The organism is Pseudoxanthomonas mexicana (assembly GCF_001556105.1).
GTDB classification, from domain to species: Bacteria; Pseudomonadota; Gammaproteobacteria; order Xanthomonadales; family Xanthomonadaceae; genus Pseudoxanthomonas_A; species Pseudoxanthomonas_A mexicana_A.
The window spans coordinates 1-56,506 of sequence record NZ_LSIF01000027.1; the positions used below are offsets into that span (position 1 = coordinate 1).

55 protein-coding genes and 1 pseudogene (1 of these 56 cut by a window edge) are annotated in these 56,506 nt (G+C 65.7%); 9 read left to right on the forward strand and 47 right to left on the reverse strand.

Annotated elements, in window-relative coordinates; genetic code table 11:
- From AX730_RS03990 to AX730_RS04000, 3 genes are all read right to left on the reverse strand, one after another.
- Positions 1-1,163: ATP-binding protein (locus AX730_RS03990; protein WP_157074092.1), on the reverse strand; the 1,163-nt coding region annotated here is incomplete at its 3' end.
- Positions 1,156-1,863 (reverse strand): hypothetical protein, encoded by a 708-nt coding sequence (locus AX730_RS03995; protein WP_062352318.1) that lies wholly within the window; start codon positions 1,861-1,863, stop codon positions 1,156-1,158. The genes AX730_RS03995 and AX730_RS03990, both read right to left, overlap by 8 nt.
- On the reverse strand, positions 1,860-3,179 hold the full coding sequence (locus tag AX730_RS04000; RefSeq protein ID WP_062352320.1) for a hypothetical protein: 1,320 nt from the start codon (positions 3,177-3,179) through the stop codon (positions 1,860-1,862). Before AX730_RS04000 ends, AX730_RS03995 begins: the two co-directional genes overlap by 4 nt.
- A gap of 172 nt (positions 3,180-3,351) precedes the next feature.
- On the opposite strand from AX730_RS04000, the gene AX730_RS04005 reads away from it, so the two are divergent.
- The 3 genes from AX730_RS04005 to AX730_RS04015 all read left to right on the forward strand — a co-directional run bounded on the left by AX730_RS04005 (position 3,352) and on the right by AX730_RS04015 (position 6,886).
- A complete protein-coding gene (locus AX730_RS04005) occupies positions 3,352-5,391 on the forward strand; it encodes an NADPH-dependent 2,4-dienoyl-CoA reductase (RefSeq protein WP_062352726.1) in 2,040 nt (679 codons plus the stop codon).
- Between the two features lie 323 nt (positions 5,392-5,714).
- Positions 5,715-6,170, forward strand: a complete 456-nt coding sequence (locus tag AX730_RS04010; protein ID WP_062352321.1) for a cell wall hydrolase — start codon at positions 5,715-5,717, stop codon at positions 6,168-6,170.
- Between the two features lie 104 nt (positions 6,171-6,274).
- A complete protein-coding gene (locus AX730_RS04015; protein ID WP_062352323.1) occupies positions 6,275-6,886 on the forward strand; it encodes a glutathione S-transferase family protein in 612 nt (203 codons plus the stop codon).
- A gap of 18 nt (positions 6,887-6,904) precedes the next feature.
- Here the strand turns inward: AX730_RS04015 and AX730_RS04020 are convergent, their stop codons facing one another.
- The 3 genes from AX730_RS04020 to prpB all read right to left on the reverse strand — a co-directional run bounded on the left by AX730_RS04020 (position 6,905) and on the right by prpB (position 9,626).
- A complete protein-coding gene (locus AX730_RS04020) occupies positions 6,905-7,402 on the reverse strand; it encodes a hypothetical protein (RefSeq protein WP_062352324.1) in 498 nt (165 codons plus the stop codon).
- 170 nt (positions 7,403-7,572) lie between these two features.
- Positions 7,573-8,727 carry a bifunctional 2-methylcitrate synthase/citrate synthase gene (gene prpC, locus AX730_RS04025; RefSeq protein WP_062352326.1) on the reverse strand — a complete coding sequence of 385 codons (1,155 nt, stop codon included), beginning with the start codon at positions 8,725-8,727 and terminating at the stop codon, positions 7,573-7,575.
- A 14-nt stretch (positions 8,728-8,741) separates the two neighbouring features.
- Complete coding sequence (gene prpB, locus AX730_RS04030) at positions 8,742-9,626, reverse strand: methylisocitrate lyase (protein ID WP_062352342.1); 885 nt, start codon at positions 9,624-9,626, stop codon at positions 8,742-8,744.
- 135 nt (positions 9,627-9,761) lie between these two features.
- Here prpB and AX730_RS04035 point away from each other — a divergent pair, with 135 nt between their 5' ends.
- Together AX730_RS04035 and AX730_RS04040 are read left to right on the forward strand one after the other, a co-directional pair.
- Positions 9,762-10,988, forward strand: a complete 1,227-nt coding sequence (locus tag AX730_RS04035; protein ID WP_062352345.1) for a citrate synthase family protein — start codon at positions 9,762-9,764, stop codon at positions 10,986-10,988.
- Positions 10,989-11,074: 86 nt separating this feature from the next.
- A complete protein-coding gene (locus AX730_RS04040; RefSeq protein WP_062352348.1) occupies positions 11,075-12,478 on the forward strand; it encodes a M14 family zinc carboxypeptidase in 1,404 nt (467 codons plus the stop codon).
- Between the two features lies 1 nt (position 12,479).
- Here AX730_RS04040 and prpE read toward each other — a convergent pair whose 3' ends face one another.
- The 5 genes from prpE to AX730_RS04065 form a co-directional block, all read right to left on the reverse strand.
- On the reverse strand, positions 12,480-14,429 hold the full coding sequence (prpE, locus tag AX730_RS04045; RefSeq protein WP_083537709.1) for a propionate--CoA ligase: 1,950 nt from the start codon (positions 14,427-14,429) through the stop codon (positions 12,480-12,482).
- Between the two features lie 182 nt (positions 14,430-14,611).
- A complete protein-coding gene (locus AX730_RS04050; RefSeq protein ID WP_062352354.1) occupies positions 14,612-15,598 on the reverse strand; it encodes a malate dehydrogenase in 987 nt (328 codons plus the stop codon).
- A gap of 79 nt (positions 15,599-15,677) precedes the next feature.
- The gene (locus AX730_RS04055; protein WP_062352357.1) at positions 15,678-16,880 is read right to left on the reverse strand and encodes a pyridoxal phosphate-dependent aminotransferase; all 1,203 of its coding nucleotides are present in this window, start codon (positions 16,878-16,880) and stop codon (positions 15,678-15,680) included.
- Between the two features lie 129 nt (positions 16,881-17,009).
- Positions 17,010-17,789, reverse strand: coding sequence for a hypothetical protein (locus tag AX730_RS04060; RefSeq protein WP_062352360.1), 780 nt, complete (start codon positions 17,787-17,789; stop codon positions 17,010-17,012).
- Positions 17,790-17,840: 51 nt separating this feature from the next.
- Complete coding sequence (locus AX730_RS04065; RefSeq protein ID WP_062352370.1) at positions 17,841-18,338, reverse strand: peptidylprolyl isomerase; 498 nt, start codon at positions 18,336-18,338, stop codon at positions 17,841-17,843.
- A 315-nt stretch (positions 18,339-18,653) separates the two neighbouring features.
- Between AX730_RS04065 and typA the strand changes: the two genes are divergently transcribed.
- The 4 genes from typA to AX730_RS04085 all read left to right on the forward strand — a co-directional run bounded on the left by typA (position 18,654) and on the right by AX730_RS04085 (position 26,236).
- Complete coding sequence (typA, locus tag AX730_RS04070) at positions 18,654-20,483, forward strand: translational GTPase TypA (RefSeq protein ID WP_062352373.1); 1,830 nt, start codon at positions 18,654-18,656, stop codon at positions 20,481-20,483.
- Positions 20,484-20,498: 15 nt separating this feature from the next.
- Positions 20,499-20,969, forward strand: a complete 471-nt coding sequence (locus AX730_RS04075) for a DUF2127 domain-containing protein (protein ID WP_062352376.1) — start codon at positions 20,499-20,501, stop codon at positions 20,967-20,969.
- Positions 20,970-21,020: 51 nt separating this feature from the next.
- Positions 21,021-22,619, forward strand: coding sequence for an amidase (locus AX730_RS04080; RefSeq protein WP_062352379.1), 1,599 nt, complete (start codon positions 21,021-21,023; stop codon positions 22,617-22,619).
- 101 nt (positions 22,620-22,720) lie between these two features.
- On the forward strand, positions 22,721-26,236 hold the full coding sequence (locus AX730_RS04085; RefSeq protein ID WP_062352382.1) for a bifunctional diguanylate cyclase/phosphodiesterase: 3,516 nt from the start codon (positions 22,721-22,723) through the stop codon (positions 26,234-26,236).
- 19 nt (positions 26,237-26,255) lie between these two features.
- Here AX730_RS04085 and AX730_RS04090 read toward each other — a convergent pair whose 3' ends face one another.
- The 36 genes and pseudogenes from AX730_RS04090 to rplL all read right to left on the reverse strand — a co-directional run.
- Positions 26,256-27,650 carry a class II 3-deoxy-7-phosphoheptulonate synthase gene (locus AX730_RS04090; RefSeq protein ID WP_062352729.1) on the reverse strand — a complete coding sequence of 465 codons (1,395 nt, stop codon included), beginning with the start codon at positions 27,648-27,650 and terminating at the stop codon, positions 26,256-26,258.
- Between the two features lie 51 nt (positions 27,651-27,701).
- The gene (locus tag AX730_RS04095; protein WP_062352385.1) at positions 27,702-28,217 is read right to left on the reverse strand and encodes a disulfide bond formation protein B; all 516 of its coding nucleotides are present in this window, start codon (positions 28,215-28,217) and stop codon (positions 27,702-27,704) included.
- Between the two features lie 161 nt (positions 28,218-28,378).
- Positions 28,379-28,753, reverse strand: a complete 375-nt coding sequence (gene rplQ / locus AX730_RS04100; RefSeq protein WP_062352388.1) for a 50S ribosomal protein L17 — start codon at positions 28,751-28,753, stop codon at positions 28,379-28,381.
- A gap of 193 nt (positions 28,754-28,946) precedes the next feature.
- The gene (locus AX730_RS04105) at positions 28,947-29,945 is read right to left on the reverse strand and encodes a DNA-directed RNA polymerase subunit alpha (RefSeq protein WP_062352391.1); all 999 of its coding nucleotides are present in this window, start codon (positions 29,943-29,945) and stop codon (positions 28,947-28,949) included.
- A gap of 50 nt (positions 29,946-29,995) precedes the next feature.
- Entirely contained in the window at positions 29,996-30,625 is a 630-nt protein-coding gene (gene rpsD / locus AX730_RS04110) for a 30S ribosomal protein S4 (RefSeq protein ID WP_056878831.1), read from the reverse strand.
- 14 nt (positions 30,626-30,639) lie between these two features.
- A complete protein-coding gene (gene rpsK, locus AX730_RS18775) occupies positions 30,640-31,032 on the reverse strand; it encodes a 30S ribosomal protein S11 (protein WP_055941307.1) in 393 nt (130 codons plus the stop codon).
- A 12-nt stretch (positions 31,033-31,044) separates the two neighbouring features.
- Positions 31,045-31,401, reverse strand: a complete 357-nt coding sequence (rpsM, locus tag AX730_RS18780) for a 30S ribosomal protein S13 (RefSeq protein ID WP_062352394.1) — start codon at positions 31,399-31,401, stop codon at positions 31,045-31,047.
- A gap of 343 nt (positions 31,402-31,744) precedes the next feature.
- Positions 31,745-33,106, reverse strand: coding sequence for a preprotein translocase subunit SecY (gene secY, locus AX730_RS04125; protein WP_062352397.1), 1,362 nt, complete (start codon positions 33,104-33,106; stop codon positions 31,745-31,747).
- 7 nt (positions 33,107-33,113) lie between these two features.
- The gene (gene rplO / locus AX730_RS04130; RefSeq protein WP_083537711.1) at positions 33,114-33,557 is read right to left on the reverse strand and encodes a 50S ribosomal protein L15; all 444 of its coding nucleotides are present in this window, start codon (positions 33,555-33,557) and stop codon (positions 33,114-33,116) included.
- On the reverse strand, positions 33,557-33,748 hold the full coding sequence (gene rpmD / locus AX730_RS04135; protein ID WP_055941302.1) for a 50S ribosomal protein L30: 192 nt from the start codon (positions 33,746-33,748) through the stop codon (positions 33,557-33,559). Before rpmD ends, rplO begins: the two co-directional genes overlap by 1 nt.
- The gene (gene rpsE / locus AX730_RS04140; RefSeq protein ID WP_062352402.1) at positions 33,741-34,283 is read right to left on the reverse strand and encodes a 30S ribosomal protein S5; all 543 of its coding nucleotides are present in this window, start codon (positions 34,281-34,283) and stop codon (positions 33,741-33,743) included. The genes rpmD and rpsE overlap by 8 nt, the downstream gene beginning before the upstream one ends.
- A 156-nt stretch (positions 34,284-34,439) precedes the next feature.
- On the reverse strand, positions 34,440-34,796 hold the full coding sequence (gene rplR / locus AX730_RS04145; RefSeq protein WP_062352405.1) for a 50S ribosomal protein L18: 357 nt from the start codon (positions 34,794-34,796) through the stop codon (positions 34,440-34,442).
- A 29-nt stretch (positions 34,797-34,825) separates the two neighbouring features.
- Positions 34,826-35,353: a 50S ribosomal protein L6 gene (gene rplF / locus AX730_RS04150; RefSeq protein WP_062352408.1), complete on the reverse strand. Its 528-nt coding sequence runs from the start codon at positions 35,351-35,353 to the stop codon at positions 34,826-34,828.
- 16 nt (positions 35,354-35,369) lie between these two features.
- Positions 35,370-35,768: a 30S ribosomal protein S8 gene (gene rpsH, locus AX730_RS04155; RefSeq protein ID WP_062352413.1), complete on the reverse strand. Its 399-nt coding sequence runs from the start codon at positions 35,766-35,768 to the stop codon at positions 35,370-35,372.
- A gap of 208 nt (positions 35,769-35,976) precedes the next feature.
- Positions 35,977-36,282, reverse strand: coding sequence for a 30S ribosomal protein S14 (gene rpsN / locus AX730_RS04160; RefSeq protein WP_062352415.1), 306 nt, complete (start codon positions 36,280-36,282; stop codon positions 35,977-35,979).
- Between the two features lie 20 nt (positions 36,283-36,302).
- Positions 36,303-36,845, reverse strand: coding sequence for a 50S ribosomal protein L5 (rplE, locus tag AX730_RS04165; protein WP_055941290.1), 543 nt, complete (start codon positions 36,843-36,845; stop codon positions 36,303-36,305).
- A gap of 8 nt (positions 36,846-36,853) precedes the next feature.
- Positions 36,854-37,171 carry a 50S ribosomal protein L24 gene (rplX, locus tag AX730_RS04170; protein ID WP_062352418.1) on the reverse strand — a complete coding sequence of 106 codons (318 nt, stop codon included), beginning with the start codon at positions 37,169-37,171 and terminating at the stop codon, positions 36,854-36,856.
- A gap of 15 nt (positions 37,172-37,186) precedes the next feature.
- Positions 37,187-37,555, reverse strand: coding sequence for a 50S ribosomal protein L14 (gene rplN / locus AX730_RS04175; RefSeq protein WP_013535986.1), 369 nt, complete (start codon positions 37,553-37,555; stop codon positions 37,187-37,189).
- A 15-nt stretch (positions 37,556-37,570) separates the two neighbouring features.
- Positions 37,571-37,837: a 30S ribosomal protein S17 gene (gene rpsQ / locus AX730_RS04180; RefSeq protein WP_055941286.1), complete on the reverse strand. Its 267-nt coding sequence runs from the start codon at positions 37,835-37,837 to the stop codon at positions 37,571-37,573.
- Positions 37,838-37,849: 12 nt separating this feature from the next.
- Positions 37,850-38,035, reverse strand: a complete 186-nt coding sequence (gene rpmC / locus AX730_RS04185) for a 50S ribosomal protein L29 (RefSeq protein WP_055941284.1) — start codon at positions 38,033-38,035, stop codon at positions 37,850-37,852.
- Complete coding sequence (gene rplP / locus AX730_RS04190) at positions 38,035-38,448, reverse strand: 50S ribosomal protein L16 (RefSeq protein WP_055941282.1); 414 nt, start codon at positions 38,446-38,448, stop codon at positions 38,035-38,037. The genes rpmC and rplP overlap by 1 nt, the downstream gene beginning before the upstream one ends.
- A 6-nt stretch (positions 38,449-38,454) precedes the next feature.
- Complete coding sequence (gene rpsC / locus AX730_RS04195) at positions 38,455-39,174, reverse strand: 30S ribosomal protein S3 (protein WP_062352422.1); 720 nt, start codon at positions 39,172-39,174, stop codon at positions 38,455-38,457.
- A 2-nt stretch (positions 39,175-39,176) separates the two neighbouring features.
- On the reverse strand, positions 39,177-39,512 hold the full coding sequence (gene rplV / locus AX730_RS04200; protein ID WP_055943295.1) for a 50S ribosomal protein L22: 336 nt from the start codon (positions 39,510-39,512) through the stop codon (positions 39,177-39,179).
- Between the two features lie 11 nt (positions 39,513-39,523).
- Complete coding sequence (gene rpsS, locus AX730_RS04205) at positions 39,524-39,799, reverse strand: 30S ribosomal protein S19 (RefSeq protein ID WP_055941277.1); 276 nt, start codon at positions 39,797-39,799, stop codon at positions 39,524-39,526.
- 6 nt (positions 39,800-39,805) lie between these two features.
- Complete coding sequence (rplB, locus tag AX730_RS04210; RefSeq protein ID WP_056878819.1) at positions 39,806-40,633, reverse strand: 50S ribosomal protein L2; 828 nt, start codon at positions 40,631-40,633, stop codon at positions 39,806-39,808.
- A gap of 11 nt (positions 40,634-40,644) precedes the next feature.
- A complete protein-coding gene (gene rplW / locus AX730_RS04215; RefSeq protein WP_062352425.1) occupies positions 40,645-40,944 on the reverse strand; it encodes a 50S ribosomal protein L23 in 300 nt (99 codons plus the stop codon).
- Complete coding sequence (rplD, locus tag AX730_RS04220; RefSeq protein WP_062352428.1) at positions 40,941-41,546, reverse strand: 50S ribosomal protein L4; 606 nt, start codon at positions 41,544-41,546, stop codon at positions 40,941-40,943. Before rplD ends, rplW begins: the two co-directional genes overlap by 4 nt.
- Before the next feature lie 11 nt (positions 41,547-41,557).
- Positions 41,558-42,211 carry a 50S ribosomal protein L3 gene (gene rplC / locus AX730_RS04225; RefSeq protein WP_062352432.1) on the reverse strand — a complete coding sequence of 218 codons (654 nt, stop codon included), beginning with the start codon at positions 42,209-42,211 and terminating at the stop codon, positions 41,558-41,560.
- 11 nt (positions 42,212-42,222) lie between these two features.
- Entirely contained in the window at positions 42,223-42,534 is a 312-nt protein-coding gene (gene rpsJ, locus AX730_RS04230; RefSeq protein ID WP_027070119.1) for a 30S ribosomal protein S10, read from the reverse strand.
- 519 nt (positions 42,535-43,053) lie between these two features.
- Positions 43,054-44,243: pseudogene (gene tuf, locus AX730_RS04235) on the reverse strand (elongation factor Tu).
- A gap of 74 nt (positions 44,244-44,317) precedes the next feature.
- The gene (fusA, locus tag AX730_RS04240; RefSeq protein WP_062352435.1) at positions 44,318-46,408 is read right to left on the reverse strand and encodes an elongation factor G; all 2,091 of its coding nucleotides are present in this window, start codon (positions 46,406-46,408) and stop codon (positions 44,318-44,320) included.
- 175 nt (positions 46,409-46,583) lie between these two features.
- On the reverse strand, positions 46,584-47,051 hold the full coding sequence (rpsG, locus tag AX730_RS04245; RefSeq protein WP_062352438.1) for a 30S ribosomal protein S7: 468 nt from the start codon (positions 47,049-47,051) through the stop codon (positions 46,584-46,586).
- 12 nt (positions 47,052-47,063) lie between these two features.
- A complete protein-coding gene (gene rpsL, locus AX730_RS04250; protein WP_055945224.1) occupies positions 47,064-47,438 on the reverse strand; it encodes a 30S ribosomal protein S12 in 375 nt (124 codons plus the stop codon).
- A gap of 234 nt (positions 47,439-47,672) precedes the next feature.
- Entirely contained in the window at positions 47,673-51,905 is a 4,233-nt protein-coding gene (rpoC, locus tag AX730_RS04255; RefSeq protein WP_062352441.1) for a DNA-directed RNA polymerase subunit beta', read from the reverse strand.
- Positions 51,906-51,997: 92 nt separating this feature from the next.
- The gene (gene rpoB / locus AX730_RS04260; protein ID WP_062352444.1) at positions 51,998-56,149 is read right to left on the reverse strand and encodes a DNA-directed RNA polymerase subunit beta; all 4,152 of its coding nucleotides are present in this window, start codon (positions 56,147-56,149) and stop codon (positions 51,998-52,000) included.
- A 236-nt stretch (positions 56,150-56,385) separates the two neighbouring features.
- Positions 56,386-56,506, reverse strand: partial view of a 50S ribosomal protein L7/L12 gene (gene rplL / locus AX730_RS04265; RefSeq protein WP_062352447.1) — the final stretch only. It continues 248 nt past the right edge of the window; 121 of the gene's 369 nt are visible here — the last part of the coding sequence; its start codon lies beyond the right edge, outside the window; its stop codon occupies positions 56,386-56,388.

Here is a 56,506-nt window from a genome sequence, read left to right on the forward strand (position 1 = left end):
CCGCCGCGACTGAGCGCGGCGACCTGCGTGGTGATCTCGCCGGTACGCTGGCGATCGCGCTCGGCTTCGAGCTTCAGCTCGGCCTGGCGGCGACGGCCATCCTCCAGCTCCCTGCTCAAGGCATCCACGTCGGCGACGCCACGCTCGGCCTGCAGCTTCGCCAGCTCGTCATGGCGGCGCACCAGCGACTCCGCATCGCGTGCGTGGTCGCGCGCCTGGGTGAAGACGGCTTCCGCCTGTTTGAGCTGCGCACGCGTATCGACCAGGTCCGTACCGGCGCGGTCGCGCTGCAACTGGGCAGCCACTTCCTGCGCCAGCAGGTTCGCATGCGCACGCTGGCGCTCGCGCAGCGCGCGGCGCAGGCCGGTCAGGCGCGGGCGCGCGCCTTCGATGGTGGCGCGCTGATCGGCCAGCTCCACCTTCGGTGCGATCTCGGTCTGCAGGCGATTGCGTTGCGAGCGCAGCGACAGGCCGTCCTCGAACGAACGCACATCGGCCCGCGAGGATTCCAGCTTCACGTGCAGCTCGGCCAGGCCCTGCTGCAGCTGGCCGATCTCCTTCTCCACGTCGAACTGCTCGTTGCGTGCGCGCTGGTAGTCGTCCAGCACCGCCTTGTCCTCGAACACGTCGAACACCAGCTGCAGCAGTTCGCGCGGCGAGAGCTGGCACAGCTTGTCGGTCGCGCCCTGCTCCAGCGTCAGCACGCGGCAGATCGCGCGGCTCAGGCCGGCGCCCGCCAGGCGCACGCGGTAATCGCGCACGCCCAGCCAGTCGCCGCCCTGGTCCAGCGTTTCCACCGGCACGTCGCCGGCGACGATCTGGTAGTCGCGCGACCAGTCGCCGCCACGCTTGCGGATGCGGCAGGCGATGGTGACCTGCTCGTCCATGTGCGGGAAGAACGCACGCTTGCCGCGCCGGTCGACCGGATTGCTGACCACCGCGCGCAACCACGCATACGGCTTGCCGTTGTGGCGCAGGTAAGTCTTGTAGTCGCGCGCCATGTCGCGGTCGTCGATGGCGAGCAACGTGCGCAGCGCATCGAGCAGCGTGGTCTTGCCGGAGCCGTTCGGCCCGACCACGGTGATGACCGACGCGTCCAGCGGCAGCGTGTAGCGCTGCCAGTAGTCCCAGTGGACGACTTCCAGGCTGCGGAACTCAAACATCGGCCTGCTCCTCGTTCGCTTCGTCCACGTTCTCGTCCGGCGGCAGGTCGGGCGCGTTCGCCTGCGAGGCGCGCGCCTCTTCGATCACGTGCGCCAGCGCGCCGTCCATCACGCGGCTGGCGATGCGTTCGTAATCGAAGGCCAGGTCGAGCAACGGACCTTCCTGGATGCGCTCGCGCCGGCGCACGATGAAGCCGTGCCGCTGCAGCGTGCCGAGGTTCATCTGCAGGCGGCCCTTGCCGCCCAGCTTGTCGGCGAAGTCGGCCAACAGCGTGCGCTCGTTGATCGGCTCGATCAGTTCCGCGCCCACCGGCACCGGCTTCAGTTCGGCAAACATCTGTTCCTGCTCGTGCTGGCGGTCGCCTTCCTGCCGCGCGATCTGGCGCTGGCGCTTCGGCAGCACCAGCAGTGCCCACAGCACGACGAGCAGCGCGACGGTGTCGCGGCCCAGCGACAGGTTGCTGGCTGCCCAGGCGTCGCCATGGCCGAACACCTCGCTCTCCTGCTGGCGCGCGATGCCGACGGCGACGTGCGCCGCATAAGGATGTTCGAGCAGGCGCAGGCCGGTGGCGGCAAGGCGACGGTCGAGATCGTCGCGCAGTTCGGCGTCAACCAGCACTTGGCGCACGGCGCGGTCGTCGCGCGGCAGCCAGCGTTCGGCGAGCAGCCGCGCGATCAGGGAAGCAATGGGGTCGTTCATGCGGTACGGGCTTTCTTCTTGCGGGAAGGCGCGGGCGTGGCCTGCGCTTCGGGGGTCTGCGGCAGCAGGCGGCCGCGGCTCATGTAAGCCACGCCGGCGCGCTGCACGGCTTCGAATTCGGCATCGACATGCCACTGCATCGGCAGCTGCGCCAGCGAGGCCGCGACACCGTGGCGGTTCTCGGCGCCGGCATCGCCGATCAGGCCCAGCAGCGACAGCCGGTACGCGCTGACCGCGAAGCCATCCTGCGGCACCCAGTCGGAGAGCGGCGCTTCGCTGTCGAGCGCAGCGAGCTGGTCGAACCACTGCTCGGCATGGCCGTAGTCGTTCTGCACGACCGGCGCCGGCGTTTCCATCGGCGCCACCTGCGATGGCGGCAGCGAAGCGTCGTCCTGCGCGGCCCGCTCGCGTTCGACCAGTTCGTACTCGGCCACGTCCAGGGCGATCGGACCGAGCGCGAACGCCGGCTGCGGCATGCGCGCGAGCACGTCGTCGGCGAGCGCCGCGAGCGCCGTGGTGTCGAGCACGCGCAGGTAGCGGTTGACGTCGGACGACGACAGGCCGCTGGCACCGAGATGCACGCGATGGCGATCCAACTGGTTCAGCGCGCGCTGGAATACCGACGCCTGCCGCAGCAGCGCGCTCTGCGCACGCCCGATCTGCTGGGCGACGCGGTGGGTGGCGGTGTCGAGCTCACCGTCGGCGGCGATGTCGCGGATCAGTTCCGTGCCCTTCTCCACCCACTGCCAGACCGACTGCAGGGTGTCGGCGGCGCGATGGATGCGGTGCTCGGAACCACTGAGCACGGCCTGGTCGAAGTCCTCGCGCAGCTCGTTGAGGCGCGACAGCAGGTGTTGAAGATCGTCGGCGCCGACGCGGCCCATGGCCTGCCCGGCCGCCAGCTGTGCGGTGACGTAGGCGAGTTCGTCGCCTTCGCGCTGGAACTGCAGCAGCAGGCCGATCGAGGCCAGCGCCTGCCGGCCGACCGGGCTGATGCGGTAGCGCTGGCTGGGGGCGTCCCACAGCAGCAGGCCGTTCTCGCGCAGGCGGCCGAGCACGGTGTCGAACTTGACCGGGTCGAGGTAGGCGAACTGGTCGCGCAGCTCCTGCGGCGACCAGTCTGGCGCCTGCCCGCGCTCGCCGATGGTGCGCAGGACCAGCAGGCGCACCATCACGCTCTCCTCGCCGCCGTGGAACAGCGTCGAGAAGGCCCGCAGCAGGTCGCGGGCATTGAGCAGGGGATGGAGGTCCGGCAGGTCGGCGGCGGCGAAGCCGGCGCGCAGGTAGTCGTGCAGGGGCGGTGAGGCGGTATCCATGAAGGGCCGGGAACCTGGGTAGCCCCATGGTCCCCGAGCCGCCCGCGCCGGACAACTCTTGCAAGGCGGCCGGGTCTGTGCCCTGCTGCGCGCCACGGATGCCGCTTGCGCCGGACGCCCGGTCGCGGCATCGTTCGCCTTTCCATACGCACGCGTATCCACCACTCGCATGATGTCGACCGCCGCCGCCACCGACGCTTCGCCCTACCCGCACCTGTTCACCCCGCTGGACCTGGGCTTCACCACGGTGCGCAACCGCGTGCTGATGGGCTCGATGCATACGGGTCTGGAAGACCGGGCGAAGGACTTCCCGCGATTGGCGGCCTACTTCGCCGAGCGCGCGGCCGGCGGCGTCGGCCTGATCGTCACCGGCGGCTTCTCGCCGAACCTGGTGGGCTGGCTGAAGCCCTTCGGCGGCAAGCTGTCGTGGCCGTGGGAAGCGCGGCCGCACCGGTTCGTCACCGAGGCGGTGCACGAGCACGGCGCGAAGATCTGCGCGCAGCTCCTGCACGCCGGCCGCTACGGCTATCACCCGCTGACGGTGGCGCCGTCGAAGATCAAGGCGCCGATCAACCCCTTCACCCCGCGCGCACTGTCGGCCCGCGGCATCGAGCGCCAGATCAACGCCTACGCCAACGCGGCGAAGCTGGCGCGCGACGCCGGCTACGACGGCGTCGAGATCATGGGTTCGGAGGGCTATTTCATCAACGAATTCACCGCCCCGCGCACCAACAAGCGCAACGACGCCTGGGGCGGCACGCCGGAGAAGCGCATGCGCTTCGCGGTGGAGATCGTCCGCCGCGTCCGCGAGGCGGTCGGCCCGGATTTCATCCTCATCTACCGGCTGTCGCTGATCGACCTGGTCGACGACGGCAACCAGTGGGACGAAATCGTCGCGCAGGCCAAGGCGGTGGAAGCGGCCGGCGCGACGATCATCAATTCCGGCATCGGCTGGCACGAGGCGCGCGTGCCGACCATCGTCACGTCGGTGCCGCGCGCGGCCTTCGTCGACGTCACCGCCAAGCTCAAGCCGCATGTGCGCGTGCCGCTGGTGGCGACCAACCGCATCAACATGCCGGAGGTGGCCGAAGGCATCCTCGCCGCCGGCAAGGCCGACATGGTGTCGCTGGCCCGTCCGCTGCTGGCCGATCCGCAGTGGACGGCCAAGGCGCGCGCCGGCCGGCCGCAGGCGATCAACACCTGCATCGCCTGCAACCAGGCCTGCCTGGACCATGTGTTCGAGAACAAGCTCGCCAGCTGCCTGGTCAATCCGCGCGCCTGCCACGAGACCGACCTCACCTATAAGAAGACGTTCGCGCCGAAGACCATCGCCGTGGTCGGCGCCGGTCCGGCCGGCCTGGCCTGCGCGACCGTCGCCGCCGAGCGCGGCCACCGGGTGACGCTGTTCGATGCCGCCGACGAGATCGGCGGCCAGTTCAACTACGCCAAGCGGATCCCGGGCAAGGAAGAGTTCCACGAGACGCTGCGCTACTTCCGCCATCGGCTGGAGGAGACCCGGGTCGAGGTGAGGCTGTCCTCGCCGGTGACCGCCGCCGACCTGGCCGGCTTCGACGAGGTCGTGCTCGCCACCGGCATCAGCCCGCGCAAGGTCGCCTTCGCGGGCGCCGACCACGCCAAGGTGGTCAGCTACGTCGACGTGCTGTCCGGCCGTGTCACCGTCGGCGCACGCGCGGCGCTGATCGGGGCGGGCGGCATCGGCTTCGACGTGGCCGAGTACCTGACCCACGAAGGCCACTCGCCCTCGCTGGACCCGGCCCGCTGGATGGCCGAATGGGGCGTGGACCCGACCTTCGAGGCCCGCGGCAGCCTGGTGAAGCCGCAGCCGGAACCGCCGGCGCGCGAGGTCTGGCTGCTGCAGCGCAGTGCCGGCAAGCCGGGTGCCCGGCTGGGCAAGACCAGCGGCTGGGTGCACCGGGCCACGTTGAAGGCCAAGCAGGTGACGATGCTGGGCGGCGTGGAGTACCTGGGCGTCGACGACGCCGGCCTGCGCATCAAGGTGAGTGGCGCCGAACAGGTGCTGCCGGTCGACCACGTGGTGGTCTGCGCCGGCCAGGAGCCACGCCGCGAGCTACAGGCGGACCTGATCGCCGCCGGCCGGACGCCGCACCTGATCGGCGGCGCCGACGTGGCCGCGGAGCTGGACGCCAAGCGCGCGATCGACCAGGGAAGCCGCCTCGCCGCCGGCCTGTAGATACAGGGTCCGGAGGCGATTTCCGGGCCTCGCCCTGCGACGCTCTTCACAGTTTCCAGCCAGATCGATACCCCCGGCGTCAAGCCGGTCCGTTCAGGCCGAGTTGGGACTACCCCCCCTACCTTGCGCCGACTTTCCGGCCCGCCGCCCAGTTCAGGCGGGCTGAGCCCGGCGCTCGGATCCCTCTGATCCGGCCTTGCCGGTCCCCGGGCAGCCCGTGTGACGGCTGCCTCCCCATGACGCCCTGCCGCATGTCCCAGGTTTGCCGCTCCCATCGTGACGGGAGAGGCAGGGGTGCGGGAAAGACGGAGCAAGGAGTTCCCATGAAACTGGCCTGGATCCTATGGCTGTCGCAGATGTTGCCGCAGCCGGCCGCCGATTCGCTTTGCCTCAGCACCACCGTATACCTGGAAGCGCGCGACCAGACCCTCCGCGGCCAGCAGGCCGTCGCCGAGGTCGCCCTGCGCCGTCGTGACAGCGGCCTGTGGGGCGATTCCGTCTGCTCCGTGGTCACCGCCCGCAAGCAGTTCGCCCCGACCATCGTCGGCCCGAACACCCGCCTGAAGAACCCGGACGCCTGGGCCAAGTCGGTCACTGTCGCCCTGAACGCCGAACGCAACTGGGCCCTGCCGCCGGGCCAGCGCAAGGAGATCGTGCCGGGCGCCAGCCACTTCATGGCGCACCAGATCGCCAGCCCGAGCTGGCGCAACGCGTACCACGTGGCGACGATCGGCGATCACACGTTCCTGCGCGTGCAGAAACTCAAGCCGCGTTCCTGAGACGGCACGTCGTGTGGTGCGACGGTCCGTTGCACCGCACATCACGCTGGAAACATTCGAGGCCCGCGATAATCGCGGGCCTTTCTTTTTCCCGGGGACACCAGATGAAGCTCTACACCAAGCCTAACGCCTGCTCCACCGCCGACCACATCGCACTGCAGTGGACCGGACAACCGTTCGATGTGCAGGTGATGACGGCGGCGGAAATGAAGGAACCGGCCTACCTGGCGATCAATCCGACCGGCGCGGTGCCGGCGATCGTCGATGGCGATTTCGTGCTGACGCAGAACGCCGCGATCATGGGCTACATCGCCGACACGTATCCGGACGCGAAGCTCGCTGGCGATGGCTCCCCGCAGCAGCGCGCGCAGGCCTCGCGCTGGCTGTCGTTCGTCAACTCCGATGTGCACCCGGCGTTCCACCCGCTGTTCGGGCCGGCGCGCTTCATCAACGACGAGGCGCAGTTCGATACCGTCAAGGACGTCGCACGCAAGCGTCTGCGCGGTCTGTACGAAAGCGCGGAAAAACAGCTGGAAGGCCGCGACTGGCTGGCCGGCTTCCGCAGCTACGCCGACCCTTACTTCTACATCACGCTGCGCTGGGCCGACCGCATGGGCGTCGACCTGTCCGGCCTGCCGAACATCGCCGCCTTCAAGCAGCGCATGGAAGCCGATGCCGGCGTGCAGGCGGCGCTGAAGGCCGAAGGCCTGGCCTGACCGTTGCGACGGCGCGCGTCAGACCACGGTCGCGCGCACGTCTTCCAGCCAGCGCGTGGCGAAGGTGTGGTCGCGCGCCTTCGTCAGCGCGGTGGCCACGTCCGGCAGCAGCGCCACCAGTTCGTCCGCATCGGCGCAGCGCTCGACCTTGAGCTGCAGGAAGTAGCCCTTCAGGCCGATGTGCGAACGGATGTCGTCGGTGATGCGCGCATACAGCAGGTTGTAGCGGTCGGCCGCCGTCTTGGTGGAGGCCTGCAAGGCATCGTTCGCCTTCGGCGTGGCGACGGCCGCCAGCACCCACGCGGCACCCGAACGCCGCTCGATCAATCCGTCCGCGGCCAGTTGCTGCAAGGCATCGTCTGGCGCATGCAGCCCGCTCATCATCGCGCGCAGTTCGTCGTCGTTGCGCTGGCCATCGACCAGCAACAGGATCGACCGCAACCCCGCCGGCAACTTGCGCGTGCGTTGCTGGATCTCGTTCCGTCCTGCGTCGGTCTTGCACCACATCGTCTGCATGGCGTTCCCCTGTGTGCGCCACGGGCCCCTCCCGACGGTCGCGACACACCCCTTGATCCCGCCAGTAGTACCGCGGACGCGCGGTCCCGGGCTGCCACGCGGGTCACACAAACGACACGGGGCCGCCCGACCTTGGTCGAAGCGGCCCCGCAGGTTCCCGCTGGAATGGCTCAGCGCTGGTCGATCGGCACGAAGGCCAGATCCTCAGGCCCCGTGTAATTGGCGCTGGGACGGATGATCTTGCCGTCGATGCGCTGCTCGATGACGTGCGCGCTCCAGCCGCTGGTACGCGCGATGACGAACAGCGGGGTGAACATCGCCGTCGGCACGCCCATCATGTGGTAGCTGACCGCACTGAACCAGTCGAGGTTCGGGAACATCTTCTTGATGTCCCACATCACCGACTCCAGGCGCTCGGCGATGTCGTACATCTTCATGCTCGACTGCTCGGCGGAAAGCTCCTTCGCGACGTGCTTGATGACGTCGTTGCGCGGGTCGCCGGTGGTGTAGACCGGATGGCCGAACCCGATCACCACTTCCTTGCGTTCGACGCGCGCCTTGATGTCGGCCTCCGCTTCATCGGGCGACTCGTAGCGCTTCTGCACTTCGAAGGCGACTTCATTCGCGCCGCCGTGCTTCGGGCCGCGCAGCGCGCCGATGCCGCCGGCGATGGCCGAATGCATGTCGCTGCCGGTGCCGGCGATGACGCGGCAGGTGAAGGTGGACGCGTTGAACTCATGCTCGGCATACAGGATCAGTGAGGTGTGCATCGCGCGCACCCAGCTCTCCTTCGGCGGCTCGCCATGCAGCAGGTGCAGGAAATGCCCGCCGATGGAGTCGTCGTCGGTCTCGACGTCGATGGCGCGACCGTTGTGGCTCCAGTGGTACCAGTACAGCAGCATCGAGCCGAGCGAGGCCATCAGCTTATCGGCGATGTCGCGCGCGCCCGGATGGTTGTGGTCGTCCTTCTCGGGCGACACGCACCCCAGGATCGACACGCCGGTACGCATCACGTCCATCGGATGCGCCGACGGCGGCAACTCTTCCAGCGCGGCCTTCACCGCCGCCGGGATGCCACGCAGCGACTTCAACTTGGCCTTGTACCCGGCCAGCTCGGCACGGTTGGGCAGCTTGCCGTGCACCAGCAGGTAGGCGACTTCCTCGAACTCGCTGGTGGTGGCCAGGTCGAGGATGTCGTAACCACGGTAATGCAGGTCGTTGCCGGTGCGGCCGACGGTGCACAGTGCGGTGTTGCCGGCGGCAGTGCCGGACAGCGCGACGGATTTCTTCGGCTTGAAGCCGGGCGCAGGCGTGGTGTCGCTCATGGTGGACTCCCTACTCACTTCTTTGCGGAAAACAGGGTATCGAGCTTCTGCTCGAAGGCGTGGTAACCGATGCGGTCGTACAGCTCCTCGCGGGTCTGCATGGTGTCGACCACGTTCTGCTGGTGGCCATCGCGGCGGATGGCCTCGTAGACGTTCTCTGCGGCCTTGTTCATGGCGCGGAACGCCGACAGCGGATACAGCTGGATCGCCACGCCGACCGAGGCCAGTTCGTCGCGGGTGAACAGCGGCGTCTTGCCGAACTCGGTGATGTTGGCCAGCACGGGCACCTTCACCGCGTCGACGAAGCGCTGATACGTCGGCAGGTCGTAGGCGGCCTCGGCGAAGATGCCGTCGGCGCCGGCTTCGACGCAGGCCATGGCGCGCTCGATGGCGGCATCGACGCCTTCGACCTGGATGGCGTCGGTACGCGCGATCAGGAAGAAGTCCGGATCGGTCTTCGCGTCGGCGGCGGCCTTGACGCGGTCGACCATTTCGCCGGCCGACACGATTTCCTTGCCGGGACGATGACCGCAGCGCTTGGCGCCGACCTGGTCCTCGATGTGGCAGGCGGCAGCGCCGGCCTTGATCAGCGACTTCACCGTGCGCTCGATGTTGAACGCGCTGGGACCGAAGCCAGTGTCGATGTCGACCATCAGCGGCAGGTCGCAGACGTCGGTGATGCGGCGCACGTCGATCAACACGTCTTCCAGCGTATTGATGCCGAGGTCGGGCAGGCCGAGCGAGCCCGCGGCGACGCCGCCGCCAGACAGGTAGATGGCCCGGTAGCCGGCGCGCTTGGCCAGCAGGGCGTGGTTGGCATTGATGGCGCCGATCACCTGCAGCGGGGATTCGGCGGCAAGGGCGGCACGGAACTTCGCGCCTGCGGAAACGGAACTCATGGGAACTCCTGTCGATCTGGCGCCCGGATGTGCCGGCCGCCGGAGGTGCGTGAAGGGTACGCCCCTCTTCGGGTCGCAAATCTGGCACCATCCGCAGGGTTGATCAATCTTGATCGAACGAATCAATATTTCAGCATGGCCGCCTCCACCGATCTGTTGACCGCCCGCGAGACCTGCCACCTGCTCGGCATCAGCCAGGCCACGCTGTATGCGTACGTCAGTCGGGGCCTGCTGGAGTCGCGCCCCGGCAAGGACCACCGCAGCCGCCTGTACCTGCTGCAGGACGTGGAAAGACTGGCGCAGCGCAAGCAGGTGGGTCGCGGCGCGGCGCGCGGTGCGGCGCAGAGCCTGGACCGCGGCCTGCCGGTGCTGGAAACACGGATCTCCTTGATCCGGCCCGACGGCCCCTATTACCGCGGCCGCTCGGCGATCGTGATGGTGCATGAAGGCGCCACGCTGGAAGACGTGGCCCGGCAGCTCTGGGACAGCGGCACAGACGATCCTTTCGCCGCGCCCTCACTGACGCAGTGGCCGACGGTCGTCGCACCCCTCGCCGGCGACGCCTCGCTGCCGCCACTGGAACGGGCGATGGCCGCCATCCCGCTGCTCGCGCTGGATGTGCGCCATTCCTTCAGCTTCGCCCCACGCATGCGCCATGAGATCGCGGCTGGCCTGTTGCGCCACAACGCCGCGCTGCTGGTGGCCCGCCCTCCGTCCGACGCGCCGGTGCATCGCGTACTGGCGCAGGCCTGGCACCCGGATGACGATGGCTTCGCCGAACTGGTGCGTGCCGCCCTGGTCGTGTGTGCGGACCACGAACTCAATGTGTCCGCCTTCGCCGCACGCGTGGTCGCCTCCACCGGCGCGCACCTGCATGCGACCGTGTGCAGTGGCTTGGCGGCGTTGTCCGGCCCGCGCCACGGTGGCGCCACCGCACGCGCCTACGCACTGATCGGCGATGCATCCGAAGCACGGTCGCCACGCGCCTTCATCGCCCAGCGCTGGCAGCGTGGCGACGACCTGCCCGGTTTCGGCCATGCGCTGTATCCCGAGGGCGATCCCCGCGGCGCGGAACTGTTGCTGCGTGCGCGCGAGCGCCATGCGGGTACGCGAGAAATGGCGGCGCTGGAGACCTTGATCGTCGCGACCGAGGAGATCAGCGGGCTGCGTCCGAACATCGACTTCATGCTCGCCGCAATCTGCCACCTCAATCGCCTGCCGGCGACACCGGCGCTGGTGATGTTCGCCGCCGGACGCCTTGCGGGCTGGCTGGCGCACGCATTGGAACAACAGGCGCAGGGACGATTGATCCGTCCACGCGCGAGCTATACCGGCGTCACCCCACCTGCAACATCGCCCTGATGTACTGAGCGCATGCAGCGGCGTGCGTTTGACATCGTCGGCACATGCGGTGACCCTGCCTTGGCCCGCTTCCCGCCGCTGCTGCAATGCGCCCTGCCCTGACCCTGTGCCTGCTGCTGACGATGATGATCCCCACCACCATCGCCCGGAACACCGACACACCCGACGCGACCACGGCCGGAGGTGCGCCGATCTCGATCCCGTCGCCGCCGGCATGGCTGCGCGACCTCGACGCGCTGTACGACGCAAAGCTGCGCGTCGCCGGGTTGGAAGATCGCACGTTCAACGCCGAGCACTGGTGGTCGGTCGCCACACCGCTGCTGGAAAAAAAACGCGGGTTCCGCACCGAAGACATCGGACGCAGCGTGGAGGATCGTCCGCTGCGGCACGTGCGCTGGGGCACGGGCAAGACCTCGGTACTGCTGTGGTCGCAGATGCACGGCGACGAGAGCACGGCGTCGATGGCGCTGGCCGACCTGTTCCGTTTCCTCGGCGAGCATCCGGAGCATCCGCTGGTGAAGCAGCTGCACGCGCACGCCACGCTGCACGTCTTCCCGATCGTCAATCCCGACGGCGCCGCGCGCTTCCAGCGCCGCAACGCGCAGGGCATCGACCTCAATCGCGATGCGCGCGTGCTGGCCACGCCCGAGGCACGCACGCTGAAGGCGCTGTTCGACCGGGTGAAACCGGTGTACGGCTTCAACCTGCACGACCAGCGCGTGGGCTACCGGGCCGGCGATTCCGACCGCGGCACGGCCATCGCATTGCTGTCGCCGCCTTACAACCATGCCGCCGACGTCAACGACGTGCGCACGCGCGCCATCGAAGTGGCCGGCGTCATCCGCACGGCGCTGGAACCGTATCTCGCCGGCCATATCGCGCGCTGGGACGAGACCTTCGATCCACGCGCGTTCGGCGACCTCACCACGCAATGGGGCGCCAGCACCGTGCTGATCGAAGCCGGAGGCATCGAAGGTGACGTGCAGAAGCAGCACCTGCGCAAGCTGTACTTCCTCGGCATGGTGGCCGCGCTGGACAGCATCGCCACCGGCAGCCACGTGGGCGTGTCGCCCGCGCTGTACCGCGACCTGCCGGAGAACGGTGATGTGTGGCCCGACCTGCTGGTGCGCGGCGGCACGGTATCCGTGCCGGGCCGGCCACCGCTGCACGCCGACCTGCTGGTCAATTTCCGCAATCCGCTCACGGAAGCCGACGGCGCGATCGCCGATGTCGGTGACCTCGGCACGAAAAAGGCGCGCCGCAGCATCGATGCACGCGGGCTGTTCGTCGTGCCGATTGCCGGCCATGCCGGCGAACGCACGGTCATCGAGGCGAACGATGACGCCGACGAGGATGCCCGCGCACCGCTGCCGCTCGCGCCCGGCAGCAGCGCACGCTTTGTGCTGAGCCGCGATCCGCAGGGCCGCGACGTGGTGTGGACGCTGGACGGCAGTGTGGACCCGGCGACGCCTTCGCCGCCGAAGCCCTGAATCAGCTGCCGACGTCGGGACCGCGCTGCAGCGCGCGCCTTACCTCCTCGAGCGCGTTGGGATCGTCCAGCGTCGAGAGATCACCGGGATCGGCGCCCTGTGCCAGCGCCTGCAGCGAACGCCGCAACAGCTTGCCCGAGCGGGTCTTCGGTAGTGCGTTGACGATGTAGACGCGCGCCGGGCGCGCGACCGCGCCGAGGCGCTGTTCGACCGTGCGGCGCATGCCATCGGCGGCCTGTACGCGTTCGTGCGGCTCCTCGGTCGCCTGGCGCAGCGTGGCGAACACCACCGGCACCTGCCCCTTCAATTCATCCGCCACGCCGATGACGGCCGCTTCGGCCACCGCGGGGAAACCGGACACGGACTCCTCGATCTCGCGCGTGCCCAGGCGATGGCCGGCGACGTTGATGACGTCGTCGGTGCGCCCGAGGATGAAGGTATAGCCGTCCTCGTCACGGATCGCCCAGTCCAGTGAGCTGTACAGCAGTTCCTTGAAGTGGCTGAAGTAGCTGGACAGGAAGCGCGCGTCATCGTTCCAGATCGTGGTCATGCAGCCCGGCGGCAGCGGCGGCTGCATCACCAGTACGCCCTTCTCTCCCGGCCCGACCTCCTCGCCCGTGCCCTCGTCGACCACCTTCATCCGGTAGCCGAGGTTCGGGAAGCCCGGCGAACCGAAGCGCACCGGCTTCATGTCCAGGCCCGGCAACAGCGTCAGCGCTGGCCAACCGGTTTCGGTCTGCCAGTAGTTGTCGATCACCGGCTTGCCGATCGCATCGGTGATCCAGTGTGCGGTCGGTTCATCCAGCGGCTCGCCCGCGAGGAACAGGTACTTCAGCTCGGACAGGTCGTGCCGCTTGATGAAATCGATGTCGTGCTTCTTCAGCACGCGCACCGCGGTCGGCGACGAGAACATCGTGCGCACGCCGTACTGCTCGCACAGCGCCCACCAGATGCCGGCATCCGGATTGATCGGCAGGCCTTCGTACAGCACCGACGTCGCACCGACGATCAACGGGCCATAGACGTTGTACGAGTGGCCGACGGCCCAGCCGACATCGGAGGTGGAGAACATCACCTGCCCCGGCCCGACATCGAACACGGTACGCATCGACAGCGCCATCGCGACCGCATAGCCGCCGACATCGCGCTGCACGCCCTTCGGCTTGCCGGTGGTGCCGGAGGTGTAGAGCAGGTAGCTGGGCTCGTTCGATTCCAGCCATTCCACCGGAACATCGGTATCGCCGACCTCGGCACGCAGCGTGGCGTAGTCCTCGTCGCGACCCTCCACTTTCGGCTCGGCCGGATCGAGGCCGCGCGACACGACCAGCACTTTCGGTGGCGGCGTGGCAGCCTGTGCGCAGGCTTCGTCGACCAGCGGCTTGTATGGAATCACCTTGCCGCCGCGGCTGCCGGCATCGGCGGCGATCAGCAGCTTGGGCTGTGCGTCGTCGATACGCAGCGCCAGGTTATGCGCGGCGAAGCCGCCGAACACCACCGAGTGCACCGCCCCGATGCGCGCGCAGGCCAGCATCGCGAACACCGCTTCGGCCATGTTCGGCATGTAGATGACGACGCGGTCGCCGCGGCCGACATCGAGCTTCTTCAACACGGCGGCGAACGCATTCACTTCGCGATACAACTCGCGGTAGGTCAGTTCGCGGGTGACGTCTGTCTCGGTGGATACCGCCACCAGCGCGAGCTGGTCGCCGCGCTCGGCAAGATGGCGATCCACGGCGTTGTAGCAGAGGTTGGTCTGCCCACCGACGAACCAGCGGCGGAACGGCGGCGTCGAATAATCCAGCACCTGCTGCGGCGGCGCATGCCAGTGGATCGCCTTCGCTTCCTCGCCCCAGAAGGCCTCGGGCTGCTCGATCGAGCGCCGGTAGACGTCTTCGTATGCCATGCGATCCTCCCAGATGCAGCGACTGTGAGCAGCATAGTCCCGCGTCATGGCAGCGGCCTTCCTACCTTGGTCGCATGGCGCCTCATGGAGGCGTCAGCCCGCGTAACTCGACACGCGTCGCAACGCTCCCGCTTAATGATCGACGGGATTTTGTGCGTACGAAAACGCGTCCCCACAACGCGAAACGCCGGGCGATGCCCGGCGTTTCATGCAGATCCTGCGACCTCGGATCAGCCCAACAGGTGCGCCACGCCGCTGCGCTCTTCTTCCAGTTCGCCCAGCGTCTTGTCGATCGCGGCCTGGCTGAAGGCGTCGACCGGCAGGTCCTTCACCATCGTGTACTCACCGTTCTCGGTGGTGACGGCGAAGCCGAACATCACGCCTTCCGGAATGCCGTAGCTGCCGTCGGACGGAATGCCCATCGTCACCCACTTGCCGTTGCTGCCCAGTACCCAGTCGCGCACGTGATCGATGGCGGCATTGGCGGCCGAGGCGGCCGACGACAGGCCGCGCGCTTCGATGATCGCGGCGCCGCGCTTGCCGACCTTCGGGATGAACTCGTTCGCGTTCCAGTCGGCATCGTTGATGCTGTCCTTCAGCGACGTCCCGTTCACGGTGGCGAAGCGGTAATCCGGGTACATGGTCGGGCTATGGTTGCCCCACACGACCAGCTTCTCGATGTCGCCCACGGCGACGCCGGCCTTGTTGGCCAGCTGCGACAGCGCGCGGTTGTGGTCCAGGCGCAGCATGGCGGTGAAGTTCTTCGACGGCAGGTCCGGCGCCGACTTCATCGCGATGTAGGCATTGGTGTTGGCCGGGTTGCCGACCACCAGCACCTTGACGTTGCGGCTGGCGACCTTGTTCAGCGCCGCGCCCTGGGCGGTGAAGATCTTGGCGTTTTCCAGCAGCAGGTCCTTGCGCTCCATGCCCGGGCCGCGCGGACGCGCGCCGACCAGCAGGGCCACGTCGACGTCCTTGAACGCGACTTCCGGATCATCGGTGCCGATGGTGCCAGCCAGCAGCGGGAACGCGCAGTCTTCCAGCTCCATGATCACGCCCTTCAGCGCGGCCTGGGCTTTCTCCAGCGGCAGCTCGAGCAGTTGCAGGATGACCGGCTGGTCCTTGCCCAGCATTTCGCCGGAAGCGATGCGGAACAGCAGCGCGTAGCCGATCTGGCCAGCAGCGCCGGTGACGGCAACACGGACGGGGGTTTTCATGATGCGGATCCTCGGGGTTACGTAGGGCGGGCCCAGGCCCACCGCGTGGGGAAAAGGTGGGCCAAGGCCCACGCGACGGTTACTTCAACTCGGCAAAGAATTCCTGGAAGCGTTGCAGGCCCGGCGCCAGCTGCGGCGTCGGACAGGTGTAGCTGATGCGCAGCGCGCGCGGCTCGCCGAACGCCGAGCCCGGCACGCAGGCCACGCCCTTGGCATCGAGCAGCGCGTTGCAGAAGTCGACGTCGTTCCCGATCTTCACGCCATCGTGCGACTTGCCGAACGCGCAGCTGATGTCGGGGAATACGTAGAACGCGCCCTGCGGACGCGGGCAGACCACGCCGGGAATCGCCTCCATCGCCGCCAGCACCTGGTCGCGCTTGGCCTGGAACTCGGCGTTTTTCGCGACCGGCACGTCCTGCGGACCGGTCAGCGCGGCGATCGCCGCGGCGGTGACGACTTCCGGCACGTTGGTGATGTGGTTGGAGTTCATCGTGGTCAGCGCTTTCGCGACAGACTCGGGACCGGCCATGAAGCCCACGCGCCAGCCCGGCATGCCGTAGGTCTTCGACAGCGAGTCGACGAACACCGTGCGCTCGCGCAATTCCGGCCGTGCCTGCACGAAGTTGGTGTACGCCAGCCCGTCGAACAGCATGCGGTTGTAGATGTCGTCGGTGATGATCCAGGTCTCCGGATGCTTCACCAGTACGTCGGCCAGCGCAGCGACTTCATCGCGCGTATAGACCATGCCCGTCGGGTTGGACGGGTTGTTGAACAGGAAGACCTTCGGCTTATGCGTCGCCAGCGCATCGTCGAGCTGCGCCGGGGTCAGCTTGTAGTCCTGGCTGGCCGGGCACGGCAGCGGCACCGCTTTCACGTTGACGATGTCGGCGATGTCGGCGTACGTGGTCCAGTACGGCGACGGATACGCGATGGTGTCGCCCTCGTCCAGCAGCGACTCGGCCAGGTTGTACAGGATGTGCTTGGCGCCGATGCCGGTGGACAGGTTGGCGCGCGTGTAGCCGGTCAGGCCCAGCGCTTCGATGTGCTGCAGGAAGGCATCCAGCAGTGCGTCGGTGCCGCGGTTGCTGCCGTACTGGCCGGAGTCCTTCGCCAGCGCGTCGCGCGCGGCCTGGTAGACGTGGTCGCCGGGCAGGAAGTTCGGAACGCCGATGGAAAAGCTGATGATGTCGCGGCCATCGGCCTTCAGCTTCTTGGCCTTCTCGGCCACCGCCATGATCGCACTTGGCTTGGCGCGACCGATGCGCCGGGCAAGCAGGGGCATTGCACAACCTCGCGTGGAAAGGTCAGGGAGCGTCGCCGCCGTCTTTTTTTGCGGCGCAAAATGGTATCACGGCACCCCACCGCGACCGACTAGCCCATGGTCTAGGCCGGCGGCGTCACGCCTCCGCGCTCACTGGTAGTCGACGACGTCGCCCAGGTCGTAGTTCTCGTCGAAATAGGCCTGCCACTGGGCATAGGCTGCGCGCAGGCAACTGGGCGTGCCGCAGGCGTCCAATTGCCGGGTCGCGGCGGCCACCGTGCGGTCGCCATCGGGGTACCGGTCCGCCAGTTCCTTGAACTGCGTGCGCATGCCGGCGTCCAGCGCACCGAACTCCTCGTGCCCGCAGACGAGCGCGGCGCGCACGCTGCCCACCGGCGCATCGGTATCGCAGCTGGCCGGAGCGGCGCCCCTACCGGCGATACGGACCGCTTCGGCGACGTCTGCGCGGTCGCGCGCGGTCAGGCGGCGCACGAAGCCCAGGCCTTCGGTCTGCCCGCCGCCCCAGGTGATGCGCAGCGTGAACGCGCTCTCCGTGGTTGCATCGGGGACCTTGCGCACGGTGACGGTCTCGCTGGGGCCGGTATCGGAGGTCACGTGCAGGGCCAGCGTGCCGTTGTCCAGGTCGACATCCTCGACCTTGCCGTCCAGCCAGGCGCCATCGCGCACCACGCGCAGGCCGCCGCTGGCTTGCCATTCGAAGAGGTAGAGCGCTTCGGCGTCGTCGCCCTCGCTTTCCTCGGTGCTCCACAGACCCTCCAGGCTCCGCTGGAAGGTTTCCGCGGTGGACTGCTCCACCTCCGGCGTCGCGGCGACGGGGTCGGCACCGTCATCCTGGCGGCAGGACGCCGCCATCAGAACCGTCGCGAGCAGCAGGGCCATGCGCATCGGGCGCAGGCAATCATCCTTCATGATGGTGCTCCCAAAGAGAAGGGCCGGTCAGTGACCGGCCCTTTCATTCCATCACGCGGACAGGAAGCGGTTCCACTCCGCCACGCGCTCGGCCTTGGCGGCCAGCACGGCATCCGTATCGCCCGCGATGGTGACCTTGGTGATCAGGTCGCCCTGCTTCACCGCATCCACCACGTCCAGGCCTTCGGTGACCTTGCCGAACACGGTGTGGCGACCATCGAGGTGCGGGGTGGGCACGTGGGTGATGAAGAACTGGCTGCCGTTGGTGTTCGGGCCGGCATTGGCCATCGACAGGACGCCGCGCTCGTGGCGCACGCCGTTGTTGGTCTCGTCTTCGAAGCGGTAGCCCGGTCCGCCGCGACCCGAGCCTTCCGGGCAGCCGCCCTGGATCATGAAGTCGGCGATCACGCGGTGGAAGTTCAGGCCGTCGTAGAAGCCGCGCTTGGCCAGGTTGACGAAATTGGCCACCGTCAGCGGGGCCTTGTCGGGGTACAGCTCGATCGTGATCGGGCCGTGCGAGGTGTCGAAGGTGGCGGTCAGCTGACTCATGGAACGGTTCTCCAGGGGTGATTGAGGGAACTGCGGGGCACTGCCGGCAGCCTCTTGCGTGCACGGGGCACTCGCGGGGCGGGATGCGGCGGGCCGGGCCTGCCAGGCAGGTCCGGCCCTGTTGCCAGATCACGGCGCCGGCCGGGGATTTCAAGGGCTGGCCCCCGCGACGGCGTTCATTCTGGCGTTTTTCGATAAATCAGGTGCTTAGCGCACCATAGCCCGCTATAATACGCCGCTTCTTTCCGCCCACGTCCTCGCGCCCTGCCCCTTAGCAAGGGGGTATCCGGGTGCGCTTTTCCGATCCCAGAATCCATGTCCATCGAAAACCTCCGCAATATCGCGATCGTCGCGCACGTCGACCATGGCAAGACCACCCTCGTCGACCAGCTGCTGAAGCAGTCCGGCACCCTCTCCGAGCGCACCGTGCTGGCCGAGCGCGTGATGGACAGCAACGACCAGGAAAAGGAACGTGGCATCACGATCCTGGCCAAGAACACCGCCATCACCTGGCAGGGCAACCGCATCAACATCGTCGACACCCCGGGCCACGCCGACTTCGGTGGCGAGGTCGAGCGCGTGCTGTCGATGGTCGACACCGTGCTGATCCTGGTCGACGCGATGGACGGCCCGATGCCGCAGACGCGCTTCGTCACCCAGAAGGCGTTCGCGATGGGCTTCAAGCCGATCGTGGTGATCAACAAGGTCGACCGCCCCGGCTCGCGTCCCGAGTGGGTCGTGGAGCAGGTGTGGGACCTGTTCGACCGCCTGGGCGCCACGCCCGAGCAGATGGATTTCCCGATCGTCTACGCGTCGGCTCTGAACGGCTACGCCGGCCTGGAAGACAGCGTGCGCGGCGGCGACATGACCCCGCTGTACGAAGCGATCATGCAGCACGCGCCGATCCCGGAAGTGGACCCGGAAGGCGCCTTCCAGATGCGCATCAGCCAGCTGGACTACAACAACTTCGTCGGCGTCATCGGCATCGGCCGCATCCAGCGCGGCACGCTGAAGAAGAACATGCCCGTCGCCGTCATCGACCGCGAAGGCAAGAAGCGCCAGGGCAAGGTGCTGCAGGTGCTGGGCTTCCTGGGCCTGGAGCGCATCGAGCAGGACAGCGCCGAGGCCGGCGACATCATCGCCATCTCCGGCATCCAGGACCTCACCATCTCCGACACCATCTGCGCGCTCGACACGCCGGAAGCGCTGCCCGCGCTGACGGTGGACGAACCGACGATCTCGATGACCTTCCAGGTCAACAACTCGCCGTTCGCCGGCCAGAAGGACCTGTCGGGCGGCAAGTTCCTGACCAGCCGCCAGCTGAAGGAGCGCCTGGAGCGCGAGACCGTGCACAACGTCGCACTGAAGGTCGAACAGCTGGAGGACGCCGACAAGTTCCTGGTTTCCGGCCGTGGCGAGCTGCACCTGTCGGTGCTGATCGAGAACATGCGTCGCGAAGGCTACGAGCTGGCGGTGTCGCGTCCGGAAGTGATCATCAAGGAAATCGACGGCCAGCTGATGGAGCCGATCGAGCAACTCGTCGTCGACGTGGAAGAAACCCACCAGGGCGGAGTGATGGAAAAGCTGGGCGTCCGCAAGGGCCAGCTGAAGAACATGGAGCCGGACGGCAAGGGCCGCGTGCGCCTGGACTACCAGATCCCGGCGCGGGGCCTGATCGGTTTCCAGAACGAGTTCAAGACGCTGACCCAGGGCTCGGGCCTGCTGTTCCACGTGTTCGACCACTACGGGCCGAAGGAACAGGGCGCCATCGCCAAGCGCCTCAACGGCGTGATGATCGCCAATGCGCCGGGCGCCACGCCGGCCTACTCGCTCGGCCCGCTGCAGGAACGCGGCAAGCTGTTCGCCGCCGAGGGCGACAACGTGTACGAAGGCCAGCTGATCGGCATCCACTCCAAGGACAACGACCTGACCGTCAACGCGATCAAGACCAAGCCGCTGACCAACATGCGCGCCTCGGGCAAGGACGATGCCATCCAGCTGACCCCGGCGATCAAATTCTCGCTGGAACAGGCGCTGGACTTCATCGACGATGACGAGCTGGTGGAAATCACGCCGAAGGAAATCCGCCTGCGCAAGAAGTTCCTGACCGAAAGCGACCGCAAGCGCGCCTCACGCGCGGCCTGATCGCCGCACCGCGCCTTGGAGACCTCCGCGTACAACCCGGACCCCAAGGCGCACCCCGGCCTGCACGCCATCGCCCTGTTCGAGGGCGCCAAGGGCATGCTGGCCCTGGCCTTCGCAGGCGGCTTGCTGGCGCTGGGACCGGACCGCCTGCGCGAGAGCGTGCAGGCGATCGTCAGCCGGTTCGTCACCGACGCCGGCCCCGGCGTGATGGGTCACTGGCTGGACAAGATCAATCCGGGGTCCGTCCACATCGCCGTGCTGGTCATCGCGGTGTACGCCGGCATGCGACTGCTGGAGGCCTGGGGCCTGTGGCGTGCCCGCGCCTGGGCGTCATGGCTGGGCTGCATCGGCTCGGCCGCCTACCTGCCACTGGAAGTCCACGCGCTATACCGTCACCCCGGCTGGCCGACGGCCGCGCTGCTGCTCGTCAACCTGGTGGTCGTATGGGTGTTGTGGCGCGACATCCGACGCCGCAGGAACATTTGACGCGCGGCCCGGCGGCTGCGTAGCCTGCGGCAACTCCGCGAAGGTGACAGCATGCGTCGATCCCTGCTGCCGTTAGGCCTCACGCTCGCCCTGGCCGCCTGCCAGCCGACGACGCCACCGGCCGCGATGGACACCGCGCCCACGGACTTCATCTACGCCGAACTCGACATCGCCGACCTGCAGGCGCGCATGCAGTCCGGCGAGCTCGACAGCCGGAAACTGACCAAGGCTTACCTGGACCGCATCGCCGCCGTCGACAAGGCCGGGCCCCAGCTCAACGCGGTCATCGAGCTGAACCCGGATGCGCTGAAGGAAGCAGCCCTGCGCGACGTCGAGCGGCGGGCCAACACCGTGCGCGGCCCGTTGCATGGCATCCCGGTGCTACTGAAGGACAACATCGACGCGGTGCCGATGGCCACCTCGGCCGGTTCGCTGGCGCTGAAGGATTTCCGCCCCGGCCAGGACGCCTTCCTCGTGCGCCGCCTGCGTGATGCGGGCGCGGTCATCCTCGGCAAGGCGAACCTGAGCGAATGGGCCAACTTCCGCTCGTCGCATTCCACGTCCGGCTGGAGCGGCCGTGGCGGCCAAACCCGCAATCCCTACGCCCTCGATCGCAATCCCTGCGGATCGAGTTCGGGCAGTGCGGTGGCAGTCTCGGCGAACCTCGCCGCGATCAGCGTGGGCACCGAAACCGACGGCAGCATCCTCTGCCCGGCCGCAATCAACGGTGTCGTCGGCTTGAAGCCCACGGTGGGCCTGGTAAGCCGGCAAGGCATCCTGCCGATCTCGCACAGTCAGGACACCGCCGGCCCCATCGCCCGCAGCGTGTCGGATGCCGCCTTGCTGTTGGCCGCGCTGGCAGGACGGGATGCCGCGGATGCCGCGACCACGCAGGCAACCTGGAACACCACGCTGGACTACAGCGCGCGCCTGAAGCCAGGCGCGCTGAAAGGCGCGCGCATCGGCGTGCTGCGGAGCAAGGCGGCGATCCATCCCGATGCCGCCGCCGCACTGGAAGGCGCCATCCAGGTGATGCGTGAAGCCGGGGCGATCATCGTGGACGCGGAAATCCCCACCGATGGCCAATGGAATGCCGATGAGCTCGAATTGATGCTCTACGAGTTCAAGTACGGCGTGGAGCGCTATCTGACCGAACGCAAGGCGCCGCTGACCACGCTGACGCAGTTGATCGGCTACAACGATCGCTATCGCGTCTCCGAGATGCCGTTCTTCGGCCAGGATCTGTTCGAGCAGGCCAATGCAAAGGGCGGCCTGGGCGAAGCGGCATACATCAGCGCCCGCAGCCGTGCGCGCCGCCTGGCGGGTCCGGAGGGTATTGATGCCGCGCTCAAGGCCCAGCAGCTGGTGGCGCTGATCGCCCCCACCACAGGACCTGCGTGGCTGACCGACCACAAGGCCGGTGATCACTTCCCGGGTGCCGGTTACGGCGCTGCCGCCGTCGCGGGCTATCCCAGCCTCACCGTGCCGATGGGGCACAGCGATGGCCTGCCGCTCGGTATCGTGTTCATGGGGCCCGCATGGAGCGAGGCGCAACTGATTGCGTTGGGCTACGACTATGAACAACGCACGCGGGCGCGCAAACCGCCCGAGTATTGGCCCACGCTGCCTTCGCGCACGCTGCGCCCCTGACAAGCAGCGTGCAAGTGTGAGGTGTTTTCTGCACGGGAATGCTTGCAGGCGCTGCGCGTTCGTGGCGTCATAGCCATCAATCAGCAGCGGGGACCACACGCGTGGAGTCAGGCGCGGACCGGGCATCGGAACTGCGGGCATTCAGTGGATCCGGATCCACTGCCCGCCGGCGACAGCGCAACCTGAACTCGCTGGCGTGGGGCGTGCTGGTGATTGCCTGCCTGTTGTCGCTGTGGTCCGGCATCACCGCGTGGCAGCAGGCCCGCGAGCACGCCCGTGCGCAGTTCGACGCCCGCGCCGACGCCGTGGCCACGGCCGTGGCCACGCACATGAACGCCTACGAGGACACCGTGCGCGCCGCCGCCGCCGTGCTGGAGGGGCGCGCGGATATCGAACATGACAGCTTCTACGCATTCGTGGAGAAGCTGCAGGTCCCTACTCGCCAGTCAGGCGTGCACGGGCTCGGCTTCGCCCGCCTCGTACGGCACGACGAACGCGAGGCCTACATCGCCGCGCAACGCGCACGCTATGGCGACGCATTCGCCATCCATCCCGCTGGCGAACGCAGCGAGTACGTGGTCATCGACATCCTGTATCCGGATGCGCCAGGCATGCGGCCGCTGCTCGGCAAGGACGTGATGGCCGAAAGCCAGCGCCGCGACGCCATCGAGTCCGCGCGCGACAGTGGCGAACTCGCCGCCGCGCCGCTGGTGGCACTGGGCGATGCCGCGAAAGGCAGCACCGGCGTCGCAGGGTTCCTGCTGTACGCACCGGTGTACGCCAATGCAGTCGCCGCGCGTGATGGCGTAGAGGCGCGCCGTCGCCTGCTACGCGGCTTCGCCACCGCCGGCTTCGGTTGGCAACAGGTGATGGAAGACGCGATCGGCCGCGCCGGCGGCAGCGAGTTCGACCTGCAGCTGTTGTCGCGTGGGCACGGGGATGCGCCGATCTTCCAGACCCGGGCACTGGCGCGTCGCCATGGCGACGATTGGCGACCGGCGTTCACGGCGCAGCGTGAACTCCGCCTGCTGGGCAGCGAGTGGCGTCTGGTCCTGAACTCGCCGCCCATGCACGAAGCGCTGCCCAGCCTCGTACCCATCGTGCTGCTGACGGCGTGCGGGATCGGCCTGGGGTTGCTGCTGTTCCTGCTGCTGCACAACCTGGCGCGCACGGAACGGCGCAGCCGTGCACTGCTGGATGCCGTCGCCGACCATTTGCCCGCGCTCATCGCGTACATCGACGGCAGTGGCCGCTACGGTTTCGCCAACCGTGCCTGCCGCGCCTGGTCGGGCACGCAGGAGGAATGGAGTGAGCGGCACATCGACGACGTGCATGCCACCGCGCCGGTGTTCCTTACCTCGCTCAAGCAGGCCATGCAGGACGGGACGCCGGACCACTGGATCGCGTGGGAGGCCGAACTGGGCCAACCCGCGCGTCCCGTGCACCTGTACCTGGTGCCGGACGTGGAGCCCGGCCGCAAGGTCGTTGGCTGGTACCTGATGGGCAACGACGTCAGTGAACAACGCCAGGCGCACCGTGAACTGGCGATGGCCCGCGACCACCTGAAGCGCGTCACCGACCGCCTGCCCGCCCTGATCGCGCAGTTCGACGCCGACCATCGACTGGTCTTCCACAACCGCGCCTTCGCCGAGCAGGTGCGGTGGCGAAGCCCACCCCGGGCCGGTGTCCACATGCGCGACCTGTTCGGTGAGGAAGCCTACCTGCGCCGCGCGCCGCACATCGAGATGGCGCTGTCGGGGCGCGATGGCGAATTCGAGAGCAGCTTCAGCACGACCGACGGCACGCGGAGGATGCACAGCTACTACACGCCGGACCTCGACGAAACCGGCAAGGCGTGCGGTTTCTTCGTCATGTCCGTCGACACCACCGAAAAGGCCCGCCTCGAACATGCCTTGCACGATGCCAACGAACTCGCCGAGGTCACCCTGACATCGATCAGCGAGGCCGTGATCACCGTGGATATCGAGCGTCGCGTGACCTACATGAACCCGGCAGCGGAAGCGCTGTGCGGCTGGCGCCTGGACCAGGCGCTGGGCCAGCCGCTGGACCAGGTCGCGCCGCTGGTGCGCATCCATGCACCCGCCGTAGACGAGGAAGAACCCCACGCGATGGGACAGCCGGGCGACCTGCAACTGGTGCGCCGGGACGACAGCCATCTGCTGGTCGAGCGTTCCCTGTCCTCCATCCACGACCGCGACGAGCGCATGGTCGGCACGGTAATGGTGTTGCGCGACATCACCGAATCCCGCGCACTCAGTTCGCGCATGACCTACCTGGCGCACCACGATGCGCTCACCGGCCTGCCCAACCGGCTGCAACTCAACGAGCGCCTGGGCCAGGCCATCACGCATGCCACCAATCACGGCAACGGTATCGCCGTGCTGTTCCTGGACCTGGACCTGTTCAAGCACGTCAACGACGCGCTCGGCCACCATATCGGCGACGAACTGCTGCAACAGGTAGCGCGCCGCATCCAGCGCAACATCGGCAATCTCGGCACGGTGTACCGCACCGGCGGCGACGAATTCGTGGTGCTGCTGCCCGACATCCTGACGCGTGATGGCGTACTGCAGATCGCAGACCGGCTCTTGGCGCTCGGTGGCACGCCCTACACCGTGGCATCGCACGAACTGCACCAGGCCTTCAGCATCGGCATCAGCCTGTTTCCGGAGGATGGCTACGACGCCGCCACGCTGATGATGCGTGCGGATGCTGCCATGTACCTGGCCAAGCGCAACGGCCGCAATGCCACGCGTTTCTACACACGCGAACTGGCGTCGAGCGTGGATGCCCGCATCGAACTGGAGAACAGCCTGCGCCGCAGCCTGCGCACGGGCGATCTTTCACTGCACTACCAGCCACAGATCGATCGCGTCAGCGGCCGCATCGTCGGCGTCGAAGGGCTTGCCCGCTGGCAGCGGGGCGACCGCCTGATGCTGCCGGGGGAGTTCCTGCCCATCGCCGAAGAGACCAACCTCATCGTCGACATCGATCAGTGGGCGATCCGCGCCGCGTGCCGGCAGAACCGGATCTGGCAGCAGGCGGGCCTTCCGCCGATCCGCGTCTCCGTGAACATCGCCGCCGCCAACTTCGACACGGACGATCTCGTGGACACGGTGGTGGAGGCGTTGCAGGACAGCGGACTGCGGGCGGAATTCCTCGAGCTGGAGGTCACCGAGACCACGCTCATGCGCGACGTGCAGCGCACTGATCGAACGTTGCGCGCGCTGAAGGCACTGGGCGTCCGCATTGCCATCGACGACTTCGGCACCGGCTTTTCCAGCCTCAGCTACCTGGGCAACTACGGCTTCAACGTGCTGAAGATCGACCAGTCGTTCGTCCGCGACGTATCCGAACCGAACCAGGCCGCCATCACGCGCGCCATCATCAGCCTGGCCGCACAGCTGCAATGCCGCACGATCGCCGAAGGCGTGGAAACACTCGAACAAGCCGCCTGGCTGGCCGCCAACGGCTGCGACGAGCTACAGGGCAACTACTTCAGCAAACCGGTACCGGCAGCGGAGTTTGCGAAGCTCTACGCGCGTGGAACGACCTGGAACATCCCGCAAACCGCGATGGCCGCGCCCGGGTCGTGACAACGGCTTCCGCGATGGATCAACGCGTGGACGGTGCGGCCAACTGATTCTGTTTGCGCACGATGCACATGGCGATCTCCAGCGACTGCTCGTAGTTGAGTCGCGGATCGACGGTGGAGCGGTACGCCCGCTCCAGATCCGCATCCGTCAGCTCGCGCGCGCCGCCCGTGCATTCCGTGACGTCTTCGCCGGTCAGCTCCAGGTGCGCGCCGCCGAGGCGCGTACCAGCCGCCGCGTGCAGGTCGAAGGATTGTTCGACCTCACTGCGCACGTTATCGAAACGACGCGTCTTGAACCCGTTGCTGGTGCTTTCGGTATTGCCATGCATCGGGTCGCAGACCCACAGCACGCGACGACCATCGCGGCGCACCGCGTCCAACAGCGGCGGCAGCTTGTCGGCGATCTGCGTCGCCCCCATGCGATGGATGAAGGTGAGGCGGCCCGCCTCGTCTTCCGGATTCAGCACGTCGATCAGGCGTAGCAGCTGGTCCGGCGTGACCGACGGACCGACCTTGATCGCGATGGGATTGCGCACGCCACGCAGGTACTCGACATGCGCACCGTCCACCGCCGCCGTGCGCATGCCGATCCACGGATAGTGCGTACTGAGGTTGAACCAGCCCCACTGGCGGGGCACTTCGCGCGTGAGCGCTTCCTCGTACGGCAGCAGCAGCGCTTCGTGCGAGGTGTAGAAGTCGATCCGGTTGAGGTTATGCACCTCGGACCCGGACAGGGTCTCCATGAACCTCACCGCGTCCCCGATCGACGCGACCATGTGCTGGTACTCGCCGGCCAGCGGCGAATAACCGACCCAGTTGAGATTCCAGTACTCGGGGTGGTGCAGATCTGCGAAGCCGCCATCGATCAGGGCGCGCACGAAGTTCATCGTCATCGCCGAGCGCGCGTGCGCCTTGATCATGCGGCGCGGATCGGGCACCCGCGCCTCGGCCGTGAAAGCCGGCGCATTGACCACGTCGCCGCGGTAGCTGGGCAGCGTGATGCCGTCGCGTGTTTCGGTATCCGCCGAACGTGGCTTGGCGTACTGCCCGGCGAAGCGCCCCACGCGCACGACCGGCAAGCGCAGGCCGTGCACCAGCACCAGGCTCATCTGCAGCAGCACCTTCAGCCGGTTCGAGATCAGGCCGGATTCGCAATCGCTGAAGTTCTCGGCGCAGTCACCGCCCTGCAGCAGGAACCGCTTGCCTTCCTGGGCTTCGGCCAGCTGCTTCTTGAGGGAAAAAATCTCCCATGACGTCACCAGCGGTGGCAGCTCGCGCAGCTCATCCAGCGCAGACGCAAGCGCATCGGCATCGGGATAGGTGGGCATCTGCATCGCCGGCCGCGCGCGCCAGCTGTCCGGCGCCCAGTTCGGCGGCAGACTGACGGCACGCAGGTTGCGATCGGACGGATTCATGGTGGACTCCTGGAGGCCCACCATCGTGCCAGATTGGTGCGCCGCGTCAAATCAGCGGAAGGTCGAGGTTCTGCGTGCGCGAAAACCGATCCAGAGCGCCCAGATCGCCAGCAGCACGAACCACACCAGGCTCCACATGGGCATGGTCAGTCCGAGGAAACTCCAGTCGATCGTGCTGCAGTCGCCCTTGGCCGCCAGCACCTTCCGCACGACACCCAGCCAGGTGTTGTTTTCGATCATGTAGTCCCAGCCAGGACCGCAGCTTGGCATCAGCGGCGGATACAGCTGGACCCACACGTGCTTGCCGGCAATGCCGATACCGGTCGCGGCACCAAGGAATGCCAGCACGCCGTACGCCTTGCGGCCGCCCGGCCGACGCGGGCCATGCAGCGCACCGAGCAGGAACAGAACACCCGTCGCCACGAAAGCCAGGCGCTGGAAGATGCAGAACGGACACGGCTCAAGCTGATGCACGAACTGCACATAAAGCGCATAGCCAAGCAGGCTCGCGCAGATGGCGAAACCCAGGAAGCACTGCGCGCGGAAACTCCAGCGAAGAGGATTCATTGGCACCGGTGAGGTGAGGTCTTGCTCGCATTATCCATGCGTAGCGTACCGGCCGTCACCCCTGCGGCGTCCCGTCGCAACCCGATTCGCGGAACACGACGTCCCTGAAACCAGAAACCCCGGCATTGGCCGGGGTTTCTGATTCCTTACGGAGGCGAGGCTTATTCCGCCGCCGCTTCCGGACGATCGACCAGCTCGACGTACGCCATCGGCGCGTTGTCGCCAGCGCGGAAACCGCACTTCAGGATGCGCAGATAGCCACCCGGGCGCGACTGGTAGCGCGGGCCGAGGGTGGTGAACAGCGTGCCGACGGCTTCCTTGTCGCGCAGGCGCGCGAACGCAAGGCGGCGATTGGCGACGCCATCGATCTTGCCGAGGGTGATCAGCGGCTCTGCGACGCGGCGCAGTTCCTTGGCCTTCGGGAGGGTGGTCTTGATCAGACCGTGCTTGATGAGCGAGGCGGCCATGTTGCGGAACATCGCTTCGCGATGGGCGCTGGTGCGGTTGAACTTGCGACCGGCTTTCTGGTGGCGCATGGGTTGGATTCCTGATGAATGGTGGGTCGTTGGACTTCGTTGTCGCCATCCAGGCGCTGGTGCAATGGACTGCGGGTGGTCCGAACCGGGCATCCTTGACCGGTGCGTCGCGGGCCTTCAGGTCCGTCGACGGAGGTAGTGCAGGTGAAACAGAGGAACTCCCGCGCGGACGCGGGAGTTCCGTGTCTCATCATCAGCCAAGCATGCCATGCTGGGCGACACCGGCCGGCGGCCAGTTCTCCAGCTTCATGCCCAAGGACAGGCCGCGCTGCGCCAGGACTTCCTTGATCTCGGTCAGCGACTTCTTGCCGAGGTTCGGGGTCTTGAGCAACTCCACTTCGGTCTTCTGGATCAGGTCGCCGATGTAGTAGATGCTCTCGGCCTTCAGGCAGTTGGCCGAACGCACCGTCAGCTCCAGGTCGTCGATCGGGCGCAGCAGCACCGGATCCACGCCACTGGCAGCCTGCTTCGGCGCGCCGCGGTCACGGTGCGTGAAGTCACCGAACACCGACAGCTGGTCGCTGAGGATGTCGGCGGCGGTGCGCACGGCTTCCTCGGCATCGATCGTGCCGTTGGTTTCGATGTCCAGGACCAGCTTGTCCAGGTCGGTGCGCTGCTCAACGCGCGCGGATTCCACCGCGTACGCGACGCGACGGACCGGCGAGAACGAGGCGTCCAGCACCAGACGACCGATCGTGCGGGTTTCCTCGTCCGGACGACGACGGGCGGCGGCCGGCTGGTAGCCGAAACCGCGCTCGATCTTCAGGCGCATGTTCAGCGCCGTGTCCTTGGTCAGGTTGCAGATGACCAGTTCCGGATTCAGGATTTCGACGTTGTGGTCGGTCTTGATGTCGCCGGCGGTCACCACGCCCGGGCCCTGCTTGGCCAGGCTCAGCGTGGAGGAGTCACCGGAGTGGATGCGGATGGCCACATCCTTCAGGTTCAACAGCACTTCCAGCACGTCTTCCTGCATGCCTTCGATGGTGCTGTATTCGTGCAGCACGCCATCGATCTCGACTTCGGTGATCGCGAAGCCGGGAATCGACGACAGCAGCACGCGGCGCAACGCATTGCCGAGCGTATGGCCGTAGCCACGCTCCAGCGGTTCGATGACCACCTTCGCGCGGTTGCCGGTCAGGCGCTCGATCTGCGGGCCGCGGGGGCGCAGCACTTGCTGAGTAATACCCGTCATGTTGCTTTGTCTCCTGCGGTCCCCCGGTCGCCCGGGGGTGCGTGAATGAATTACTTCGAGTACAACTCGACGATCAGCGCTTCGTTGATGTCGGCGGGCAAGTCCGAACGCGCCGGAACCGCCTTGAACACACCGCTGAACTTCTTCGCGTCGACTTCGACCCACGACGGGTTCAGGTCAAGCTGTTCGGCGACCGTCAGCGACTCCTGCACGCGGAGCTGCTTCTGGGCCTTCTCCGACAGCGCGATCGCGTCACCGGCCTTGATCTGGTACGACGGCAGGTTGACCGGCTTGCCATTGACCAGCACGCCACGGTGCGAGACCAGCTGGCGAGCGGCCGGACGGGTCACGGCGAAGCCCATGCGGTAGATGACGTTGTCGAGGCGGGTTTCCAGCAGCTGCAGCAGGTTCTCGCCCGTGTTGCCCTTCTTGGTCGAGGCCTTCTTGTAGTAGTTGCGGAACTGGCGCTCCAGCAAACCGTAGATACGCTTGACCTTCTGCTTCTCGCGAAGCTGGGTGGCGTAGTCGGACAGCTTGCCCTTGCGGGCGGTCGCGCCATGCTGGCCGGGCTTCTGCTCCAGCTTGCACTTGGAGTCCAGCGCACGGGCCGGGCTCTTGAGCGACAGGTCGGCGCCTTCACGGCGCGCGAGCTTACAGGTAGGACCGATATAACGAGCCATTTCTTATCGCCCCCTTAGACGCGACGCTTTTTCGGCGGACGGCACCCGTTGTGCGGGATTGGCGTCACGTCGATGATGTTGGTGATCTTGTAGCCCACGTTGTTCAACGAACGCACGGCCGACTCACGGCCCGGACCCGGGCCCTTGATGCGGACTTCCAGCGACTTCACGCCGTAGTCCAGTGCAGCACGGCCGGCTTTTTCGGCAGCGACCTGCGCCGCGAACGGCGTGGACTTGCGGGAACCGCGGAAACCGGCACCACCCGAGGTCGCCCACGAGAGCGCATTGCCCTGGCGGTCGGTGATGGTGACGATGGTGTTGTTGAACGAAGCGTGGACGTGGGCGACGCCATCGGTGATGACGCGCTTGATCTTCTTCTTGACTTTGGCAGCAGCTGGCTTGGCCATGATGGTCGCCCCTTACTTCTTGATGGCTTTGCGCGGACCCTTGCGGGTGCGAGCGTTGGTGCGGGTGCGCTGGCCACGCAGCGGCAAGCCGCGACGATGACGTAGGCCGCGGTAGCAACCCAGGTCCATCAGGCGCTTGATCGCGATGCCGACTTCACGGCGCAGGTCGCCCTCGACCACGTACTTGCCGACTTCGGCGCGCAGGCGCTCGACTTCCGGCTCCGACAGGTCGCGGATCTTGGTGGTCGAGGCGACGCCGGCGGCTTCGCAGACCTTCTTGGAACGGGTACGGCCAATGCCGAAAATGCTTTGCAAACCGACCCAGACATGCTTCTGGGCAGGCAGGTTGACACCTGCAATACGCGCCATGACGCGGTTCTCCAACTGTGAGTATTGGCCCGTGTACGAGCATCCCGGGCGGGATTCGCGCAGACAGGCGGAGTGAACTGGAAAGTGTAGCAAGACCCGGGATTGCTTGGAAGCCCGCGCCGGACAAGCCGGCGGTGGACCCGGCATGGGGAGTGTGCCCATGCTCCGGCGACGGAACCGGCCTGGTGCAGGTCAGGGTTGCCCCTTGCCCCGCCCCGCCCGCGCTACTCTGGCGCAGGGACTGGCTGATTCACACTTCCACGCCGGATCGCCGCGGAAGCCGCCCATCTAATTCAGTCGGCCGTGAGGGCCGGACTGGTGCAGGAAGACCCGCGATTATACCTCAGCTACGGGGAGCGAGACCGCCCCGCGAGCCGCCCTTCAGATTGGCCTTCTTCAGCAGGCTCTCGTACTGGTGGGACATCAGGTGCGCCTGGATCTGCGCGATGAAGTCCATCACCACCACGACGACGATCAGCAGCGACGTGCCACCGAAATAGAACGAGGTGCCGAGCTGCGTGCGCATGACTTCCGGCAGCAAGCAGACCGCCACCAGGTACATCGAACCGATTGCCGTCAGGCGCGTCAGCACGCCGTCCACGTAGTCCGCCGTGGCCTTGCCCGGACGGATGCCCGGGATCAGCGCGCCCGACTTCTTCAGGTTCTCGGCGGTTTCCTGCGAGTTGAATACCAGCGCGGTGTAGAAGAAGGCGAAGCCGATGATCATTGCCGCGAACACGATCATGTGCAGCGGCTCACCCGGGGCCAGCGCATTGGAGATGCGCTGCAGCCAGTTGGTGGCGCCGCTGTTCTGGCCGGACCACATCGCCAGCGTCGCCGGGAAAGCGAGGATACTGGACGCGAAGATCGGCGGGATCACGCCTGCCATATTGAGCTTGAGCGGGAGGAACGAGGTCTGGTTCATGTACGCGTTGCGGCCGCCCTGGCGGCGCGCGTAATTCACCGTGATCCGTCGTTGCCCGCGCTCGACGAACACCACGAGGAACGTGAAACCCAGCACCACCACCGCGATGATCAGCAGCGAGATGAAGCTCAGCGTGCCGTCACGGAAAGCGCCAACCGTCTGGATGACCGCGCCCGGCAGGCCGGCCACAATGCCTGCGAAGATGATCAGCGAGACGCCATTACCGATACCGCGCTCGGTGACCTGCTCGCCGATCCACATCAGGAAAATCGTGCCGGCGGTCAGTGCGACCACCGCAGTCAGCACGAAGCCCATGCCCGGCGCGTACACAACCGGCATGCCGCCCGGGGCAACCTGATTCTGCAGCGCGGTCGCGATGCTGCCGCCCTGCACGATCGCCAGCAGCACGGCGCCAATGCGCGAGTACTGGGTAATCTTGCGACGACCGGACTCGCCTTCCTTCTGCAGCGCCTTCAGACTCGGGAAGATATGCACACCCAACTGCATCACGATCGATGCCGAGATGTAGGGCATGACGTTCAGCGCGAAGATGCTGAAACGGTGCAGGGCGCCGCCCGAGAACATGTTGAACATGTCCACGATGCCGCCGCCCTGCGCCTGCATCATCGCAAGCATGGCATCGGGATTGACGCCCGGGACCGGGATGAAACAACCGATCCGGTAGACGATCAGTGCACCCAGCACGAACAGCAGGCGCTGGCGGAGTTCGGTGAACTTGCCTGCGCCTGCCAGCGCACCGGCGGCATTACCCTGCGCCATGCGTCCGTTACTCCTGCACGCTGCCGCCGGCAGCCTCGATGGCGGCCTTGGCACCGGCCGTGGCGGCTACGCCCTTCAGCACGAACTTCTTGGTCAGCTCGCCCTTCTTGACGATCTTGGCGCGCTTGGCGGTGCTGGGCACAAGCTTGGCGGCACGCAGCGCGGCGAAGTCGATCTCGCCCGCTTCCAGCTTTTCCAGCTGGTACGACAGCACTTCGGCGCAATCCAGCTTCAGCTTGGAGCGGAAGCCAACCTTCGGCAGGCGCTTGACCAGCGGCATCTGGCCGCCTTCGAACTTCGCCTTGATCTTGCCCTTGCCGGCGCGCGCGAACGAGCCTTTGTGGCCACGACCGGCGGTCTTGCCCAGACCGGAACCGATACCACGACCGACGCGGGTGCGTTCGGTACGGGCGCCGTCGGCGGGCTTCAGTGTGTTGAGACGCATGTTGATTACTCCTCGACCTTGACGAGGTAGTGAACCTTGGCGATCAGGCCGCGCACCTGCGGGCTGTCCTTCAGTTCACGCACATCGTTGAGCTTGTTCAGGCCCAGCGCCTTCACCGACAGGCGGTGACGCGACTGGGAACCACGCAGGCCGCGCACCAGGCGCACCTTGACGGTCTTGTTGGACTCGTTAGCCATTGAGGAGTTCCTCCACCTTCTTGCCGCGCTTGGCCGCAATGCGGGTCGGCGACTGCATGTCGCTCAGGCCCTTCAGCGTGGCGCGCACCAGGTTGATCGGGTTGCGCGAACCGACGGCCTTGGCCAGCACGTTCTTCACGCCCACCGCTTCCAGCACTGCGCGCATGGCGCCGCCGGCGATGACGCCCGTACCTTCGGAGGCCGGCTGCATGTACACACGCGCCGCACCGTGACCAGCCTTCACCGGGTGCCACAACGTACCGTTGTTCAGGTCCACGTTGAGCATGCCCTTGCGGGCATATTCCATCGACTTCTGGATGGCGACCGGCACTTCGCGCGCCTTGCCGTAACCGAAACCGATCTTGCCGTTGCCGTCGCCCACCACCGTCAGTGCGGTGAAGGTGAACTGGCGGCCGCCCTTGACGGTCTTGCTGACGCGGTTGACCGCGACCAGCTTTTCGATCATGCCGTCGTCGACTTTCTCTTCGCGGTTACGGTCGCGATCGCGGCCCCGCGGCTGACGTTCTTCTGCCATTGCTTGAATTCCTTGGTTGATGAGGTATGTACGGCTTTGCCGCTTATGGTTGTGGTGTGAAGCGGTGCTGCAACGATCGGTACAGAAGATCGATCGCGCCCGGCGCAACCCGCGCCGGCAGGACAAGGCATGGGGTCGCCCCCATGCCTTTCAGGATTAGAACTGCAGGCCGCCTTCGCGGGCCGCATCGGCCAGGGCCTTGATGCGGCCGTGGTAGCGGTAACCCGAACGGTCGAACGCGATCTTTTCGATGCCTTCGGCCTTGGCGCGCTCAGCGATGACCTTGCCCACGCGGGCAGCGGCGTCGGTGTTCTTGCCGTTCTTCAGGCCATCATTGACATCGGACTGCAGCGTGCTCGCCGACGCGATGACCTTGGAGCCATCGGCGGTGAACAGCTGGGCATAGATGTGCTGGCCGGTGCGCAGCACCGACAGGCGCGGCACGCCGAGCTCGCGGATGTGCGCGCGGGTCGACTTGGCACGACGCAGACGGGCGGTGTTCTTGATGCTCATGATCTGGTTCCTCGAAGCCGAAAGCCCGGTTAGGCCTTCTTCGCTTCCTTGCGGATGATGGTTTCGTCGGAGTACTTCACGCCCTTGCCCTTATAGGGTTCCGGCGGACGGAAACCGCGGATCTTGGCGGCGACTTCACCAACGCGCTGCTTGTCGGCGCCCTGCACCAGGATTTCGGTCTGGGTCGGGGTGACGATGGTGATGCCTTCCGGCGTCTTGAACAGGATCGGGTGGGAGAAACCCAGCGACAGGTTCAGGTCCTTGCCCTGCATCGCGGCGCGGTAACCCACGCCGACCAGCTCGAGCTTGCGCTCGAAACCGTCCGACACGCCCTTGACCATGTTGGCCAGGATCGCGCGGATGGTGCCGGTGATGGCGTCGTCGGCCGGCGTGACCGGCGACAGGTTCACCGTACCGTTGTCGACGTTCAGTTCGACGCCGGCCGGCTTGGCGATGGACAGGGTGCCCTTCGGGCCCTTGACGTTGAGGGTCTCGCCCTGGGCATTCAGTTCGACGCCCTTCGGGAGATTGATCGGCTTCTTGGCTACGCGGGACATGTGTGGGCTCCTTCGCTTAGGCCACGAAGCACAGGACTTCACCACCCACGCCGGCCGCACGGGCCTGCGCATCGGTCATGATGCCCTTCGAGGTAGAGATGATGGCGACGCCGAGGCCACCGAGGACCTTGGGCAGTTCAGCCTTGCCACGGTACTGGCGCAGGCCCGAGCGGGACACGCGGCTCAGCTTCCCGATGACCGGCTTGCCTTCGAAATACTTCAGGACGATTTCGAGCTCGGCCTTGTTGTTCTCGGTCGGCGTCACGCGGACGTCGCCGACATAGCCTTCGGCCTTGAGAACGTTGGCGATCGAGGTCTTGATCTTGGAGGACGGCATCTTCACCGTCGGCTTGCCAACAGCGGCGGCATTGCGAATGCGCACCAGCATGTCGGCGATGGGATCAGTCATGCTCATGAGAGTCTGCCTTATGAGTAGCACCGATATCCGCTTTCGCGAAAATCTTGTGTTGTCCCTGGAACCCCCCCAGGCGGGCGGCTGGTTCACCAGCCCTCCCCCGGCCAAGCCGTGGGAGCCGAACATTGTACAACAACAAGTCCGGCATGTGCCGGACTTGTCTTGCCATCCAGGGAGATGCCCGCTTTCGCAGGACCTCCCGGCGTGGTTACCAGCTGGCCTTGCGCAGGCCGGGCACGTCGCCGTTCATGGTGGCCTTGCGCAGCATGTTGCGGCCCAGGCCGAACTTGCGGTACACGCCGCGCGAACGACCGGACAGCTCGCAGCGGTTGCGCTGGCGGCTCGGCGAGGAGTCGCGCGGCAGCTTCTGCAGCTTGACGACCGCGTCGGCCTTCTCTTCGTACGAGGCGTTCTGGCTGGAGATGATCTTCTTCAGCGCGTCACGCTTCGCGGCGTACTGCTTGGCCAGCTTTTCCCGCTTGATGTCGCGGTTGACCATCGAGGTCTTTGCCATGATGTCGTTTTCCTAGCGAATCAGTTGCGGAACGGGAACTTGAACGCTTCGAGCAGCGCCTTGGCTTCGGCGTCGTTCTTGGCGGTCGTCGTGATGGCGATATCCATGCCGCGGATCGCGTCGACGGCGTCGAAGTCGATTTCCGGGAAGATGATCTGCTCCTTCACGCCCATGTTGTAGTTGCCACGACCGTCGAACGAACGGCCGGACACGCCACGGAAGTCGCGGACGCGCGGCAGCGAGATGCTGATCAGGCGGTCCAGGAATTCGTACATCTTGGCGCGACGCAGCGTGACCTTGCAGCCGATCGGCCAGCCATCGCGGATCTTGAACGAAGCCACCGACACGCGGGACTTGGTCGTGATCGGCTTCTGGCCGGTGATCTTGGCCAGGTCGGCCACGGCGTTTTCCAGGATCTTCTTGTTGGTCGCCGCTTCACCCACACCCATGTTGATGGTGATCTTGGTGATCTTCGGCACTTCCATCGGATTGGTGTAGCCGAACTTCTTCATCAGAGCCGGCGCCACTTCTTCCTTGTAGATTTTTTCGAGACGGGTGGTCATGTCATTCCTCAGGCGTCGAGCGCCTCACCGCTGGAGCGGAACACACGCAGTTTGCGTCCATCCTCCAGCACCTTGAAACCGATACGCTCGCCCTTGCCCGTTGCCGGGTTGAACAGCGCGACATTGGAAATGTGGATCGAGGCTTCGCGCTCGACCACGCCACCAGCCACGCCGGCCTGGGGGTTCGGCTTGGTGTGGCGCTTGACGATGTTGACGTTGGACACGACCACGCGGTCACCGTCCACACGCACCACATCGCCCTTCTTGCCCTTGTCCTTGCCGGCGGTGACGACCACCTGGTCGCCCTTCTTGATACGGTTTGCCATTTCTATGTCCTCCGCTCAGAGCACTTCAGGCGCGAGCGAAACGATCTTCATGAACTTCTCGGAACGCAGCTCGCGGGTTACGGGCCCGAAGATGCGGGTGCCGATCGGCTCCTGCTTGTTGTTCAGCAGGACGGCGGCATTGCCATCGAAGCGGATCAGCGAACCGTCCGGGCGACGAACGCCCTTGCGGGTGCGCACGACCACGGCGTCGTAGACTTCGCCCTTCTTGACCTTGCCGCGCGGAATGGCGTCCTTGACGGTCACCTTGATGATGTCGCCGATGCCGGCATAACGGCGCTTCGAGCCGCCCAGCACCTTGATGCACATCAGTTCCTTGGCGCCGGAGTTGTCGGCCGCGTCAAGGTAGCTCTGCATCTGGATCATGATTCAGATCTCCTTTTATTCAGCCGCACGGGTGATGATTTCCACCACGCGCCAGTTCTTGGTCTTGGACATCGGGGCAATCTCGGTCACGCGCACCACGTCGCCTTCCTTGCAGCTGTTGTCCGCGTCGTGCGCGTGCAGCTTCGTGGAACGCTTGATGTACTTGCCGTACAGGGCGTGCTTGACCTGACGCTCCACCAGGATGGTGACCGTCTTGTCCATCTTGTTGCTGACGACGCGGCCTTCGATGGTGCGTTGCGCTTTGTCTTTGTTATCGCTCATCTTGGTCGCTCCTTACTTCTGGCTGCCCAGCAGGGTCTTGACGCGAGCGATCTCGCGGCGGACCCGGCGGGTTTCATGCGTCTTCGGCAGCTGGCCGGTCACCTTCTGCATGCGCAGGGAGAATTGCTCCTTGCGCAGTTCGGTCAGGTGCGCCTTCAGCTCGTCGGCCGATTTCTCGCGGAGTTGCTTGAGTTCCATTAGCGCACCGTCCGGGTCACGAAAGTGGTGGTGACCGACAGCTTGGCCGCGGCCAGGCGGAACGCCTCGCGCGCGATGTCCTCGCTGACGCCTTCGATTTCATAGATCATGCGGCCCGGCTGGATCTGGGCGACCCAGTACTCGACGTTGCCCTTACCGGAACCCATGCGGACTTCGATTGGCTTCTTGGTGATGGGCTTGTCGGGGAACACACGGATCCACATCTTGCCGCCACGCTTCACGTAACGGCTGATGGAACGACGCGCTGCCTCGATCTGGCGAGCGGTCAGCTGACCGTGCGCCGTGGCCTTCAGGCCGTACTCGCCGAAACTGACGAGGTTGCCGCTCCAGCTCAGGCCTTCATTACGGCCCTTGTGCATTTTGCGGTACTTGGTTCGCTTGGGTTGCAACATGACTGATTACCTCGCGTCGCGGTCACGAGCCGGGCGCGACGGACGTTCGCTGCGCTCGGGGCGCGCGTCGTCCTGCTTCTCCTGACCCACCTGGCTGAAATCGAAGATCTCGCCCTTGTAGACCCACACCTTGATGCCGATGATGCCGTAGGTGGTCTTCGCCTCGGCAAAACCGTAATCGATGTCGGCACGCAGCGTGTGCAGCGGCACACGGCCTTCGCGGTACCACTCCGAACGGGCGATTTCTGCACCGTTCAAGCGGCCGGCTACGTTGACCTTGATGCCCAGGGCACCCAGGCGCATCGCGTTGCCGACGGCGCGCTTCATGGCGCGGCGGAACATGATGCGGCGTTCCAGCTGCTGCGCGATCGACTCGGACACCAGCTGCGCGTCCAGCTCGGGCTTGCGCACTTCGGTGACGTTGATGTGCGCCGGGACGCCCATCAGATCGCTCACTTCCTTGCGCAGCTTCTCGATGTCCTCACCGCGCTTGCCGATCACCACGCCCGGACGGGCGGTGTGGATGGTCACGCGGGCGGTCTTGGCCGGACGCTCGATCAGGATCTTGGAGATACCTGCCTGCGCCAGCTTCTTGCGAAGCATCTCGCGCACCTTGAGGTCCGCGGCGAGGTACTCGGCGTAGTCACGCTTGTTGGCGAACCACTTGGAATTCCAGTCCTTGGAAATGCCCAGGCGGATACCGGTCGGATGAACTTTGTGACCCATGTTTATTTACCCTCGCCCACGACCACGGTGATGTGGCTGGTGCGCTTCAGAATGCGGGTACCACGGCCTTTGGCACGGGCCATGAAACGCTTCAGCATCGGACCTTCGTCGACCATGATGGTCTTGACCTTCAGCTCGTCGACGTCGGCGCCCTGGTTGTTCTCGGCATTCGCGATGGCGGACTCCACGACCTTCTTGATCAGGTGGGCAGCCTTCTTGTCCGAGAATTTCAGCAGGTTGACGGCGCGTTCGGCTGGCAGGCCACGCACCTGGTCAGCGACCAGGCGGGCCTTCTGCGGGGAGATGCGCGCGGTGCGCAGGATGGCTTTCGCTTCCATGGTCACTCTCCTTACTTCTTGCCGCCGGCTTTCTTGTCGCCACCGTGACCCTTGAAGGTACGGGTGACGGCAAATTCGCCGAGCTTGTGGCCGACCATGTTCTCGTTGACCAGCACCGGAACGTGGTTCTTGCCGTTGTGGATGGCGATCGTGAAACCCACCATTTCCGGCAGGATCATCGAGCGACGCGACCAGGTCTTGATCGGCTTCTTGCTGCCGCCCGCGGCCTCCACCTTCTTGACGAGGTGGTGATCGACGAACGGGCCCTTCTTGAGTGAACGTGCCATGGTCGATTAGCCCCTACGATCGCGGACGATGAATTGCTGCGTGCGCTTGTTCTTGCGCGTCTTGTAACCCTTGGTCGGCACACCCCAGGGGGTGACCGGGTGCGGGTTACCCTGGCCAGCCTTGGCTTCACCACCACCGTGCGGGTGATCGACCGGGTTCATGGCTGCACCGCGAACGGTCGGCTTGACACCGCGCCAGCGCTTGGCGCCGGCCTTGCCGAGCTTCTCCAGGCTGTGCTCATCGTTGCCGACTTCGCCCACCGTGGCGCGGCATTCGACCTGCACCTTGCGCATTTCGCCGGAGCGAAGACGCAGCGTGGCGAAACCCTGCTCGCGAGCGACCAGTTGCACCGCGGCGCCAGCGGCACGGGCGATCTGTGCACCCTTGCCCGGCTTCAGTTCGATGCCGTGGATCGTCGTACCGACCGGGATGTTGCGCAGCGGCAGCGTGTTGCCGGCCTTGATCGGCGCATCGCTACCGGCGATGACCTGGTCACCGGCCTTCAGGCCCTTGGGGGCGATGATGTAGCGACGCTCGCCATCGACGTAGCACAGCAACGCGATGTGCGCCGTGCGGTTGGGATCGTATTCGATCCGCTCCACGCGCGCCGGGATGCCTTCCTTGTCGCGCTTGAAGTCGATGAGACGGTAGTGCTGCTTGTGGCCACCGCCGATATGACGGGTGGTGATGCGACCGTGGTGGTTGCGACCGCCGGACTTGCTCTGCTTTTCCAGCAGCGCAGCATGCGGGGCACCCTTGTGCAGGTCAGGCGTCACCACGCGGACCGCCGAACGGCGACCGGGAGAGGTGGGTTTGAATTTCATCAATGGCATGTGGGTCTACCTCAGGCCTTGGCCGACACGTCGATGGCCTGGCCATCGGCCAGACGCACGTACGCCTTGCGCCAGTCGCCGCGACGGCCGGCGCGATTACGGAAGGACTTGTTCTTGCCCTTGACGTTGACCACGTTGACCGCCTCGACCTTGACGTCGAACAGTTGCTCGACCGCGGCCTTCACATCGGCCTTGGTGGCATCGTTCGAGACTTCGAAGACGTATTGATTGGAGAGTTCCTGCAGGCGCACGGTCTTTTCGGAGACGCGCGGAGCACGCAGCACGGCAAAAATCTTTTCATTGCTGATCATGCCAGCCACTCCTCGATCTTCTTGACGGCGTCGGCCGTGATCAGCACGGAGTCGGCACCGACCAGCGCCGCCGGATCCAGTCCCTGCACGTCGCGCACTTCCACATAGGGAAGGTTGCGGGCGGACAGATAGAGGTGCTCGGAAGCATCCTCGGTGACGATCAGCGGACGCTTGCCCAGATCAAAGCCTTTCAACTTCTCGATCAGGGCGCTGGTCTTGGTGGCGTCCACGTCGAACGTTTCCACGACCTTCAGGCGGTTCTGACGGTTCAGCTCGGACAGGATCGAGCTGATGGCCGCGCGGTACATCTTGCGGTTGACCTTCTGCGCGAAGCTGCGCGGCTTCGCCGCGAAAGTCACGCCGCCGCCGACGAAGATCGGCGCGGTCAGGGCGCCGTGACGAGCACCGCCACCCTTCTGCTTCTTGGACTTCTTGGTGGTGCCGTTGACTTCGGCGCGCGTCTTCTGCGCCTTGGTACCGGCACGACCGGCGTTGCGGTAGGCAACGACGACCTGGTGGACCAGATCTTCGCTGAATTCGCGGCCGAACACGTCGTCGGAGACCGACAGCTTGTTGGCGCTACCTGTAATGGCTAGTTCCATGGTCGTTCTCCTCAACCCTTGCTTGCCGGACGCACGATCACGTCACCACCCGGCGCACCCGGCACGGCGCCGCGAACGGCGATCAGGCCGCGCTCGGCGTCCACGCGGACGACTTCCAGGTTCTGCGTGCTCTGCTGCACGGCACCCATGTGGCCAGACATCTTCTTGCCCGGAAACACGCGGCCCGGCGTCTGGCGCTGACCCAGCGAACCCGGCGCGCGATGCGACAGCGAGTTACCGTGGGTAGCGTCACCCATGCGGAAGTTCCAGCGCTTGATGGTGCCCTGGAAGCCCTTGCCCTTGGTGACGCCCTGGACGTCGACGATCTGGCCGACTTCAAAGATGTCAGCCTTGATCTCGCCGCCGACGGCGAAGTCGCCCAGCTTGTCGGCTTCCACGCGCAGCTCCCACAGGCCACGACCGGCTTCGACCTTGGCCTTGGCCAGGTGACCGGCGACCGGCTTGGTGATCAGCGAGGCGCGACGGGTACCCACGACGACCTGCACGGCGCTGTAGCCGTCGGTTTCGGGGGTCTTGATCTGGGTGATGCGGTTCGGAGTAGCTTCGATCAGCGTCACCGGAATGGACTTGCCATCTTCGGTGAACACGCGGGTCATGCCAGCCTTGCGGCCGACGAGACCCAACGAATATTTCTTCGCGGTCATGGTCGTGGGCCTCAGGTCAACTTGATCTGCACGTCGACGCCAGCCGCGAGCTCGAGCTTCATCAGCGCGTCCACGGTCTTGTCGTTGGGGTCGACGATGTCGAGCACGCGCTTGTGCGTGCGGGTCTCGTACTGGTCACGCGCGTCCTTGTCGACGTGCGGGGAAACCAGGATGGTGTAGCGCTCGATCTTGGTCGGCAGCGGGATCGGGCCGCGCACTTGCGCGCCGGTCCGCTTGGCCGTCTCTACGATCTCGCTGGCCGAGCGGTCGATCAGACGATGATCGTACGCCTTGAGCCGGATTCGGATCTTTTGGTCCGCCATGACGGTGTTCCTTCGTTAAAGAGCGACGGGCGCGGCCTCTGGGATGCCTTGCCCCGGTTAGTCCAAGCTGTTCCAGCTCCCCACCGGCCGCGCGGACTCCACGGACGGGCAGCGCCGGATTCGGCTGGGGATTCTTCCTGAAAAACTAGGCGAGCCGGTAAACCGGCCCGCCCAGACAAGAAAGTATAGGACGCGTGACACACCCCGTCAACCACCGGGGCGCCCTGCCGAGCTTGGAAGCCTGCAGGCAAGCACGCGACACTCCGTGTCTGGCGAACACGAGGCACTTCCTGCGCCTCTTTTCGCGGTAGAACCAGCGGCCTCCCAGGGGGCGCTGGCAGATCATGCGATTCCTTTCGGGCCAACAGGCCTTCAAGGGGCGCGCATGATAGCGCAGGTTCTGCTGTTTTGCAGCATCTTGATACCCCTGACGGGAAGATTTCTGCAAAAAAAGGCGGACCGAGGTTCCGGTCCGCCCTTGTCGCTGTCCGGCGAACCCGTCGCCGGGACCGCAGGGGCTTACTTCAGGATCTTGGCCACCACACCGGCGCCGACCGTACGGCCACCTTCGCGGATCGCGAAGCGCAGGCCATCGTCCATCGCCACCGGGTTGATCAGGGTGACCACCATCTTGATGTTGTCGCCCGGCATCACCATTTCCACGCCTTCCGGCAGGGTCACGGCACCCGTGATGTCGGTGGTGCGGAAGTAGAACTGCGGACGGTAGCCCTTGAAGAACGGGGTGTGGCGACCGCCTTCGTCCTTGCTCAGCACATAGACTTCGGCTTCGAACTCGGTGTGCGGGGTGATCGAACCCGGCTTGGCCAGCACCTGGCCACGCTCCACGTCGTCACGCTTGGTGCCGCGCAGCAGCAGACCTGCGTTGTCGCCCGCCTGACCCTGGTCCAGCAGCTTGCGGAACATTTCCACGCCCGTGACCGTGGTCTTCTGGGTCGGACGAATACCGACGATTTCGATTTCCTCGCCCACCTTGATCACGCCGCGCTCGATACGACCGGTCACCACGGTGCCGCGGCCCGAGATCGAGAACACGTCTTCCACCGGCATCAGGAACGGCTTGTCGACGTCACGCTCCGGGGTCGGGATCCAGCTGTCCAGTGCATCGACCAGCTTCAGGATCGCCGGCACGCCGATCTCGCTCTGGTCGCCTTCCAGCGCCAGGCGGGCCGAGCCCGAGATGATCGGGGTGTCGTCGCCCGGGAACTCGTACTTGCTCAGCAGTTCGCGGACTTCCATCTCCACCAGTTCCAGCAGCTCGGCGTCGTCCACCATGTCGGCCTTGTTCAGGAACACGACGATGTACGGCACACCGACCTGACGCGAGAGCAGGATGTGCTCACGGGTCTGCGGCATCGGGCCGTCAGCGCCGAGCACACCAGGATCGCGCCGTCCATCTGGGCGGCACCGGTGATCATGTTCTTCACGTAGTCGGCGTGACCCGGGCAATCCACGTGCGCGTAGTGGCGGTTGGCGGATTCATATTCCACGTGTGCCGTCGAGATCGTGATGCCGCGCGCCTTCTCTTCCGGCGCCGCGTCGATCGCGTCATAGGCCTTGAACTCGCCACCGAAACGCTCCGCGCCGATCTTCGTCAGCGCCGCCGTCAGCGTCGTCTTGCCGTGGTCAACGTGACCAATCGTGCCCACGTTCACGTGGGGCTTGGTGCGTTCGAACTTACCCTTTGCCATTGTCTTCTACCTTGTCATTCGTGATTCGTGACGGGAATGCCAAGCGTCGCGATCGCGACGCCTGGCCCCATTGCTTAGTTCTTCTTGACGACCGCGTCAGCGATGTTGGCCGGCGCTTCCGCGTAGTGGTCGAACTCCATCGAGAACGTCGCGCGACCCTGCGACATGGAGCGCAGCGTGGTGGCGTAGCCGAACATTTCGCCCAGCGGCACCATCGCGGCGATCACCTTGCCGGACGGACTGTCGTCCTGACCCTGCAGGATGCCGCGACGACGGCTCACGTCGCCCATCACGTCACCCAGATAGTCTTCCGGGGTGACGATCTCGACCTTCATCATCGGCTCCAGCAGGACCGGCTGGGCCTTGCTGAACGCTTCCTTGAAGGCCATCGAACCGGCGACCTTGAACGCCATTTCGTTGGAGTCGACGTCATGGAACGAGCCGTCAACCGCCTTGATGGCGATGTCGACCACCGGGAAGCCGGCGAGCGGACCGCTCTTCAGTGCATCTTCAATGCCCTTCCCTGCCGCAGCGACGTATTCCTTCGGCACCACGCCACCGACGATGGCGCTCTCGTACGAGAAGCCGACACCACGCTCGACCGGCGACATCTCGATGACGATGTGGCCGTACTGGCCGCGCCCGCCCGACTGGCGCACGAACTTGCCTTCCTGCTTGACGGCCTTGCGGATCGTCTCGCGGTAGGCCACCTGCGGCTTGCCGACGTTGGCTTCCACGTTGAACTCGCGCTTCATGCGGTCCACCAGGATTTCCAGGTGCAGCTCGCCCATGCCGGAGATGATCGTCTGGCCGGACTCTTCGTCCGTCTTGACGCGGAACGACGGATCTTCCTGCGCCAGACGACCCAAGGCCAAACCCATCTTTTCCTGGTCCGACTTGGTCTTCGGCTCCACCGCCATCGAGATGACGGGCTCCGGGAACACCATGCGCTCCAAGGTGATGATGTGATCGAGCGAGCACAGCGTGTCGCCGGTCGTCACGTCCTTCAGGCCGACGGCCGCAGCGATGTCGCCCGCGCGCACCTCCTTGATCTCATCGCGCTGGTTGGAGTGCATCTGCAGGATGCGACCCACGCGTTCCTTCTTCGACTTGACCGGGTTGTACACCGCGTCGCCGGAGTTCAGCACGCCCGAGTAGACGCGGAAGAACGTCAGCGAACCCACGAACGGATCCGTCATGATCTTGAACGCCAGCGCCGAGAACGGCTCGCTGTCGCCCGCCTTGCGGCTGTCTTCCTTTTCGTTCTCGTCGATGCCCTGCACCGGCGGACGATCGGTCGGCGACGGCAGCAACTGGATCACGCCGTCGAGCATGGCCTGCACGCCCTTGTTCTTGAACGCCGAGCCGCAGTAGACCGGAATCACTTCCACCTTCAGCGTACGCTCGCGCAGACCGGCGATGATCTCGGCTTCGGACAGGTCGCCCTCATTGAGGTACTTGTCCATCAGCTCTTCGCTGGCTTCGGCCGCGGCCTCCACCATGAAGGCACGATCGGCCGCCGCCTTGTCGGCCAGCTCCGCCGGGATGTCGCGGTATTCGAACTTGGTGCCCTGTGAAGCGACATCCCAGTGGATGTACTTCATCTTCAACAGGTCGATGACGCCCTCGAAGCCGTCCTCGGCACCGACCGGCACCTGCATCGGCACCGGGTAAGCACCCAGGCGCGCCTTCAGCTGGTCGACGACCTTGGCGAAGTCGGCACCGGTACGATCCATCTTGTTGACGAACGCGAGACGCGGCACGGCGTACTTGTTCGCCTGGCGCCACACGGTCTCGGACTGCGGCTGCACGCCGCCCACGGCGCACAGCACGAACACCGCGCCGTCGAGCACGCGCAGCGAACGCTCGACTTCGATGGTGAAGTCGACGTGGCCGGGGGTATCGATGATGTTGAAGCGGTGCTGCGGCAGGGACTTGTCCATGCCGGTCCAGAACGCCGTGGTGGCGGCAGACGTGATGGTGATGCCGCGCTCCTGCTCCTGCTCCATCCAGTCCATGGTCGCGGCGCCGTCGTGCACTTCACCGATCTTGTGGCTGACGCCGGTGTAGAACAGGATGCGCTCGGACGTGGTGGTCTTGCCGGCGTCGATGTGCGCCATGATGCCGAAATTGCGGTAACGCTCGATGGGAGTGGTGCGAGCCACGACAGTCTCTCTTTTCTGATGGAGGGCCAGCGGGATGCCTGGGCCTTCCGTGGAGGGCGATCTTTAGATGGCCGAATGCCGCCTTTCGGCGGCCTTCGGGGTCGGAACGCGAAATCGCGTCCCAAGGGCACCTAGATGGTGCCGAAGGCCCTTGCTTGCAAGGGCCCGCAGGCCGTTACCAGCGATAGTGTGCGAACGCCTTGTTCGCTTCCGCCATGCGGTGGGTCTCTTCACGCTTCTTGATGGCGCCGCCACGGTTTTCCGAGGCATCCATCAGTTCGGCCGCCAGCTTGCGTGGCATGGTGTTCTCGCCACGCTTGCGGGCGGACTCGATCAACCAGCGCATCGCCAGCGCCATGCGGCGCGAGGAACGCACTTCGACCGGCACCTGATAGGTGGCACCACCGACGCGGCGCGACTTCACTTCGACCGCCGGGGACACATTGTCAAGCGCCTTCTCGACGAGTTCGAGGGCGTTGGGATTCTTTTCGCCGATGACGTCCATGGCGCCATACACGATCTTCTCGGCGACCGACTTCTTGCCGCTCAACATCACCATGTTGATGAAGCGGGCAATCGTCTGGCTGCCATGCTTGGGATCCGGCAGAACTTCACGTTGGGGGGCAGAGCCTTTGCGCGACATGATTCTTTTTCCTTAAGCCTTGGGACGCTTGGCGCCGTACTTGGAACGGCCCTGGCGACGCTTGGCGACGCCCGAGGCATCCAGCGAACCGCGCACGGTGTGGTAACGCACGCCCGGCAGATCCTTCACGCGGCCGCCGCGCACGAGCACCACGGAGTGCTCCTGCAGGTTGTGACCTTCACCACCGATGTAGCTGATGATTTCTTCCTGGTTGGTCAGGCGCACCTTGGCGACCTTGCGAAGCGCCGAGTTCGGCTTCTTCGGGGTCGTCGTGTAGACACGGGTGCACACGCCGCGACGCTGCGGGCAGTTGTCCAGTGCGGGCGACTGGCTCTTATACGTGGGGGCCTGCCGCGGCTTGCGGACCAGCTGATTGACGGTTGCCATAGTGGATTCTTCGTGTGAAGGCCGGAGCCTTGTTTGACATGAAAACGAAGGCAGGCCGTATCACGGCCCACCTAGACGGAAAAGTATAGCCGGCAACCCGCCCGACCGTCAACGCGACGGAGGTAGGTGCCTGCCAACTGACTGCGATCCCGCCCTTCCTGGGCCGAAAACGAGGCGCATCCTGCGCCTCTTTTCGTGGTCTGGGACGGCCCGAAGGCCGTCAGGTAGTACGGTTTAGCTGGCGCTGGACTCCTCGCCGGCTTCGTCGGTGGCGCTCACAGCTGCCGCAGGCGCGGCTTCCGTATTGCCACCCGACAGGGCGTTCACTTCGGCCTCGGTCAGACCCGAGGCATTGCGACGGCGCTGGTTGTGGTACGCCAGACCGGTACCGGCCGGAATCAGGCGACCCACGATCACGTTTTCCTTCAGGCCGCGCAGCGTGTCACGGGTGCCGCGGACCGCAGCCTCGGTCAGCACGCGGGTCGTCTCCTGGAACGACGCCGCCGAGATGAACGACTCCGTCGCCAGCGAGGCCTTGGTGATGCCCAACAGGACCGGATCGTACTTCGCGGGCAGCTCGTTACGGGCCAGCAGCTTGACGTTCTCTTCGATGAAGCGCTGCTTCTCGACCTGCTCGCCCGCCAGGAACTTGCTGCTGCCTGCGTCGGTGATTTCCACCTTGCGCAACATCTGGCGCGTGATCACTTCGATGTGCTTGTCGTTGATCTTCACGCCCTGCAGGCGATAGACGTCCTGGATTTCCTTGACCAGGTAGGCTGCCAGCGGCTCGACACCCAGCAGACGCAGGATGTCCTGCGGGCTCGGCTCGCCGTCCACGATGGTTTCGCCCTTGGCCACGTGCTCGCCTTCGAACACGATGATCTGGCGGAACTTCGGGATCAGCTCTTCGTGTTCCGAACCATCGGTGTCCTTGATGATCAGGCGCTGCTTGCCCTTGGTGTCCTTGCCGAAGCTGATGATGCCGGAGCGCTCGGCCAGGATGGCCGGGTCCTTCGGCTTGCGGGCTTCGAACAGATCGGCCACGCGCGGCAGACCACCGGTGATGTCGCGGGTCTTGGAGGCTTCCTGCGGCACCTTGGTGACCACGTCACCGACGCCGACGGGCGCGCCGTCCTGCAGGTTGACGATCGATCGCGGCGGCAGCAGGTACTGTGCCGGCAGATCGGTCCCGGGGATGCTCAGGTCCTTGCCATCCTTGTTCACGATGCGGACGATCGGGCGCAGGTCCTTGCCCTGCGAGCCACGACGCTTCGGATCGGTGATCTCGCGCGACGCGAGGCCGGTGAGGTCGTCGGTCTTCTCGATGACGGTGACGCCATCGACGAAGTCCACGAAACGCACGAAGCCGGCGACTTCCGACACGATCGGGTGGTTATGCGGGTCCCAGTTGGCCACGGCCTGGCCGGCGGTGATCTGGTCGCCGTCCTTGACGTTGATGGTGGCGCCGTACGGCAGCTTGTAGCGCTCGCGCTCGCGGCCATGGCCATCGAGCACCGACAGTTCGCCCGAGCGCGACACCGCGACCAGGCTGCCGTTCGCGTGTTCGACGAACTTCAGGTTGTTGAACTTGATCGAGCCGGTCGTCTTGACGGTGATGTTGTCCACGGCGGCGGCACGCGACGCCGCACCACCGATGTGGAACGTACGCATGGTCAGCTGGGTGCCGGGCTCGCCGATCGACTGTGCGGCGATGACGCCGACCGCTTCGCCGATGTTGACGATATGGCCGCGAGCCAGATCACGGCCATAGCAGTGGGCGCAGACACCGAAGTCGGATTCGCAGGTGATGGTGGAACGCACCTTCAGCGCCTGCACGCCGGCGTCTTCCAGCTTCTGCACCCAGGCTTCGTCGAGGAGCGTGTTGCGGGTGACGATCGGATCCTCGTCGTTGCCCGGCAGGAATACATCCTCGGCCACGATGCGACCCAGCACGCGGTCGCGCAGCGGCTCGACTACGTCGCCGCCTTCCACGATCGGGGTCATGGTCAGGCCTTCGTTGCCACCGCAGTCGACTTCGGTGATCACCACGTCCTGCGCCACGTCGACCAGGCGACGGGTCAGGTAACCGGAGTTCGCCGTCTTCAACGCGGTATCGGCCAGACCCTTGCGGGCACCGTGCGTGGAGTTGAAGTACTCCTGCACGTTCAAGCCTTCGCGGAAGTTCGCCTTGATGGGCGTCTCGATGATCGAACCGTCGGGACGGGCCATCAGGCCGCGCATGCCGGCCAGCTGGCGGATCTGCGCCTGGCTACCACGGGCACCGGAGTCGGCCATGATGTACAGCGAGTTCATCGACTTTTCGTTGATGGTCTCGCCCTTGGCGTTCTGCACCTTGTCGGTACCGATCGTGTCCATCATCGCCTTGGCGATGCGCTCATTGGTACGCGACCAGATGTCGACCACCTTGTTGTAGCGCTCACCGGCGGTGACCAGGCCGCTCTGGTACTGCTCCTGGATTTCCAGCACTTCCTGTTCGGCTTCGCCCAGGATGCCCTTCTTCTCGGCCGGGATCAGCATGTCGTCGATGCCGATGGAGACGCCGGCGCGCGTGGCGTACGCGAAGCCGGTGTACATCAGCTTGTCGGCGAACACGACCGTGTCCTTCAGGCCGAGCATGCGGTAGCTGGAGTTGATCAGGCGGCTGATGGCCTTCTTGTTCAACTCGGTGTTGACCAGCGCGAACGGCAGGCCTTCCGGCAGGATCTCGGCGAGCAGAGCGCGACCGATCGTGGTGTCCACGATGCTGGTCTGCTGGCTGCGGCCGCCGTCCTCGTCGATCACGGTGCCGCTGATGCGGACCTTGACCTTCGCGTGCAGCTCGACGGCGCGGTTGTCGTAGGCGCGCTTGACTTCGGCGATGTTGGCGAACGCCATGCCCTCGCCCTTCTTGTTCTCCAGCGCGCGGGTCATGTAGTACAGACCCAGCACGACGTCCTGCGACGGCACGATGATCGGCTCGCCGTTGGCCGGCGACAGGATGTTGTTGGAGGACATCATCAGCGCGCGCGCTTCCAGCTGGGCTTCCAGCGAGAGGGGCACGTGGACGGCCATCTGGTCACCGTCGAAGTCGGCGTTGAAGGCCGTGCAGACCAGCGGGTGCAGCTGGATGGCCTTGCCTTCGATCAGCACCGGCTCGAACGCCTGGATGCCGAGGCGGTGCAGCGTGGGTGCGCGGTTCAGCAGCACCGGATGCTCGCGGATGACCTCTTCCAGGATGTCCCAAACGTCGGCCTCTTCGCGCTCGACCAGCTTCTTGGCGGCCTTGATGGTGGTGGCCAGGCCACGACGCTGCAGCTTGGCGAACACGAACGGCTTGAACAGCTCCAGCGCCATCTTCTTCGGCAGGCCGCACTCGTGCAGGCGCAGGGTCGGGCCGACCACGATGACCGAACGGCCGGAGTAGTCGACGCGCTTGCCCAGCAGGTTCTGGCGGAAGCGGCCCTGCTTGCCCTTGATCATGTCGGCCAGCGACTTCAGCGGGCGCTTGTTGGTGCCGGTGATGGCGCGGCCGCGACGGCCGTTGTCCATCAGGGCGTCAACGGACTCCTGCAGCATGCGCTTTTCGTTGCGCACGATGATGTCCGGGGCATTGAGCTCCAGCAGGCGACGCAGGCGGTTGTTGCGGTTGATGACGCGGCGGTACAGGTCGTTCAGATCCGAGGTCGCGAAGCGACCGCCATCCAGCGGCACCAGCGGACGCAGGTCCGGCGGCAGCACGGGCAGCACGGTCATGACCATCCATTCCGGACGGTTGCCCGATTCCAGGAACGCTTCCATCAGCTTGATGCGCTTGGTGAGGCGCTTCAGCTTGGTCTCGGAACCGGTGCTGGCGATTTCCTCGCGCAGGTTCACCATCTCGGCCTGCAGGTCGATCGTGCGCAGCAGGTCGTAGACAGCTTCGGCGCCCATGGCGGCGTCGAAGTCATCGCCGTGTTCCTGGCGCGCCTGCATGAACTGTTCTTCGGTCAGCAGTTGGCGGCGCTCGAGCGAGGTCAGGCCCGGCTCGGTGACGACGTAGGCTTCGAAGTACAGCACGCGCTCGATGTCGCGCAGCGTCATGTCCAGCATCAGGCCGATGCGCGACGGCAGCGACTTCAGGAACCAGATGTGCGCGACCGGGCTGGCCAGGTCGATGTGGCCCATGCGCTCGCGGCGCACCTTGGCCAGCGTCACTTCCGTGCCGCACTTCTCGCAGACCACGCCGCGGTGCTTCATGCGCTTGTACTTGCCGCACAGGCACTCGTAGTCCTTGATCGGACCGAAGATGGCCGAGCAGAACAGGCCATCGCGCTCCGGCTTGAAGGTACGGTAGTTGATGGTTTCCGGCTTCTTCACTTCGCCGAAGGACCACGAACGGATGAGATCCGGCGAGGCCAGCGCGATCTTGATCGCGTCGAAGTCCAGCGACTGGCGCGGCTGGTTGAAGAGGTTGAGCAGGTCTTTCATGGTGTTTCTCCGTCAGGAGGAATCTTTGTCGATGGCGGGTTGACCAAGGTCGATCGGCGCGGCGGCAGGTCAGTGCCGCCGCGCCCTGTCGATCAGTCTTCCAGTTCCATGTTGATGGCGAGCGAGCGGATTTCCTTCACGAGCACGTTGAAGGATTCCGGCATGCCCGCGACCATCTCGTGGGCACCATCGACGATGTTCTTGTACATCTGGTTGCGGCCCTGCACGTCGTCCGACTTGACCGTCAGCATTTCCTGCAGGGTGTGCGCCGCGCCGTAGGCTTCCAGCGCCCAGACTTCCATTTCACCGAAGCGCTGGCCGCCGAACTGCGCCTTGCCGCCCAGCGGCTGCTGGGTGACGAGCGAGTACGGACCGGTCGAACGCGCGTGCATCTTGTCGTCGACCAGGTGGTTCAACTTCAGCATGTGCATGTAGCCGACCGTGGTGTGGCGATCGAACGCCTCGCCGGTGCGACCGTCATACAGCTGGGTCTGGCCGCTTATCGGCAGGTCCGCGAGTTCCAGCATGTGCTTGATCTCGGTTTCCGCCGCACCGTCGAACACCGGGGTGGCCATCGGCACGCCGTCGGTCAGGTTGTGTGCCAGCGCGATCAGTTCGGCGTCGCTGAACTGGTCCAGGTCCACGCGATCCTCGCCCAGCTTCTGGTCGTGGTTGTAGATCTGGGTCAGGAACTTGCGCAGGTCGGCCACCTTGGCCTGGGCTTCGAGCATGTTCTGGATCTTGCGACCCAGGCCTTTCGCGGCCCAGCCCAGGTGCACTTCCAGCACCTGGCCGATGTTCATGCGCGACGGCACGCCCAGCGGGTTCAGCACGATGTCCACGGTCTCGCCAGTGGCCATGTACGGCATGTCCTCGACCGGCACGATGGTCGACACGACACCCTTGTTGCCGTGGCGGCCCGCCATCTTGTCGCCCGGCTGGATGCGGCGCTTCACGGCCAGGTAGACCTTGACCATCTTCAGCACGCCCGGGGCGAGGTCGTCGCCGGCGGTGATCTTGCCGCGCTTGTCGGCGAAGCGACGCTCGAACTCCTTCTCGTGCGCCTGGATCTGCATCTGGGCGCGCTCGATGGCGTCGGACGCGTCATCGTCCTTCATGCGCAGGGTGAACCACTCGGACTTCTTCAGGCTGTCGAGGTAGGCGTCGGAAATCGCGTCGCCCTTCTTCAACGTGCCCGGACCGCCGTTGGCGACCTTGCCGATCAGCTGCGAACGCAGACGGGCGTAGATGGCGCCTTCGAGGATGCGGAACTGGTCGTCGAAGTCCTTCTTGACGCGCTTGATCTCGTTTTCCTCGATCTGGCGCGCGCGCTTGTCCTTCTCGATGCCGTCGCGGGTGAAGACCTGCACGTCGATGACGGTGCCGTCCATGCCCGGCGGCACGCGCAGCGAGCTGTCCTTCACGTCCGAGGCCTTCTCGCCGAAGATCGCACGCAGCAGCTTCTCTTCCGGGGTCAGCTGGCTCTCGCCCTTCGGCGTGACCTTGCCGACCATGATGTCGCCGGCGCGCACTTCCGCACCGATGTACACCACGCCGCTCTCGTCGAGGCGGTTCAGCGCCTGCTCGGAGACGTTCGGGATGTCGGCGGAGATTTCCTCCGGGCCCAGCTTCGTGTCACGCGCGACGCAGGTCAGCTCTTCGATGTGGATCGTGGTGTAGCGATCCTCTTCCACCACGCGCTCGGAGAGCAGGATGGAGTCTTCGAAGTTGTAGCCGTTCCACGGCATGAACGCGATCAGCATGTTCTGGCCAAGCGCCAACTCGCCGATGTCGGTCGAGGGACCGTCGGCCAGCACGTCGCCGCGCGCGACCACGTCACCCACGTTCACCAGCGGACGCTGGTTGATGCAGGTGTTCTGGTTGGAACGCGTGTATTTGATCAGCGAGTAGATGTCGACGCCGGCATCGGTTTCGCCGGAGATTTCGACTTCATTGACCTTCACCACGATGCGGCCGGCGTCGATCTGCTCGACCACGCCACCACGACGGGCATTCACGGTCACGCCGGAGTCGCGCGCCACGGCGCGCTCGATGCCGGTACCGACCAGCGGCTTCTGCGCACGCAGCGTCGGCACGGCCTGGCGCTGCATGTTGGCACCCATCAGTGCGCGGTTGGCGTCATCGTGCTCCAGGAACGGCACCAGCGCCGCCGCGACCGACACGGTCTGCATGGGCGAGACGTCCATGTAGTCCACTTCGCTCGGCGGCTTCAGCAGCGATTCGCCCTGGTGGCGGCACGGCACGAACTGCTCGGTCAGACGGCTCTTGGCGTCATGCAGCGCGTTGGCCTGGGCGATGACGTACTCGTTCTCCTCGATCGCCGACAGGTACTCGATATCGTCGGTGATCGTGCCGTCGACGACCTTGCGATACGGCGTCTCGAGGAAGCCGTAGCCGTTGGTGCGCGCATACACGGCCAGCGAATTGATCAGGCCGATGTTCGGACCTTCCGGCGTCTCGATGGTGCAGACGCGGCCGTAGTGGGTCGGGTGCACGTCGCGGACTTCGAAGCCGGCACGCTCGCGGGTCAGGCCGCCCGGGCCGAGGGCCGAGACGCGACGCTTGTGCGTGACTTCCGACAGCGGGTTGTTCTGGTCCATGAACTGCGACAGCTGCGAGGAGCCGAAGAACTCCTTGATCGCGGCGGCCACCGGCTTGGCGTTGATCAGTTCCTGCGGGGTCAGGCCTTCGGACTCGGCCATCGACAGGCGCTCCTTCACGGCGCGCTCGACGCGGACCAGGCCCACGCGGAACACGTTCTCGGCCATTTCGCCGACCGAGCGCACGCGACGGTTGCCCAGGTGGTCGATGTCGTCGACGGTACCGCGGCCGTTGCGGATCTCGGTCAGCACCTTGATGACGTCCAGGATGTCCGAAGTCTCGCCCAGCGTGGCGACCAGGCGCTTGGCCTCTTCGTCATTGCGCGCGCCGAAGTACTTCTTGTCGTACAGCACGGCTTCGCCGGTGGTTTCCTTGCGGCCCACGCGACGATTGAACTTCATGCGGCCGACATTCGAGAGGTCGTAGCGCTCGAAGGTGAAGAACAGGTTGTGAAACAGGTTCTGTGCGGCGTCCTTGGTCGGCGGCTCGCCGGGACGCATCATGCGGTAGATCTCGACCAGCGCTTCCAGCTGGGTCTTGGTCGGATCGATGCGCAGCGTGTTGGACAGGTATGGGCCACGATCCAGGTCGTTCACCCACAGCGTGCCCACGGCGTCCACACCCGCCTTGCGGAACTTGGTCAGCTGATCGTCGGTGATCTCGTCGTTGGCGGCCGCCAGCAGCTCACCGGTGTTGGCGTCGATCACGTCGTGCGACAGGATGCGCCCGACCAGATACTCGTCCGGCACGGCCAGCGCGGCGATGCCGGACTGCTCCAGTTGCTTCACGTGGCGCGCAGTGATGCGCTTGCCGGCTTCCACGATGACCTTGTCGCCATCGGCCAGGTCGAAGTTCAGCGTCTCGCCACGCAGGCGCTCGGCGACGAGCTCCAGCTGCACGCCTTCCGGCAGGATGTGGAAGGTGTTGACGTCGAAGAACTCATTGAGCATTTCTTCGTTGTTGTAACCCAGCGCACGCAGCAGGATCGAGACCGGCAGCTTGCGGCGGCGGTCGATACGCGTGAACAGCGCGTCCTTCGGATCGAACTCGAAGTCCAGCCAGGAGCCGCGATAAGGAATGATGCGAGCGCTGTACAGCAGCTTGCCCGAGCTGTGCGTCTTGCCACGGTCGTGGTCGAAGAACACGCCAGGCGAACGGTGCAGCTGCGAGACGATGACGCGCTCGGTGCCATTGACGATGAAGGTGCCGTTATCGGTCATGAGCGGGATCTCGCCCAGGTAGACCTCCTGCTCCTTCACGTACTTGATCGCCTTGGTCGAGGACTCGCGGTCGTAGATCACCAGGCGGACGGTCACGCGCAGCGGTGCGCCGTAGCTCAGGCCACGGTTGCGGCACTCGCGCTCGTCGAACACGGGCTCGCCCAGCTTGTAGCCAACGTATTCCAGCGCGGCGTTGCCGCTGTAGCTGGCGATCGGGAAGACCGACTTCAGCGCGGCATGCAGGCCACGGTCTTCGCGCTTGGCGGGGTCGGTGTGCTCCTGCAGGAACTCACGATAGGAGTCGACCTGGATGGCGAGCAGGAACGGGACCTCGAGGATCGACCGCTGCTTGCCGAAATCCTTGCGGATGCGCTTTTTTTCGGTGAACGAATATGTCGTCATTTGACTGTGCCTTTGGCAGCGTGGGGCGCGCGTCCGCGACCACACGGGGGACATTCTTTCGAACGGGGGAATTTCCAGTTGGAAGTCGCTGGTATTGCCGGCACCAGCACGCCTTCTGCCGCTACTTCCAACTACAAACTCGCGTTTACATCGCTACGTCGTGAAACGACCGAAGGCCAGGGGCTTTCGCCCCCGGCCTCGGGTTGTCGCCTGAATGAACGGGCGACGGATACGACTTACTTGACTTCGACGCTCGCACCAGCGGCTTCGAGATCCTTCTTGTACTTCTCGGCGTCTTCCTTCGACACGGCTTCCTTCAGCACGCCGCCGGCCTCGGTGAGGTCCTTGGCTTCCTTC

Excerpts from the sequence above, each read along its gene's own strand:
- AX730_RS03995 (WP_062352318.1), bottom strand. The coding sequence starts at position 1,863 with ATGAACGACCCCATTGCTTCCCTGATCGCGCGGCTGCTCGCCGAACGC.
- AX730_RS04000 (WP_062352320.1), bottom strand. The coding sequence starts at position 3,179 with ATGGATACCGCCTCACCGCCCCTGCACGACTACCTGCGCGCCGGCTTC.
- AX730_RS04005 (WP_062352726.1), top strand. The coding sequence starts at position 3,352 with ATGTCGACCGCCGCCGCCACCGACGCTTCGCCCTACCCGCACCTGTTC.
- AX730_RS04010 (WP_062352321.1), top strand. The coding sequence starts at position 5,715 with ATGAAACTGGCCTGGATCCTATGGCTGTCGCAGATGTTGCCGCAGCCG.
- AX730_RS04015 (WP_062352323.1), top strand. The coding sequence starts at position 6,275 with ATGAAGCTCTACACCAAGCCTAACGCCTGCTCCACCGCCGACCACATC.
- AX730_RS04020 (WP_062352324.1), bottom strand. The coding sequence starts at position 7,402 with ATGCAGACGATGTGGTGCAAGACCGACGCAGGACGGAACGAGATCCAG.
- prpC (WP_062352326.1), bottom strand. The coding sequence starts at position 8,727 with ATGAGCGACACCACGCCTGCGCCCGGCTTCAAGCCGAAGAAATCCGTC.
- prpB (WP_062352342.1), bottom strand. The coding sequence starts at position 9,626 with ATGAGTTCCGTTTCCGCAGGCGCGAAGTTCCGTGCCGCCCTTGCCGCC.
- AX730_RS04035 (WP_062352345.1), top strand. The coding sequence starts at position 9,762 with ATGGCCGCCTCCACCGATCTGTTGACCGCCCGCGAGACCTGCCACCTG.
- AX730_RS04040 (WP_062352348.1), top strand. The coding sequence starts at position 11,075 with ATGCGCCCTGCCCTGACCCTGTGCCTGCTGCTGACGATGATGATCCCC.
- prpE (WP_083537709.1), bottom strand. The coding sequence starts at position 14,429 with ATGACGCGGGACTATGCTGCTCACAGTCGCTGCATCTGGGAGGATCGC.
- AX730_RS04050 (WP_062352354.1), bottom strand. The coding sequence starts at position 15,598 with ATGAAAACCCCCGTCCGTGTTGCCGTCACCGGCGCTGCTGGCCAGATC.
- AX730_RS04055 (WP_062352357.1), bottom strand. The coding sequence starts at position 16,880 with ATGCCCCTGCTTGCCCGGCGCATCGGTCGCGCCAAGCCAAGTGCGATC.
- AX730_RS04060 (WP_062352360.1), bottom strand. The coding sequence starts at position 17,789 with ATGAAGGATGATTGCCTGCGCCCGATGCGCATGGCCCTGCTGCTCGCG.
- AX730_RS04065 (WP_062352370.1), bottom strand. The coding sequence starts at position 18,338 with ATGAGTCAGCTGACCGCCACCTTCGACACCTCGCACGGCCCGATCACG.
- typA (WP_062352373.1), top strand. The coding sequence starts at position 18,654 with ATGTCCATCGAAAACCTCCGCAATATCGCGATCGTCGCGCACGTCGAC.
- AX730_RS04080 (WP_062352379.1), top strand. The coding sequence starts at position 21,021 with ATGCGTCGATCCCTGCTGCCGTTAGGCCTCACGCTCGCCCTGGCCGCC.
- AX730_RS04090 (WP_062352729.1), bottom strand. The coding sequence starts at position 27,650 with ATGAATCCGTCCGATCGCAACCTGCGTGCCGTCAGTCTGCCGCCGAAC.
- AX730_RS04095 (WP_062352385.1), bottom strand. The coding sequence starts at position 28,217 with ATGAATCCTCTTCGCTGGAGTTTCCGCGCGCAGTGCTTCCTGGGTTTC.
- rplQ (WP_062352388.1), bottom strand. The coding sequence starts at position 28,753 with ATGCGCCACCAGAAAGCCGGTCGCAAGTTCAACCGCACCAGCGCCCAT.
- AX730_RS04105 (WP_062352391.1), bottom strand. The coding sequence starts at position 29,945 with ATGACGGGTATTACTCAGCAAGTGCTGCGCCCCCGCGGCCCGCAGATC.
- rpsD (WP_056878831.1), bottom strand. The coding sequence starts at position 30,625 with ATGGCTCGTTATATCGGTCCTACCTGTAAGCTCGCGCGCCGTGAAGGC.
- rpsK (WP_055941307.1), bottom strand. The coding sequence starts at position 31,032 with ATGGCCAAGCCAGCTGCTGCCAAAGTCAAGAAGAAGATCAAGCGCGTC.
- rpsM (WP_062352394.1), bottom strand. The coding sequence starts at position 31,401 with ATGGCGCGTATTGCAGGTGTCAACCTGCCTGCCCAGAAGCATGTCTGG.
- secY (WP_062352397.1), bottom strand. The coding sequence starts at position 33,106 with ATGGCGCAGGGTAATGCCGCCGGTGCGCTGGCAGGCGCAGGCAAGTTC.
- rpmD (WP_055941302.1), bottom strand. The coding sequence starts at position 33,748 with ATGGCTAACGAGTCCAACAAGACCGTCAAGGTGCGCCTGGTGCGCGGC.
- rpsE (WP_062352402.1), bottom strand. The coding sequence starts at position 34,283 with ATGGCAGAAGAACGTCAGCCGCGGGGCCGCGATCGCGACCGTAACCGC.
- rplR (WP_062352405.1), bottom strand. The coding sequence starts at position 34,796 with ATGAGCATCAAGAACACCGCCCGTCTGCGTCGTGCCAAGTCGACCCGC.
- rplF (WP_062352408.1), bottom strand. The coding sequence starts at position 35,353 with ATGTCCCGCGTAGCCAAGAAGCCGATCAATCTCCCGAAGGGCGTCGAA.
- rpsH (WP_062352413.1), bottom strand. The coding sequence starts at position 35,768 with ATGAGCATGACTGATCCCATCGCCGACATGCTGGTGCGCATTCGCAAT.
- rpsN (WP_062352415.1), bottom strand. The coding sequence starts at position 36,282 with ATGGCAAAGACCTCGATGGTCAACCGCGACATCAAGCGGGAAAAGCTG.
- rplE (WP_055941290.1), bottom strand. The coding sequence starts at position 36,845 with ATGACCACCCGTCTCGAAAAAATCTACAAGGAAGAAGTGGCGCCGGCT.
- rplX (WP_062352418.1), bottom strand. The coding sequence starts at position 37,171 with ATGGCAAACCGTATCAAGAAGGGCGACCAGGTGGTCGTCACCGCCGGC.
- rplN (WP_013535986.1), bottom strand. The coding sequence starts at position 37,555 with ATGATCCAGATGCAGAGCTACCTTGACGCGGCCGACAACTCCGGCGCC.
- rpsQ (WP_055941286.1), bottom strand. The coding sequence starts at position 37,837 with ATGAGCGATAACAAAGACAAAGCGCAACGCACCATCGAAGGCCGCGTC.
- rpmC (WP_055941284.1), bottom strand. The coding sequence starts at position 38,035 with ATGGAACTCAAGCAACTCCGCGAGAAATCGGCCGACGAGCTGAAGGCG.
- rplP (WP_055941282.1), bottom strand. The coding sequence starts at position 38,448 with ATGTTGCAACCCAAGCGAACCAAGTACCGCAAAATGCACAAGGGCCGT.
- rpsC (WP_062352422.1), bottom strand. The coding sequence starts at position 39,174 with ATGGGTCACAAAGTTCATCCGACCGGTATCCGCCTGGGCATTTCCAAG.
- rplV (WP_055943295.1), bottom strand. The coding sequence starts at position 39,512 with ATGGAAGCGAAAGCCATCCTGCGCACCGCGCGCATCTCCCCGCAGAAG.
- rpsS (WP_055941277.1), bottom strand. The coding sequence starts at position 39,799 with ATGGCACGTTCACTCAAGAAGGGCCCGTTCGTCGATCACCACCTCGTC.
- rplB (WP_056878819.1), bottom strand. The coding sequence starts at position 40,633 with ATGCCATTGATGAAATTCAAACCCACCTCTCCCGGTCGCCGTTCGGCG.
- rplW (WP_062352425.1), bottom strand. The coding sequence starts at position 40,944 with ATGATCAGCAATGAAAAGATTTTTGCCGTGCTGCGTGCTCCGCGCGTC.
- rplD (WP_062352428.1), bottom strand. The coding sequence starts at position 41,546 with ATGGAACTAGCCATTACAGGTAGCGCCAACAAGCTGTCGGTCTCCGAC.
- rplC (WP_062352432.1), bottom strand. The coding sequence starts at position 42,211 with ATGACCGCGAAGAAATATTCGTTGGGTCTCGTCGGCCGCAAGGCTGGC.
- rpsJ (WP_027070119.1), bottom strand. The coding sequence starts at position 42,534 with ATGGCGGACCAAAAGATCCGAATCCGGCTCAAGGCGTACGATCATCGT.
- rpsG (WP_062352438.1), bottom strand. The coding sequence starts at position 47,051 with ATGTCGCGCAAAGGCTCTGCCCCCCAACGTGAAGTTCTGCCGGATCCC.
- rpsL (WP_055945224.1), bottom strand. The coding sequence starts at position 47,438 with ATGGCAACCGTCAATCAGCTGGTCCGCAAGCCGCGGCAGGCCCCCACG.
- rpoC (WP_062352441.1), bottom strand. The coding sequence starts at position 51,905 with ATGAAAGACCTGCTCAACCTCTTCAACCAGCCGCGCCAGTCGCTGGAC.
- rpoB (WP_062352444.1), bottom strand. The coding sequence starts at position 56,149 with ATGACGACATATTCGTTCACCGAAAAAAAGCGCATCCGCAAGGATTTC.